The sequence below is a fragment of the Ancylobacter tetraedralis genome, assembly GCF_014195655.1.
Taxonomy (GTDB): Bacteria; Pseudomonadota; Alphaproteobacteria; order Rhizobiales; family Xanthobacteraceae; genus Ancylobacter; species Ancylobacter tetraedralis.
The window spans coordinates 1-57,671 of sequence record NZ_JACICD010000016.1 but is presented as its reverse complement, the minus strand read 5'-3'; the positions used below and the strand labels follow the sequence as shown (position 1 = coordinate 57,671).

The following is a 57,671-nucleotide window of genomic DNA, read 5'->3' as shown; positions in this document are numbered from 1 at the left end:
ATTCTTCCGCGCGTGTCGAGGAGGGGGCGGTTCTCGCGGACGGCGTCGAAATCGGGCCTTTCTGCACGGTCGGGGCCCATGTCGTGCTGGAGGCCGGTGTCCGGCTGGTCTCGCATGTCGCGGTAGCGGGCCACACGACCATCGGGGCGAACTCGGTGGTCTATCCTTTCGCCTCGCTGGGCTTTCCCCCGCAATCCTATCACTACAAGGGCGAGCCGAGCCGTCTCATCATCGGCCGCGACTGCGTCATCCGCGAGCATGTGACGATGAATATCGGCACGGCTGGTGGCAGCATGGAGACGCGGGTCGGCGATCGCTGCATGTTCATGGTGGCCAGCCATGTCGCGCATGATTGCGTGGTCGGATCGCGCGTGACATTCGCCAATAACGCGACGCTCGGCGGCCATGTCACGGTCGGCGACGATGTGTTCATCGGCGGTCTGGCCGCGGTGCATCAATATGCGCGCGTCGGCGACGGGGCGATGGTCGGCGGCATGTGCGGGGTGCATTTCGACATCATCCCGTTCGGCCTGATGATGGAGGGCCATCCCGGCCTGCGTTCGCTCAACTATACCGGCCTGAAGCGCCGTGGCTTTTCACTGCTGCAGCGGCGTCAGCTGCAGAGTGCCTATCGTGAGCTCTTCTATGGCGCGGGCACGCTGGCCGAGCGCACGGACCGCGTGGCGGAGCATTTCGCGGACGATGCGAATGTGATGCACGTGGTGACGTTCGTCCGCGGCGCGGGCAAGCGCCGGCTGACCGTCCCCGCCGATGCGGCCGATCATGGCGAGCCGGACGTCGCCTGAGGCCGCCGCCCACGCGGAACGGGGGGCGCTCGCCGTCATTTGCGGCGGCGGCACCTTCCCGCTGGCCGTGGCGGAGGCGGCGCGCCGCGCGGGGCGCGAGGTCGTGCTGTTTCCCGTGCGCGGCTTCGCGGACATCCCGTTGGAAGGTTGGCCGCATGTATGGGTGCCGATCGGGCAGTTCGGTCGGCTGAAACGGGAGTTGCGCCGCCACGGATGCCGCGACGTGGTGCTCATCGGCAATGTGCTCCGTGTGCGCATCCGGGATATCCGGTTCGACTGGACGACGCTCACCATGCTGCCGCGCGTGTTCAGCATGCTGCGGGGCGGCGATGACCATCTGTTGAAAAGCGTTGCCCGCATTTTCGAGGAAGCCGGCTTCCGGCTGCTCGGTGCCCATGAGGTGGCACCGGAAATCCTGATGCCTCCCGGCCAGCTTGGTGCGGTTGCCCCGACCGAGGGAGAGCTTGGCGATATCGAGGTGGGGCGCCACGCACTGACGGTCACGGGGCCGCTGGATATCGGGCAGGGGCTGGTGGTGATGAGCCGGCATATCGTGGCGATGGAGGCGGCCGAGGGCACGGATCTGATGCTGGCGCGCATCGCCGAGCTGCGCCGCATTGGCCGCATCACGCGACCGGCGCGCTGCGGGGCACTGGTGAAGCTGCCCAAGGCCGGGCAGGATCGCCGGCTCGACATGCCCTCGCTGGGCGTGCGCACCGTGGAGGGCGCGGCGCGCGCCGGTCTGGCCGGCATCGCGGTCGAAGCCGGCGGCGTTATCGTCGCCGATGTCGCGGCTCTTGTGCGCGCGGCGGACGAGGCCGGGCTGTTCATTTACGGCCTTGAGCCGCCGACGGAGACCAAGCGATGAGCGGCGACCAGACCGTGAGCGGCGGGGACATTCTGCGCGGGGACCCGGCGCCGGCGCGGCCGCTCGATGTGTTCGTCGTGGCGGGCGAAGAATCGGGCGACACGCTGGCGGCCGGGTTGATGGCGGAGATGAGGGCGCTTCATCCGGCGGGCGTGCGTTTCCGCGGTGTCGGTGGCGGGCGCATGCAGGCGCAGGGGCTGACCTCGCTGTTTCCCATGGATGAGATCACCGCCATGGGCTTTGCTCAGGTGATTGCCGGCCTGCCGCGGATCCTGCGCCGCATGGGGCAGACGGTCGACGCCATCGTCGCGCAGCCGCCCGATATCCTGGTTCTTGTCGACGCGCCCGATTTCACCCATCGGGTGGCACGCAAGGTTCGCGCGCGCCTGCCCGATCTGCGGGTCGTGAAATATGTCGCGCCGACCGTGTGGGTGTGGCGACCCGGCCGGGCGAAGGCCATGGCACCGGATGTCAACCGGGTGCTGGCGATCCTGCCATTCGAGCCTGAGGTCATGCGTGCTCTGGGCGGCCCGCCGACCACCTATGTCGGCCATCCTCTGCTCGGCAGCCTCGATACGCTGCGCCCGAACGCGGCGGAAGCGGAGCGCCGCGTCGCTTCACCGCCGATCGTGCTGGTGCTGCCCGGCAGCCGGCGGGCGGAGCTGGTCCGGCTCGGCGACGCCTTTGGCGAGGTGCTGGGCCGGCTGAAGCAGCGCATTCCCGATGTCGAGCTGATATTGCCGACCCTCCCGCGCCGGCTGGCGCAGGTGGAGGAGACGGTGGCGCGCTGGCCGGTGCCGGTGCGCGTCGTGGTGGACGAGGCGGAGAAACTCGCCGCCTTCCGCATCGCCCGCGCGGCACTGGCGGCATCCGGCACGGTGACGCTGGAACTGGCGCTGGCCGGCATCCCGACGGTGGCGGCCTATCGCGTGCCCTGGCTGGAGGGGCGCATCGTGCCCTTCTTCATCAAGGTGAAGACGGCGATCCTGCCCAATCTCATCCTCGGCGAGCCGGCGGTGGCGGAATATCTGCAATGGCATATCGACCCGCCGGCCATGGCGGAGAAGCTCGCCGGTCTGGTCACCGGCGGCGAGGGGCGGGAGGCGCAGCTGGGCGCCTTTGCCCGCCTGGATGCGGTGCTGGGTACGGGAGGCGAGCCGCCCAGCCGTCGCGCGGCGCATGCCGTGCTGGACATGCTGCGATAGGCCTCCCGCGCCGCTTGGTGAAGTCGGCTTCCGCGAGAACGAGCGGGCCGCCATCGGACCATCGCTCTCGACGCGGTCTCCTCGCGCGCGTCGCTATCCCCGTCGCCCGACAGCGCCCCGAAATGAAAACCCGCCCTCCGGTTGGGAGGGCGGGGTTTGATCGGTAACCGGGGCCGCCGGCGAGAGGCTTGCCCTCACGGGCGGCGGATCGTCGGCGGGCGTTCAGCCAGGCCAGCTCACCGGCGGGTGGCGGTTCACTTGCGGCGGGCGATCGGCACGTAGTCGCGCTGCGGCGCGCCGGTATAGAGCTGGCGCGGGCGGCCGATGCGCTGGCCGGGATCCTCGATCATTTCCTTCCACTGGCCGATCCAGCCCACGGTGCGGGCGAGGGCGAACAGCACGGTGAACATGGAGGTCGGGAAGCCCAGTGCGCGCAGCGTGATGCCCGAGTAGAAATCGATGTTCGGGTACAGCTTGCGCTCGACGAAATACTCGTCCTGCAGCGCGATACGCTCCAGTTCGACCGCGATGTCGAGCAGCGGGTCGTCCTTGATGCCGAGTTCGCCGAGCACCTCATGGCAGGTCTTCTGCATGATCTTGGCGCGCGGATCGTAGTTCTTGTAGACGCGGTGGCCGAAGCCCATCAGGCGGAACGGATCGTTCTTGTCCTTGGCCCGCTTGATATATTCGGGAATGCGCTCCACCGAGCCGATCTCGCCCAGCATTTTCAGCGCCGCCTCGTTGGCGCCGCCATGCGCGGGCCCCCACAGGCAGGCGATGCCGGCGGCGATGCAGGCGAAGGGATTGGCGCCGGAGGAGCCGGCGAGGCGCACGGTGGAGGTGGAGGCGTTCTGCTCGTGGTCGGCGTGCAGGATGAAGATGCGGTCAATCGCGCGGGAGAGGATCGGGTTGACCTTGTAGTCCTCGCACGGCACCGAGAAGCACATGCGCAGGAAGTTCGAGGCGTAGTCCAGGTCGTTCTTGGGGTACACGAAAGGCTGGCCGATCGAGTATTTATAGGCCATCGCCGCCAGGGTCGGGATCTTCGCGATCATCCGGATCGAGGCGATCATGCGCTGCTGTGGGTCGGCGATGTCGATCGAGTCGTGATAGAAGGCCGACAGCGCGCCGACGGAGGCCACCAGCACCGCCATCGGATGGGCGTCGCGGCGGAAGCCGTGGAAGAAGCGGCTCATCTGCTCATGCACCATGGTGTGGCGCGTGACGCGGTAATCGAAATCGGCCTTCTGCGCCGCGGTGGGAAGCTCCCCGTAGAGCAGGAGATAGCAGGTCTCCAGGAAGTCGCCGCTCTCGGCCAGCTGCTCGATCGGATAGCCGCGATAGAGCAGAACGCCCTCGTCGCCGTCGATATAGGTGATGGAGCTTTCGCAGGAAGCGGTGGAGGTGAAGCCCGGGTCGTAGGTGAATAGTCCAGTCTGGCCGTAGAGCTTGCCGATATCGACAACCTCAGGGCCGATGGTGCCCTGCCGGATCGGGAGTTCCCAGCTTTGGTCGCCGATGGTGAGTGTGGCAGATGTCGCCGAAGTGCCGTTTATGGCGTCCATGCGGGGTCTCCCTGAGCATATGGAACCGAGGTTACGGTGCGCGAGTGGCGGGCGTGGCGCCGTGCCTTTGGACTTCTGACTGGAGGCGGTGATGTGCCTCGTTACGGCCCGGTTGGGGAAGTCGTACCGGTTTCGCCCATCGCTCGCAAGCGCAGCGAAGGAGGTATTGAGCTGAGGCCGGAATCCTTGTCTATGCAGCCTTTCGTCCTTTCGCAGGCGCGATAGCGAGGCCCTCGTAAGGGCCCAGCGCGCTCACGGCGCGGCAATGCCCGTCGTCTGGTCGGCAAGGCGCGCCAGCGTTTCGTCTTTCCCAAGCACCGCCAGCACGTCGAAAATGCCCGGCGAGGTCGTGCGTCCGGTCACGGCCGCGCGCAGCGGCTGTGCGAGCGCCCCGAGCTTCACGCCCTTTTCCTCCGCCACGGCGCGCACGGCGCCCTCGGTGGTGGCGGCGTCCCACGCGGCAAGGGTGCCGAGCCGGTCCGCGGCAACGGCGAGCAGGGCGCGGGCGTCCGTGGTCAGCAGCGCGCTCGCCTTGTCTTCCAGCGCGAAGGGGCGCGATTTCCAGATATAGGCGGCGCTGTCGATCAGCTCGACCAGCGTCTTGGCGCGCTCCTTCAGCCCCGGCATGGCGGCGAGCAACTGGGCGCGGCGGGCGGGCGTGAGCGCGGCGGCGATCTCCGCCCCTTCCGGCAGGTGGGGCAGCAACTGGTCGATCGCCGCGAGCAGTTCCTCGTCCGGCGTCGCGCGCATGTAGAGCCCGTTGATGCTCTCCAGCTTGGCGAAATCGAAGCGCGCGGCGGAACGGCCGACGCGATCGAGGTCGAACAGCGTGCTCATCTCGTCGGTTGAGAAGATCTCCTGGTCGCCATGGCTCCAGCCCAGCCGTACCAGATAGTTGCGCAGCGCCGCCGGCAGGTAGCCCATGGCGCGATAGGCATCGACGCCGAGCGCGCCGTGGCGCTTCGACAGCTTGGCCCCGTCCGGCCCGTGGATCAGCGGGATATGCGCCATGGTCGGCACCTGCCAGCCGAGCGCATGGTAGATCTGCGTCTGGCGCGCGGCATTGGTGAGGTGGTCGTCGCCGCGGATGATATTGGTGACGCCCATGTCATGGTCGTCGACGACAACGGAGAGCATGTAGGTCGGCGTGCCATCCGAGCGCAGCAGCACGAGGTCATCGAGTTCCTTGTTCTGGAACACGACGCGGCCCTGCACGAGATCCTCGATCACCGTCTCGCCCTCGGTCGGTGCCTTGAGGCGGATCGCCGGCCTGGCATTGGCGGGGCGTTCGGCGGGGTCGCGGTCGCGCCAGCGCCCATCATAGCGCGGCGCGCGGCCTTCTCGGCGGGCGCTCTCGCGCATCTCTTCCAGTTCGGCGGCGGTGGAGAAGCACGGATAGGCCCGGCCGGCGGCGAGCATCTGCTCCACCGCCTCGCGGTGCCGCTCGGCGCGGGCGAACTGGTAGATGACGTCGCCCGACCAGTCGATGCCGAGCCATTTCAGCCCGTCGATGATGGCGTCGATCGCCTCGGGGGTCGAGCGCTGGCGGTCGGTATCCTCGATGCGCAGCAGCATCCTTCCTCCTTTGGCCCGGGCGTAGAGCCAGTTGAACAGCGCGGTGCGCGCGCCGCCAATATGCAGGAAGCCGGTGGGGGAGGGAGCGAAGCGGGTGACGACGGTCTCGGGCATGGTTCTTCCGTCTCGCGCCGGATGGAACTGGCGCGGCAAAACAGGGCGGACGCGGCAAGGCGTGGCGGACGCGAGACGTGCGTGTACCATAGGTGGTCGACCGGGGAAAAGGCGATGCGCGGCCTTGTGAAAGGCCGAGGCAGGCGGATGGCGTGCAAATCGGGGCGGGGGCCCGTGCAGGACGATAGAGGGTGGCAGCCGGAAGGGGCGCCGGAACGGGTGCCGCACCGCAGCGGCGGGCATGATGACCGTCCCGGTGGAGGGCTGCCTGCCGCGCGCCCCATGGCGAGGGCGATCGCGCTCGCCACCGGCCGGCGGGAGCCGCTCCTTGCGCTCCGGCGGCCGCGCCTGCCCTCGCTGGAAGGACTGGTGGAGGGTTTCGCCGGCCTCCTCACACGAGAAATCGATGATCGCCGCGGCTTCCTGTTCCTGCCCGTCGCCGTGGCGGCAGGGGCCGCGCTCTATTTCGGTGCGCCCAACGAGCCGTTGCCCTATGCCGCGCCGCTGTCGGCCGTGGTACTCGCCGCCCTCGCCATGGCGGCGCGGGCGCGGCCCTTCGCCTTCCACGTTCTCGCCCTGCTCGCGGCGCTCGCCGCCGGTTTCGCGCTGGCCTCCATCCAGGTGCAGCGCATGGCTCATCCGCTGCTGGCCACGCCAATGGCCGGAGTGGAGATTGCCGGCTTCGTCGAGGTGGCCGAGCAGAGGGCGCGTGGCAGCCGGATCACGCTGGCGCTGACGCGTTTCGGCCGCGAGGCGCGCGCAGATGAGGGGGGCCGAGTTGGGGCGCGCGGGCGCGTGGGTTTGCCGCGCGAAGGGCCGGAGCGCTTGAGTTTCGTGCAGCCCACGCGCGTACGGGTGACGCTCGCCACGCGCGAGCCGCCGGCCGTCGGCGCTCATGTGCGGCTCCTTGCCAACCTCGCCCCGCCGCCCGGACCCGCCTATCCCGGAGGCTTCGATTTCGGCCGGGCGATCTGGTTCGACGGCATCGGGGCCACGGGCTTTGCCCTCGGCAAGGCGCAGCCGAGCCCGCCGCCCAGCGCGGCGCCGCTCGCGCTCTCCTTCGCCGCCTGGTTGGGTGCGACGCGCCAGTCCATTGCCGCGCGCATCCGGGCGGTGCTTTCGGGGGCGGAGGCGGGAATCGCCGTCGCCCTTGTCACCGGGCTGCGCGACGCGGTGCCGGAGGCCGTGGAGGAGAGCATGCGCGTTGCCGGCCTCTCCCATATCCTGTCGATTTCCGGCCTGCATATGGCGCTGGTGGCGACCACCGTGTTCTTCTTGGTGCGGGCACTGCTGGCGCTTGTTCCGGAGCTGGCGCTGCGCTACCCCATCAAGGCTTGGGCGGCGCTGCCGGCGGCGCTGGCGGCCACCTACTATCTGATGCTGTCGGGCGCCGAGGTGCCGACGCAGCGCTCCTATGTCACGACGCTTATCGTACTCGCCGGGGTGGCGCTCGGTCGGCCGGCGCTCACCCTGCGCACGCTGGCGCTGGCGGCGCTGGCGGTGATGACGCTGACCCCCTGGGCGATCCTCGATCCCGGCGCGCAGATGTCCTTCGCCGCCACGCTCGCGCTGATCGCGGCCTATGAGAGGTGGGGACATCTCGTCGCCGCGCCGGCCGCCAGCACGCCGGCGGGGCGCTGGCTTGGCCTGCCGGTGCGCTATGTCGCGGCGTTGGTGCTGACCTCGCTGGCCGCCGGGCTGGCCACCGCGCCCTTCGCCGCCTTTCATTTCCAGCGGTTGGCGCCGCTCAGCCTGCTCGCCAATCTCGCGGCGATGCCGGTTGTGTCCTTCATCGTCATGCCGGCCGGGCTCGGCGGCGCCCTGCTGCTGCCTTTCGGCTGGGACCCGCCCGCCTGGATCCTCATGGGCTGGGGCATCCAGATGATGGACGCCATCGCCGATTGGGTCGCCGCCATGCCGGGGGCCGATCGCGGCATTCCCGCCATGCCGCTCGCCAGCCTCGGCCTGTTGAGCCTTTCCCTCGCGCTCGGCTGCCTGCTGCGCACGCGACTAGTGCTGGTGGTGCCGGCGCTGGCTGGCGCGGCGCTGATAGCCTATGCCGCCGCGCCGCATCCCGACGTGCTGATCGATCGGGACGGGCGCACCGTGGCGGTGCGCGGCGCGGATGGGCGCCTCGCCATCATGGGCGATCGCGACGCGGGGGTGGCCAGACGCTTCGCGGTCGAGCAGTGGCTGAGCGCGGAAGGCGAGCGCGGCCGCGCCGGCGCGGCGGATCTGACAGCGCGGGCTGCCTGCGATCCGCTCGGCTGCACGCTCCCCGATGCACGGGGCGACCCCGTGGCGCTCTCGCGCAACCCGGCCTCGCTGGAGGAGGATTGCCGACGCGCCATCCTGCTGGTGACGAACCAACCGCCGCCGGCCGATTGCGCGGCAACGGTGATCCGGATCGATCCGCGCCAGAGCCTTGCCGGCCACGCCGTGTTCCGAACCGCGAAAGGAGGTTGGCGGCTCGACGGGGATGCCGCGAGCGGCACGCGCCCCTGGCAGGTACCGAGTTCCGCGGCCCAACCCGCCATCTCGCTGGCGGTGCCCATGGCTCTGTCGCGCGAGGAAGACCCACGTTCCACTGGGCCAGGCGCAGCCAACGGTGCGCCGCCATCATTCACAGCAACCGAGCGCGCGGCGGCGCTGGACAGGTATCTCGAAAGCCCCGCCGGCCCCGATGTCGACAGGACCGGCGATCGGCTGCCGGCGGATGGCCCGCATGGCGACAAGCAGGCCACCCAACAACCCGCCGCCGAGCGTTCTCCTGCCCCTCAGTCCATTGCCGGCAAATCATCGCTCGAAGAATCATCTGCCGATGAATCGTCCGCCGACGATTCATCTGCCCCCGGCACGAACCTCGAATAGACGGTGCTCCAGGCGATCCGCTTCCGCTGCCGCCCGCATTCGCGGCGCCCGTGCGGATTGCCTTGCCATCGAAAACGTCGGCTCACAACCTGACGCTGCCCGGCGGAGATGCGTCAACGCACGCCGGAAACCCTCGGCCAACGTCTCACGTCACGCCAGAATGACCCACATAAGCATACCTGCCGCGGCCGCCCACCGCCGGCATGCGAGGGCGCCTCAGTAGCGGCGGAAAAGGCCGACCAGTCGCCCCTGGATGCGCACCCGGTCCGGCCCGAAGATGCGGGTCTCATAAGCCGGATTGGCCGCTTCCAGCGCGATGGAGGCGCCCTTGCGGCGCAGGCGCTTCAGCGTCGCTTCCTCGTCATCGATCAGTGCCACGACGATCTCACCGGTATTGGCGGTCTCGCCCTTGCGGATCAGCGCGAGGTCGCCGTCGAAAATACCGGCTTCGATCATCGAATCACCCCGCACCTCCAGCGCGAAATGCTCGCCGCCGGCGACGAGGTCCGGCGGCATGTTGACGGTGTTGTCTCGCGACTGGATGGCGGCAATGGGCGAGCCGGCGGCGATGCGGCCGACCAGCGGAACGGGCACCGCGCGCGGCGCCGAATCATCTTCCGGCGCGGCAGGGCGCTGGCGGCCGAGCCCGCTGCCGCTCACGACGCTCGGCGTGAAGCCGCGGGCCGGGGCGGGACGCGACGGCTGGGCGTCCTCGGGCAGGCGCAGAACCTCGAGCGCGCGGGCGCGGTTTGGCAGGCGGCGGATGAAGCCGCGCTCCTCCAGTGCCGTGATGAGGCGGTGGATGCCGGATTTCGACCGCAGATCGAGGGCCTCCTTCATCTCCTCGAAGGAGGGCGGCACGCCATCGCGCTTCAGCCGCTCGTCGATGAAGAGCAGTAGCTCGTGCTGTTTGCGGGTCAGCATGGATTTCGGTCCGTCCTACGGCGCAAAAGGAAACAAATCACGAACAAACACTATCCGTTCTTTTTGTGTTCCACAACCGGTAAAGGGACGCCTAACGCGCGCCACCCGTCGGCCCGAATCCGGCGCGGTGTATGCAACGACTTTCTCTTTGCCTATCGGGCATGCATAATCGACGTAGCTTCATGAAAGGTGCGCTTTGATCGGAACCATTGCAGAGATTGTCGCCGCCCATCGCTCCGGGCGGGTGCGACCGGCCGAGACCGTGGCGCGATGCCTTTCGCTCATCGAGCGCCAGGACGACCCCGCCATCTTCACCACGCTGGCCGATGCGGGCGCCATTGCGAGCGCGCTGAAGCAGCTGGAGGGGGCCGATCCGGCGAACCTGCCGCTTTACGGCGTGCCCTTCGCGGTGAAGGACAATATCGACGTTGCTGGCCTTCCGACGACCTGCGCCTGCCCCGAATTCGCCTATGACGCGACGCGGGACGCGGCGGCCGTGGCGCGGCTGCGCCGGGCGGGCGCCATTGTCATCGGCAAGACCAATCTTGACCAGTTCGCCACCGGGTTGAACGGCACGCGCTCGCCCTATGGCATCCCGCGCAACGCGATGCGGGCCGATCTGGTGCCGGGCGGTTCGAGTTCCGGCTCGGCCGTGGCGGTGGCGGCCGGGCTGGTGCCCTTCGCGCTCGGTACCGATACGGCCGGCTCAGGCCGCGTGCCGGCGGGGCTCAACAACATTGTCGGCCTGAAGCCGAGCCTCGGGCTCGTCTCCACGCGCGGCGTCGTGCCGGCCTGCCGCTCGCTGGACTGCGTGTCGGTCTTCGCGCTCACCGTGGCCGATGCGCTCGCCGCTACCCGCGTCATGGCGGCGCCCGATGAGGCCGATCCGTTCTCGCGCGCCCTGCCGCTGGCGCCGGCCGGCAGCTTTCCGGCCCGCGCGCAGGTCGGCGTGCCGCGGGCGCAGGACCGGATCAGCTTCGGCGATCGGCTGGCGGAGGCGGCGTTCCGCGCGGCGGTCGGGCGCATGGCCAGGCTGGGCGCGACCATCGTCGAGATCGACATGGAACCGTTCTTCGAGACGGCGCGGCTGCTTTATGAGGGGCCGTGGGTGGCCGAGCGCCTCGCCGCGGTCGGCGGGTTCCTGGAGGCGCGGCCGCAGGCCTTTCACCCCGTGGTGCGCTCCATCATCGAGCAGGGACGAGGGCTGAGCGCGGTGGACGCGTTCCGCGGCCAGTACCGTCTCGCGGAACTGCGCGTGCAGGCCCGCGAGGCGCTGACCGGGCTCGATGCGCTGATGGTGCCCACGATGCCGACCGTCTTCACGGTCGAGCAGATGCAGAGCGAACCCGTCAAGTTCAACAGCCAGCTCGGCGTCTACACCAATTTCGTCAATCTTCTGGATATGTGCGCCCTCGCGGTGCCCTCGGAAATCCGCCCCGATGGCGCGCCGGCCGGCATCACGCTGCTCGCACCGGCGGGACGCGATGCCCATCTCGCCGCGCTCGGCGGCGCGTTCCACGCCGATACCGGGCTGTCGCTGGGCGCGACCGGTGCGTCGCTGCCGGCTCAGCCGGCGCTTGCCCCGCGGCCCGCGCCTGGCTTCTTCGAGGTGGCGCTGTTCGGCGCGCATCTGTCGGGTCTGCCGCTCAATGGGGAAGTGATCGAATCGGGCGGCGTGTTCGTGCGCGAAGCCCGCACGACGGGCGATTACCGGCTCTATCTACTGCCGGAGGGGCGGGTGCGCCGACCCGGCTTGCTGCGCGGGCGTCCCGGCGGCGGCGCGGCGATCGCGTGCGAGATATGGGCGCTGCCGGCGGCGGCGTTCGGCAAGCTGGTAGCCGGCATTCCCGGGCCGCTGGGCGTGGGCACCGTGCATCTCGATGACGGCTCGGATGTGAAGGGCTTCCTCATGGAAGCGGCGGCGGCCGAAGCGGCGCGCGACATCACGGTCTTTGGCGGGTGGCGCAATTTCCTCGCCGACGAGGCGGCAAGGCGGGCCGACAGCGCGCTGGCCAGTGGCTGAGGCGCCCGCCAGCGTGGAAGGCAGCACAACGCCCGGCGATCACACGCTCTGGGCGTATTGCTCGTAAGCGTCATGGACAATGGCGATGTGGTGGCGCATGGCGAGCGCCGCGCCATCGCGGTCGCCGCGCAGGATGGCGGTGACGACGCGCTCGTGCTCGGTATGCGACAGGGCGAGGCGGCCGAGGGCGCGGAACTGGGCGCGGCGGAAGGGTGAAAGCCGCCGCCGCGTGCCGACCGTGATCTCGATGAGGTAGTCGTTATGGCTGCCGGCATAGATCGAGGTGTGGAACTGCTCGTTGGCCTCGCGATAGGCGGCGAAATCGCCCTGCCGCATCATCTCACTCATGGCGGCATGCAGCTCTTCCAGCGCGCGGCGCTCCTGCGGCGTCATGTTCAGGCCTGCCAGGCCCGCGCACAGCGCCTCCAGCTCCGCCATCACATCGAACATGTTCTGCAGCCGCTCGACGGACGGGCGCGCGACGATGGCGCCGCGATGGGGCCGGCTGTCCACCAGCCCGGAAGCGGCGAGTTCGCGGATCGCCTCGCGCACGGGCGTGCGCGACACGCCGAAGCGTGCCGCCAACGCCGTCTCGTCCAGCGTGGTTCCTGGCGGTAGCCGCCCACGGGTGATCTCGTCGGCCAGTTGCAGACGCAGTTCCTCGGTGCGCGTCACGCGCGGGGCGCGCGGCGAGGGGGTATCACCGGGGGGCCGTATGGGCAGGACAGACATAGGCAGCAGACTATCGCTCGGCAGGATGAATCGCCGCGGGGAGATTGCCACGGCGCGCATGGTTTATCACGGGATGGCGCGCGTGGCTCAGCCGGCCGGTTCGTCGATCAGGCTCACATGGGCGGCGACCACCTTCCACCCCTGCGGTGTGCGCATCCAGGTCTGCATCTGGCGGCCGACCTTTCCGGGTGCGGAGGCGCGGCGGAACAGCGTCGCGGCCACCGCCATGTCCCGCCCGTAGGTGGTGATCACCGTGCCGTCCAGCGCGCGCTCCAGCCCCACCGCGGCGCGCGCCGCGCGGAAGGCGCGAATGGCCTCGATGCCGTAGAGATTCTCGGTCCCGCCATAGCGGATGGTGCTCGGGTGGTCCCAGAACAGCGCATCGAGGGCGGCGACATCATTGCCGACCAGCGCGCGTTCATAGCGCGCGAAGGCGGCCTCGACCTCGGCCAGCACGTCGGGAAGGTTGATATCCATCGGCGGTTCCCTGTTGGTGCGCCAGAACACGCGCCGGTCGGATTGCGCGGCAATCGGACCGGATCACGGATTCTCCATCAATCGTTTAGAGCTGAATTCGATCCGCTTGGTTCAACCTGGTCGATACCGGCTCTAGCACACAGCCAGAGCGGCGCGCGGTCAATCCTCCAGCGGTAAGATCGCGCAGGGTTCGCCCGCGCGGGCCGCTGGGCTCTGCGGGGCGCGCACCAGCAGCAGGTCGGCGCGGGCCAGCACGGACAGCATGGAACTGTCCTGCACCGGCAGCGGCCGCACGATCGGCAGTCCGTTGTCCCGGCCGATGATCTCGGCCCGCTGGAAATCCATGCGCAGGTCATTCGCCTTGATGTCGGCACCCAGCACGGCCGGCTGCAGCGGCAATCCCGCCGGCACCGCCAGCCCTTGCAGCGCCCGGATCAGCGGCACCAGAAAAACCAGCGCGCACACATGGGCGGAAACCGGGTTGCCCGGCAGGCCGAGCACCCGCGTGCCCCCGGCGTCACAGGCGAGCCGGCCGAACATCAGCGGCTTTCCGGGGCGCAGCGCGATCTTGTGTATCTCCAGATCGACACCCTGCGCGACCAGCGAAGGTGCCACGAGATCATGGTCGCCGACCGAGGCGCCACCGGTGGTGACGATAATGTCGAAGCCCGCGTCGAGGGCAGCGCGAATGCCGGCCTCGGTCGCCGTGCGGTCGTCGGGCAGGATGCCGAGATCCGTCACCTCGGCGCCCGCGGCGCGGGCGAGGCCGCCGACCGAATAGACGTTGGAGAGGATCACCTGATGCGCGCCGGCCCCGGCGCCGGGGCGCACGAGTTCGTCGCCCGTCGACAGCAGCGCGACGCGCGGCCGCCGAGCCACCCTGAGTTCCGCCACATCGGCGGAGGCCGCGAGCGCGAGGTCGCGCGGGCGCAGGCGCTGGCCGGCGGCGAGCAGCACCTCGCCGGTGGCGAAATCCCCGCCCGCCCGGCGGATGTGCCGGCCGGCCGTCGCGGCCTCGACCATCGTGACGAGGTCGCCCTCGCGGCGCGTGTCTTCCTGGATGACGATGGCATCCGCGCCCTCGGGGAGCACTGCGCCGGTGAAGATGCGGACGGTGGTGCCAGGCTCGACGCGTCCGGGGAAGGGGCGGCCGGCGGCGGATTCGCCGATAAGCCGCAGCGTTGCCGGCACTTCGGCGGCGTCGACGGCGCGAAGCGCATAGCCGTCCATGGCGGAGACATCGGCGCCGGGCGTGGTGCGGCGGGCAAGGACCGGCGCGGCCAGCACGCGGCCCGCCGCCTCCCACAGGTCCACCCGCTCGGTGGGCCACGGCGCATCGCCGCGCGGCTGTGCCGCCGCCAGCAACCGGGCCAGCGCCTCTTCAACCGGCATCAGCGCCATGGGAGCCTCCCTGCTCGCTGCCCTGCTAGCGGCCTTGCCAGTGACCCGATCGGCCACCGGATTTCTCGATGAGCCGCACGGCGTCGATGCACATGCCGCGATCGACCGCCTTCGCCATGTCGTAGACGGTGAGGCAGGCCACCGAGACGGCGGTGAGCGCTTCCATCTCGACGCCGGTCTGCCCGCTGGTGCGCACGCTGGCGCGCACGACGAGGCCGGGCAGGGCGTCATCCGGCTCGATCTCCACCGCGACCTTCGAGAGCAGCAGCGCGTGGCAGAGCGGGATCAGCTCATGCGTGCGCTTGGCCGCCATGATGCCGGCGAGCCGCGCGGTGCCGATCACGTCGCCCTTCTTGGCATTGCCGGAGAGGATCAGCGCCAGCGTCTCGGCCTGCATGCGCACCGCGCCTTCCGCGATGGCGACACGGTCGGTCACGGCCTTGTCGGCGACATCCACCATGTTCGCCGCGCCGGTCGCGTCGAGATGGGTGAGGTGGGGGCCCGATGTCATGAGCCAGCCGCGCGTTGGAGGGGCGGCGCCAGCAGGGCGCCCGTCGCCGCCGCCACGTCCGCCTGCCGCATCAGGCTCTCGCCGACGAGAATGGAGCGGATGTTCACCCGTGCCAGCCGGGCGACGTCCTCGGGTGTGAAAATGCCGCTCTCGCCGACAATGACGCGGTCTGCCGGAATGCGCGGTGCGAGCCGCTCGGCGGTGGCGAGCGTGACCTCGAAATTGCGCAGGTTGCGGTTGTTGATGCCGACCAGTCGCGCGGGCAGCCCCAGCGCGCGCTCGAGCTCAGGCTCGTCATGCACCTCGACCAGCGCATCCATGCCCAGGCCCTGCGCGGTTTCGATGAGGTCACGCGCCAGGCCGTCGTCGACCGAGGCCATGATGACGAGGATGCAGTCGGCGCCCCAGGCGCGGGCCTCGAACACCTGGTAGGTGTCGTGCATGAAATCCTTGCGCAGCGCCGGCAGCGAACAGGCGGCGCGGGCGCTCGTGAGGAATTCTGGCGCGCCCTGGAAGGAGGGCGTGTCCGTGAGCACCGAGAGGCAGGCCGCGCCGCCCGCCTCATAGGCGCGGGCCAGCGCCGGCGGATCGAAATCCGCGCGGATCAGGCCCTTGGAGGGGCTGGCCTTCTTGATCTCGGCGATCAGCGCGGTGCGGCCGTCGGTGATCTTCGCCTCGATGGCGCGCAGGAAGCCGCGCGCGGGCGGCTGCGCCTCGGCGATGGCGCGCACTTCATGGAGCGGACGCTCGCGCTTGGCGCTCGCGATTTCCTCGCGCTTGTAGGCGGCGATCTTTTCGAGAATGTCGGCCATGCCGCTCCCCCTCAATCGGCCAGCACGGCGGCGGAAACCGCCACCAGCCGGTCGAGCGCGGCTTCGGCGCTTCCGCTGGCAAGGCTCGTGCGGGCGAGTTCCAGCCCCTCGGTGAGGGTATCCACGCGCCCGGCCACGATCAGCGCCGCGGCGGCGTTGAGCGCCGCGACATCGGCATAGGCGCTGGGCTGCCCGGCGAGCACGGCGCGCAGGGCGACGGCATTCACCACGCCGTCCCCACCCTTGAGGTCGTCCGGATTGGCGCGGGCGAGGCCGAATTCCTCCGGCGCGATCTCGAAGGTGCGGATCTCCCCGTCCTTCAGCTCGGCCACATGGGTCGGCCCGGTAGTGGTGATCTCATCGAGCCCGTCCGAGCCGTGCACCACCCAGGCGCGGGTGGAGCCCAGCGTGTTCAGCACCTGCGCGATCGGCTCCACCCAGGTGCGGGCGAACACGCCGACCATCTGCCGCCGGACGCCGGCCGGGTTGGACAGCGGGCCGATCAGGTTGAAAATGGTGCGCGTGCCCATTTCCACCCGGGTCGGCCCGACATGCTTCATCGCCGGGTGGTGGGCGGGCGCGAACATGAAGCCGATGCCGGCCTCCGCGATGCAGCGGGCGATCTGCGCCGGGGTGAGGTCGATCTTCACGCCCAGCGCGGTGAGCACATCCGCCGCGCCGGACTTGGAGGACAGGGCGCGGTTGCCGTGCTTGGCCACCGGCACGCCGGCCCCGGCGACGATGAAGGAGGCGCAGGTCGAAATGTTGTAGGAGCCCGAGGCATCGCCACCGGTACCGACCACGTCGACCGCCTCGGCCGGGGCCTCGACCTTCAGCATCTTGGCGCGCATGGTCGAGACCGCGCCGGCGATCTCTTCCACGTCCTCGCCGCGCACGCGCAGGCCCATAAGGATGGCGCCGATCTGCGAAGGCGTCGCCTCGCCCGACATCATGATATCGAAGGCGAAGGCCGCTTCGGCGCGGGAGAGCGTGGCCCCGGTGGCGATCTTGCCGATGACGGCTTTCAGGTTCTGCATGTTCCCGGCTTCCCCGCTGCCCGCGTGTTTCCTTGGCGATCCGGCGTCCTACGCCGCGCGTGCGCGGCGCGGCCCCTCGTTCCAGGCACGCGCCAGGTCGAGGAAGTTCTTGAGGATCGTCTGCCCATGCTCGGAGGCGATGCTCTCGGGGTGAAACTGCACCCCGTGCACCGGCAGTTCCTTGTGCGACAGGCCCATGATCAGCCCGTCATCGGTCTCGGCGGTGATGCCGAGCGCCGGCGGCAGCGTGTCGCGCTTCACGATCAGCGAATGATAGCGCGTCGCCTTGATCGGCCCGTTGATGCCGCGGAACACGCTCTCGCCCTTGTGCTTCACCTCGGACAGCTTGCCGTGGATCGGCACGGGCGCGCGCACCACCTCGCCGCCGAACACCTGGCCGATGGCCTGGTGGCCGAGGCACACGCCGAACACCGGCACGCCCTCATGGGCGGCGCGGGCGATCAGGTCGAGGCAGATGCCCGCCTCGTTCGGCGTGGCGGGGCCGGGTGAGATGACGATGGCTTCCGGCTTCATCGCCAGCGCTTCCTCGACGGTGAGCGTGTCGTTGCGGCGCACCTCCACCTCGGCGCCGAGCCCGCCGATATAGTGGACGAGGTTCCAGGTGAAGCTGTCGTAATTGTCGACGAGAAGGATCATCGCGCGTCTTTCCGCCGGGTTTATTCCGGCCCAAAAGCTCTAGGGGGTGACGTGGCGCGGGGTCAAGCCGCGCCGGCCGGCGTTTCGATTTCCGCCAGCCTCACCATCGCTCAAGGCGCGCGGGCTCCCTCATCCTTGTCACTGCCCCCGTCCCGAGCGGGCGGCGAAGCGCACCGCCTCTTCGCCGGCGCGGAACAGGGCCTTCGCCTTGTTCACGCATTCCTGCAATTCGCTGGACGGATCGGAATCGTAGACGATGCCGGCGCCCGCCTGCACGTGCATCTGGCCGTCCTTCACCACCGCGGTGCGCAGCACGATGCAGGTGTCCATCTCGCCATCGGCGCCGAAATAGCCGATCGCGCCGGCATAGATGCCGCGCTTGTCGCGCTCCAGCTCGTCGATGATCTCCATCGCCCGCACCTTCGGCGCGCCCGAGACGGTGCCGGCGGGAAAGCCGGCGGCCAGCGCGTCCAGCGCATCGTGCTTCGGGTCGAGGTCGCCCTCGACATTGGAGACGATGTGCATCACCTGGCTGTAGCGCTCGATGAAGAAGCTGTCGGTGACATGCACCGAGCCGATCTTCGCGACGCGGCCCACATCGTTGCGGCCGAGGTCCAGCAGCATGAGATGCTCGGCGCGCTCCTTGGGGTCGGCCAGCAGTTCGTCCTCCAGCGCCTTGTCCTCGTGCGGCGTGGCCCCGCGCCGGCGCGTGCCGGCGATGGGGCGGATGGTGACGGTGTTGGCCCGCAGCCGCACCAGGATCTCCGGCGAGGAGCACACGAGAGAGAACCCGCCGAAGTTGAAATAGACGAGGAACGGCGCCGGGTTGATGCGGCGCAGCGCGCGGTAGAGAGAGAAGGGCGGCAGGGTGAACGGCGCGTCGAAGCGCTGCGACAGCACCACCTGGAAGATGTCGCCGGCGCGGATATATTCCTTCGCGCGCTCCACCATGGCGAGATAGGCGTCGGGCGCGGTGTTGGACACCGGCTCGACCGGCAGGTGCAGCGCGTCCTCGGTCGCCTGCGCGGGCAGGGCGCCCTCGAGCGCGGCGACGATCCGGTCCAGCCGCTCGCGCGCGCCCTCATAGGCGGCGGTGGCCGTCAGGCCGGCGACAGGCCGCACCGGGGTGACGACGGTGACCTCATCCCGCACGGTGTCGAACACCACCATCACGGTGGGGCGGATGAAGATGGCATCCGGCACGCCGAAAATGTCGGGCTTGGCGTCCGGCAGGCGCTCCATCTGCCGCACCATGTCATAGCCGAGATAGCCGAACACGCCCGCCGCCATGGGCGGGGCGCCCTCGGGCAGGTGGATGCGCGATTCGCCCACCAGCTTGCGCAGCGAGACGAGCGGCCGGTCGGGGCAGGGCTCGAAGCGCGTGGGATCGCTCGCCGCCTGCCGGTTGATCTCGGCCGTCTCGCCCCGACAACGCCAGATGATGTCGGGGTCTATGCCGATGATCGAATAGCGGCCCCGCGTGGCGCCGCCCTCGACCGATTCGAGCAGGAAGCTGTTGGCCCGTTCGCCGGCGATCTTGAGGAAGGCCGAGACGGGAGTTTCGAGGTCGGCGACGAGGGTGGTTGTCACCACCTGGGCGTCGCCGCGCGCATAGGCGGCGGAAAATTCCGCAAGATCGGGCGTCAGGCTCATGGCGCGGCTCTGTCAGTTCACCCGGTCCGAGCCGACGATCTGGTCGAGCGCGGCGCGGTTGATGCGGGTGCCCAGCTGATCCTGCAGCGCGACCAGATATTCGGTCAGCAGGTCGTTCTGCATGTTCTGCTTGAGATCGGCGAGCAGGCGATCATTCGGCGGGGCGTTGGCGGGAACCGAGCTGCTGAGGACATGGAACAGGATACGGCTGTCTCCGCCCTCCGCGAGCGCGCTGCCCACGCTGCCCTGCGCGGTGGCGAATACCTGGTCGAGGATTTCCTGCGGCACGCCGTCGGCGGCCTTGGCGCGGGTCAGGCCGTTGGCCGCGCGCAGTTCGAGGCCGGCGTCGCTCACCACCTTGTCGAAGGCTTCGCCGGCCGCCACCTTGGTCTTGATGTCCTCGACGCGCTGGTCGAGCGCCTCGGCGGTCTTGTCTTGCTTCCAGCGGTCCAGCACGCGGGCACGCGCCTCATCAAACGTGCGATCGCGCGGCTGGGTCACGCCCTCGACCTCGTACCAGACATAGCCGCCATTCTCGGGTAGCTGGACGGGATCGTTCTCCGCCCCGACCTCGGCGGCGAAGGCGCCGCGGAGAACCTCGGCGCGGGCGGGCACGTCGGCGATGGTGGCGCCGTCCGGGGTCTGGCCCTGGGCGTCGGTGTCAAGGCTCTGCAAGGTAAGGCCGAATTTGGCGGCGACCTCGGAAAGCTTGGCCCCGCCCGCCCGCTCGTCCTCGATCTGATCGTATTTCTGCTGCAGTTCCCTGCGCGCCGCATCGAGCCGCAGCTGCTGGGTGATGGCGGGCGCCACCTCCTCCAGCGGCTTGGTCGTGCCCGGAGTGATGGCGCCGACATGCACGAGGAGCGGGCCGAAGCGGCCCTCGATCACGCCGCTGGTGCCGTTCGCCGGCAGCGCGAAGGCGGCGTCGGCCACCGCCTTGTCGAACAGGTCGCCGCGCGTCACGTCGCCGAGGTCGACATCCTTCGGCTCCAGCTTGCGTTCCGCGACGATGTCCGCAAACGGCGTGCCGGCGGCGATGCGGTCCGCCGCGGCCTTGGCCTCCTCCGCATTGGGGAACACGATCTGCTGCACCACGCGCCGCTCGGGCGTGCCGTAGCTGGAAAGATTGGCGTCATAGGCGGCCTTTACCTCTGCGTCGGTGACCGTCTCGGCGGAGGACAGCGCCTGCGGCGTGAGCGCCAGCACCGCCACCTTGCGGAATTCCGGCGCGCGGAAGGCGACCTTGCGGGCATCGAAGAAAGTGCGCAGTTCGTCGTCGGTCGGCTCGGCGGGCAACGTCACCGCGGCGGGGGTGAGCAGCGCGTAGTTGACGGAGCGCGTCTCGCTGCCATAGCGGCCGATGGCATCCTTCAGCACGGTCGGCACGGCGATGGCGCCGCCGAGCGACTGGATGAGCTGCTGGCGCTGGGCAAGCCGCCGCTCGGCATCGACGAAGCGCGCTTCGGTAAAGCCGTTCTGCCGCAGCAGCATGGCGAAATAGGCGGGATCGAAGCTGCCCGAGGGCCCGAAGAAGGCCGGGTTGGCCTGCACGCGGCGGGCGATCTCCTCATCGGAGAGCGCGAGGCCGAGCGTCTTCGCCTCGTCATCCAGCGCGGCCTCGCCGAGGCGCTCGTTGAGCACCTGCTCGGGAAGCCCGAAGGCGCGCGCCTGGTCCGGCGTGATTCCGCGCTTGATCTGCTGGCTGATCTGCTGGAGCCGCTCCTGGTAGAGCTGCTGGAACTCCGGAACCGTGATCTCGGTCGAGCCGATGGTCGCGAGCGTCTGGCTGCCGAAGCCACGGAACACGTCGGCGATGCCCCAGATGCCGAAGCTGATGATCAGCAGGCCCATGAGGATTTTGGCGATAATTCCGGAAGCGCTCTTGCGCAGCGTCTGCAGCATCGATCTTCTCGTTAGGCGTCTTTTGGGCGAAAGGCCCGGCGCGCGAAAGGCGCGCATAATAGGGACGCCCCTCCGGCGCCGCAACGCCGGACATGCGCTCCTTTGCCCCTTTGTCGGCTTCTTCTCCGCCGCGCCGGTCTGCTATGAGGGGTTGATTGAGGTGTTTGAGGTGAGGGGGGACGAAACATAATGATAAAGCGTCGACCGCTGGTGGCGGGCAACTGGAAGATGAACGGCGTGAAGGCGTCGATCGCCGAGTTCGGGCGCATCTGCGAGGGCTATGATCACGCGCTGCGGGCGAAGGTCGATCTTCTGGTCGCGCCGCCCGCGACGCTGCTCTCCACGCTCGCGGTGGTCGCGCTGGGCTCGCGCATTGCCATCGCTGGGCAGGATTGCCATCCCAAGCCGAACGGCGCGCATACCGGCGATCTTTCGGCGGAGATGGTGGCCGATACCGGCGCCAGCGCGGTCATCGTCGGCCATTCGGAGCGGCGGGCCGATCATGGCGAAACGGATGCGCGGGTGAGCGCCAAGGTGGAGGCCGCCTGGAGCGCCGGCCTCACCGCCATCGTCTGCATCGGCGAATCGCGCGACGAGCATATTGCCGGCCGGACGCTTCAGGTGGTGCGGCACCAGCTCACCGCGTCGCTGCCCGAGGGCGTCACCGGGGCGGATACCGTCATCGCCTATGAGCCGATCTGGGCCATCGGTACCGGCCTCACCCCCACCACCCACGATATAGCCGAGGTGCACAAGGCGATGCGCCACGCGCTGGTGGCGCGGTTCGGCGCGCAGGCGCAGGCGGTCCGCCTGCTCTATGGCGGATCGGTGAAGCCGGAGAATGCCGGGGAGATCCTCGGTATCGCCGATGTGGACGGCGCGCTGGTCGGCGGCGCGAGCCTGAAAGCGGATACTTTTCTTCCCATCGCGCGTGCCTATCTATAAGCCGCTACTCCGAGCCGAACGAGCCTTGCGCGCCCGGCTGGAAACGCCGGACACAATCGTGTAGGAACGCGCCGATCATCGCGGCGGGCTGAGCCGGTCCGCCGCCGAACGAGTTTGAAGGCCCCAGATGCAGACCGTAATCATCGTCATCCATCTCATGGTCGTGCTCGCCCTGATCGGCGTGGTGCTGATCCAGCGCTCGGAAGGGGGCGGTCTCGGCATTGGTGGAGGCGGCGGCGGTGGCGGCGGCTTCTTCAGCGCGCGCGGCACGGCCAATGTGCTGACCCGCGCGACGGCGATTCTCGCCGGGCTGTTCTTCCTCACCAGCCTCGGCCTGACCGTCCTTGCCGGCTGGGGTCGTGGCCCGGCCACCATCTTCAACGTTCCGGGGCAGAGCGCTCCCGGACCCGCGGCGCCCGGCGCCCCGGGCCCCGGCGGCTCCGTGCTCGACCAGCTCAAGGGCGCCCAGCCGGCGCCGCCCGCCGCCCCGGCGGTACCGCAGGTTCCGCAGTCGCAGTGATCTCCGCGCGGCCCTGATGCGGCCGCGTCTCACTTTTCGCAGGCGATGAGTCCGATCTACCCGGCGGGCTCTCGTCGAATCGCGTTTTTGCAGCTAGAAACCATATTCCATGGCGCGCTATATCTTCATCACCGGCGGCGTCGTGTCCTCGCTCGGCAAGGGCCTCGCTTCCGCCGCTCTCGGTGCATTGTTGCAGGCCCGTGGCTATAAAACCCGGCTGCGCAAGCTCGACCCCTACCTGAACGTCGATCCGGGCACGATGAGCCCGTATCAGCACGGCGAAGTCTTCGTCACCGACGACGGTGCCGAGACCGACCTTGACCTCGGCCATTACGAGCGCTTCACGGGGCGCCCGGCCACCCGTTCGGACAACATCACGACCGGGCGCATCTATCAGGACATCCTCGCGAAGGAGCGGCGCGGCGATTATCTCGGCGCGACCATCCAGGTGATTCCCCACGTCACCAACGCCATCAAGGAGTTCATCCTTGCCGGCAACGAGGGCTACGACTTCGTGCTGGTGGAGATCGGCGGCACGGTGGGCGACATCGAGGCGATGCCGTTCCTCGAGGCGATCCGGCAGGTCGGCAACGAATTGCCGCGCAAGCACTGCATCTACATCCACCTGACGCTGCTGCCCTTCATCCCTTCCGCGGGCGAGCTCAAGACCAAGCCGACCCAGCATTCGGTGAAGGAACTGCGCTCCATCGGCATCGCGCCGGACATCCTTCTGTGCCGCACCGACCGCGAGATCCCGCGCGAGGAGCGCCGCAAGCTCGGCCTGTTCTGCAATGTGCGCGAGAGCGCGGTGATCGAGGCGCGCGACGCCGACAACATCTATGCCGTGCCCTCCGCCTATCACGAGGCGGGGCTGGACACGGAAGTTCTGGCCGCCTTCGGCATCGAGCCGGCGCCCGAGCCTGACCTTACCCGCTGGAACAGGGTCGAGACCGGCATCCGCAACCCGGAAGGGGCGGTGACGATCGCCATTGTCGGCAAGTACACGGGCATGAAGGACGCCTACAAGTCCCTCATCGAGGCGCTGGCCCATGGCGGCCTCGCCAATAATGTCCGCGTCAATCTCGACTGGATCGAGAGCGAGATCTTCGAGCGCGAGGATCCCGCCCCGTTCCTGGAGCATGTGCACGGCATTCTCGTGCCCGGCGGCTTCGGCCAGCGCGGGGCCGAGGGCAAGATCCGCGCGGCGCAGTTCGCGCGCGAGCGGCGCGTGCCCTATCTCGGCATCTGCTTCGGCATGCAGATGGCGGTGATCGAGGCCACCCGCAACCTCGCTGGCGTGGCGCATGCCAATTCCACCGAGTTCGGCCCGACCGACGAGCCGGTGGTGGGCCTGCTCACCGAGTGGCTGCGCGGCAACGAGCTGGAGCGGCGCGGCCTCGACGGCGACCTCGGCGGGACGATGCGGCTCGGCGCCTATCCGGCCGAGCTGGCGGCCGGCAGCCGCGTGTCGGACATCTACGGCTCCACCACGATTTCCGAGCGCCATCGCCACCGCTACGAGGTGAACCTCGCCTATCGCGAGCGGCTGGAAGGCTGCGGCATGCTCTTCTCCGGCATGTCGCCGGATGGGCTGCTGCCGGAGATCATCGAATATCCCGACCATCCCTGGTTCGTCGGCGTGCAGTTCCATCCCGAGCTGAAGTCGCGCCCGTTCGAGCCGCACCCGCTCTTCGCTTCCTTCATCGGCGCGGCGGCGGTGCAGAGCCGGCTGTTCTGACCGACAGCTACAACAGCAAGATGCAGAAAAGGGCCGGATGATTCCGGCCCTTTTTGATTCGCGCGGGGTGAGAGGAGCGGGGCGGGGATTCAGCCGGCGGCTCCGCACGGCAACGCCTCACTTTATGCGGTGATCGCGACCACGTCCGACATAAGCCTGCGGCGTCCCAAGCCCACGCCTGCCGGATCCCGCTGCGCCGGCCTCCATGGGCGCGGGCCTCAGGCCGGGGCGGGAGAGGGCGTTCCCGCCAGTTCCTCCTCCTCCGCCGCTTGCGCCGCGCGCTGGCGCTGCACGGCGGCGGCATCGGCGCGGCGCTTTAGGATCTCGTAGACGATTGCGCCCAGCACGGTGACGGCGACGATGATGACGGCCAGCGCGCTGATGGCGGGCGTCGTGCCCTGCCGCATACGCCCGGCCAGCACGGTGGTCAGCGTCTTTTCCGAGAGGATGGAGAAGGTAGTGGTGTTGTAGTTCTCGAACGAGGAGAGGAAGGCCAGCACCGCCGCCGAGAACAGCGCCGGTTTGAGGAAGGGCAGCAGGATGTGGAAGAACACCTGCGGATAGGAGGCGCCGAGGTCGAGTGCCGCCTCCTCCTGCGCGCGGTCGAAGCGCTGCAGTCGGGCGAGGATGATCAGCATGCAATAGGCGGAGATGAAGCTCGCCTGCCCGAACACGGTGAGAATCACGCCGTCATAGAGGAAGCGCGTGCCGGTCTGCCCGGTGAACTGGCGCCAGAACACCACGGTCGAGATGCCGATGATGATCCCCGGGGTGAGCACCGGCGAGACCACCACGAGATAATAGAGCGAGCGGGCGCGCGGGGTGATCTGGGTCATCACGATGGCGCCGGCAAGCCCGATCGGCACGGAGATGCACACCACCAGAAGGCCGATCCACAGGCTCATCTTCAGCCCGTACATCATGTCCTGGTCGGCAAAGAGCTTGCCGAACCAGTCCAGCGTGAAGCCCTCGAACGGCCAGACCTGCGGATATTCCGGGGTGTTGAAGGCGGAGGCCCCCATCACCGCCAGCGGCCCCAGCAGGTAGACGAAGAAGATGGCGATGTAGAGCGCGAACAGGATGCGCTGGAACGGGCTGACCGTCATCGCGTGATCTCCCCGAGACTGAGCCGGAAGGCCCTGAGCACCACCAGTACGAAGACGATGCAGGTGACCAGCAGGATGAGCGCATAGGCCGCCCCCTGCGGCCAGTTGAAGGCCTGGTAGAAGCGGTCATAGACGATGGGCGTGAACCACAATGTGCGCGGTCCGCCCAGCACGAGCGGGGCCGCCAGCGCACCGGCGGTGAGCATGAACACCAGCGTGCAGCCCGACGCGATGCCCGGCTTGGAATGCGGCATCACGATGAAGGCATGGATGTGCCACCACGGCGCGCCGAGGTCCCGCGCCGCCTCGATCTGGTTCCTGTCGAGGCTCTCGATGGCGTTGTAGAGCGGGAAGATCATCATCAAGAGATAGGCGTAGCTGAGGCCCATATAGAGGCCGATATCGGCCGCCAGGAAATCGAACGGCTCGCTGGTGAGCCCCGACCCCATCAGCAGCTGGTTGATGATGCCCCCGGACGAGAGCAGCACCCGGAACGCGAAGGCGCGCAGGATCTCGTTCACCCAATAGGGGATGATCAGCAGCAGCAGCAGCAGGCGCAGCCGCGCCAGCGTGGCCGATTGCGCCATGTGGAAGGCGAGCGGGTAGCAGATTACGAAGTTGAACGCCGTGATGACGACGCTGACCCCGATGGTGAGGAAGAAGGCCTTGATGTGGATCCAGTTCCATTCGGCGGTCGAGGTGGTGGAGCCGAACAGGAAGTAGCGGTAGTTCTCCAGCGTGTAGAGGTCCTTGGGGCCCCCCATCTGCGCCGGCGGCAGCTTCGGGCGGAACGACATGTCCACCATGGCGAGCTGCGGCAGCAGGATGATGAAGAAGGCCCAGAAGCCGACGGCGACCACGAGGTAAAGCCCGATGGCGAGGCCGTTGCGCTGGAAGAAGCCCGGCCCGGTGGCCGTGCCGGTGCGGCGCTCATAGGCCGAGAGCGCGGCGAGGACCAGCGCGGCGATGAGCGGCAGGCCGATGGTGAGGGTTAGTCCGCCAATGCCGCTCATGCGCGCTCCGGGCGCTTGAGCAGCAGGCCATCCTGCGGCGCGAAGCCGAGGCAGAGCATCTCGCCGGGCGCGGGCAGGGCGCTGCCGGCCCCCAGCGTCGCGGTGATCTTCTGGCCCGTCCGCACCCGCAGCGTCACATGCGTCACGCTGCCCTCATAGGCGACGTCGAGCGTCTCGGCCTCGAAGCCGGACCCGCTCGCCTGACCGTCATGCCCCAGTCTCAAGGCTTCCGGCCGCACGAAGAGCAGCGCTTCCTCGCCGACGCCGAGCCCCACCGGGTTGCGACCCTTGAGCAGGCCGAGCGGGGTTTCCAGCGTCGCGAACCCGTCGGCAACCTGTGTGATGCGCCCGCGGATCTGGTTGTTCTCGCCCACGAAGGCGGCCACGAAAGGCGTGCGCGGCTCCGCATAGACGGCCCGGCCGTCGCCCACCTGCTCGATCACGCCGGCATTCATGACCGCGATGCGGTCCGACATGGTCAGCGCCTCGCCCTGGTCATGGGTGATGTAGATGAAGGTGATGCCGACCTTCTTCTGGATCGCGCGCAATTCGGTGCGCATGTGCTGGCGCAGCTTGAGGTCGAGCGCCGAGAGTGGCTCGTCGAGCAGCAGCACCTTGGGCTCCACCGCCAGCGCGCGGGCGATGGCGACGCGCTGCTTCTGCCCGCCCGAGAGTTCGGCGACGCGCTTGTGGCCGTGCTCGGTGAGCGCCACCTGGATAAGCAGGTTCTTCACCTTCTCGTCGCGCTCGTGGCGAGGCACGCCGCGCACGCGCAGCCCGTAGCCGATATTCTCCGCCACGCTCATCATGGGAAACAGGGCGAGGTTCTGGAAAATCAGGGCGGTGGGACGGCGGTTCGGGCCGATGCCCTTCATGTCCTGCCCGCCGATCCGAACGCTGCCATGCGTGGGTTCGATGAAGCCGGAAATGGTGCGCAGCAGCGTGGTCTTGCCGCAGCCGGACGGGCCGAGGAACGAGAAGAATTCGCCCGGCTCGATGGTGAGGTTGGCTTGCCGGACGGCGACGAAGTCCCCGAAGGTGACGTTGACGCCCTCAAGCTCGACAGCTGCGGCCATGCGGATTCCCTGACACTGCGAACGCTTAATGGGATGGACCCGCGCGCCGGCCCGCCGTCGCCGCCCCGCGCCAGCCCGTTTGAGGCTGTGCGAGGGCGGGCGGCCGCGCCGACGGCACGGAGGAAGGACCGGGACACACCCGGCCGCTGCGCGACGGCATGACGCCGCCGCGCGCTGCCGATCAGGCCGCCTTGAACTTCTCGGCGTACTGGGTGCGCAGTTCGGCGTACCACGACGGCTCCGGCGGGCGGCTCCACAGCTTGGAGAGCGCATCCTCAGGGTACGCCTCGGCAAAGATCTTCTTGGCCGTTTCGGAGAGGAAGGCGTCGGAGCCCTTGACCACCGCGTTGTAGCCCGAGCCTTCGGCGACCAGGGCCGAGACTTCGGGAGTGTGCACGTAGTTCAGCCACTCATAGGCCTGGGCGATGTTCTTGGCGCCCTTGGGCATCGCCCAGCCGTCGATCCAGGTGATGGCGCCTTCCTGCGGCGCCATGTAGCGCACCGGCTTGCCCTGCTTCCACAGCGAGATGGCCGGGCCGTCCCAGGTCTGCCCGATGACCGCGCCGTTCTCCATGAAGCCGGACTTGGTGTTGTCGGACGAATCCCAGAACTGCTTGACCTGCGCCTTGTTGGCGATGGCATAGGCGAGGATGACGTCGTAGATCTTCTTCATGGACGCCTCGTCCTTGAAGGCGTCGAGCATCCGGTTCGAGGGCAGCTTGCCGGTGTGGTCCATCCACAGGCCGATGCCGAGCAGCAGGGAGTGGGGGCGGCCCTGCATCTTGCCCTTGAAGGGCTCGCTCCACAGCGTGCCGTAGCTGAGATCCTTGTAATTCAGCGTGGCGAGGTCGCTGCGCCAGGAAATCGCCTCCGAACCCCAGCAATGGGGCACGTGGTAGAGCTTGCCGTCCCAGGTCCACACGCTGGTCGAGCCTTCGAGCATGGAGGGCAGCAGCTGGTCGAGATGCAGCTTGGAGGTGTCGAACGGCTGCAGCACGTCGAGTTCCTGGAACTGCGGCGCGCGGTCGCGGGTGGGCTGGCAGAGGTCGAAGCCCTCGCCGCCGGTCGCCTGCAGCTTGTTGATCTGCTCCTCGTTCTGCGAGAACGGCGTGGTCTTCACCTTGATGCCGGTCTTCTTCTCGAAATTCGGGATCACCGGGTTCGGGATTTCGTCATCCCAGTTGAGCAGGGTGAGCTCGCCCGAGGAGGAGAAGGCGTCGCGCACGATATAGGGGCCGGCGGCGGCCATGGCGCCGGCGGCGAGCGCGCCCTTGAACAGCACGCGGCGCGAGAACGAACGTGCCGCGAGCAGCGTTTCGATGGACGAGTTGGTAGGCTCCAGCTTCTTCGTCACGTCTCATGTCCCTCGAATGGGCCGCCCCGGAGGTTGGAACGTCGGGCGGCCGTACCGGAAGGCTTTGAGCACGAAGCGTGCCAGTCTCCCGCGCAGCTGAATGCAGGCGACGCCCTGTTTGCATGGATGCGACGCGGCCCGTCTGCCCCCGGGCAAACCCATGTGCCGTGCGGCGCCGGACAGTCCGTGGGGCGGCGGCAGCTCGGCCCGAATCCGGTGAGGTGGCGTGAATTTCATCATGCCGCATCGCAAAGCAGCGGACGGATGGCGCGCGTATCGCGGGCGAAACGAAAGCGCAGCGGTTTCGTTTTCGACTCAAGCGCAAGCCTGCCGGTATTTTCGGCAGGCTGTGCCAGCCTTGTCGCGAGTATCAGCCCAGGGCAAGGAGGATCGCCGCTGCCAGCGCGTGCAAATCGTCCCGGTGGCCCGTGCGGCCGGAGGGCGCATCGACCGTCGAGGTCATCACCAGGGAGACGCCCCGTTCCGGCGCGACATAGAGCATCTGCCCGCCATAGCCCCAGCCATAATGCACAGGCGCGCCCGCCATCTCCCGCGTGAACCAGCCATAGCCATAGCCATCGCCGGTGAAGCGCGATTGCGTGCGCACGCGCCAACTCTCCTCCAGCCAGCGCGCGGGGATCACGGGCAATCCCGCTCTGTTGCGCCCACCCTTGCGGCAGCATTCCGCGAAGGCGAGCAGGGAGGCTGGTGTCATCGCCATCTCGTTGCCGCCGAAATAGATGCCTTGTGGATCGCGCGCCCAGGAGGCGATGGCGAATCCCTCGATCGGCCCGAGCCACTCGCGCGCCAGCGCCAGCGTCGGGCGCCCGCTGGCGCGGGTGAGAATGGCGGAGAGCAGATGCGTCGAACCCGTGGAATAGAGCATGGCCCCGCCCGGCGCATCGACGAAGGGGCGATTGAGGGCCGCGCGCACCCAGTTCGGGCTGGCGATCCAGCGCCCGTAAGTGGCGCCGGAGGTGCGCTCCAGCCCCGCCTGCATGGATAAGAGATTGCCGATGGTGATCTCGGCCATGCGCGGGTCGGGATTGGCCGGCAGATCCGCGCGCAGCAGCGGGGCGACCGTCTGGTCGGGGCCTTCCAGCACGCCCTTGTCTATGGCGATGCCGACAAGGGCCGAGACGAGGCTCTTCGACGCGCTCTTGATATTTGTCGGCCGGTCCACCCGCCCGCCGCTATAGCCGCGCGCGACCAGCCGCTCGCCATCCTTCGCCACCAGCACGGTGCGCAACGGCTCCAGCCCGGCGGCGCGGTCGAGGATGGGGGCCAGCGCCGCCGCCCGGTCGACGGCCGGGGCGGGGGAGGCGGGCGCGGGTATAGGTGACCCGGTGTCCGGCCCGGCGGGGCCGCCCTCACCCTGCGCGAGCGCGCGGGAGGCGAGAAGCAGCAGCGGAGCGGCAATCAGAGAGCGACGGTGCATCCGGGGGAAGATAGGGCGGATGCGCCGGAGCGGTGGTCACGATGGGGGGAGGCCACTTCCCGGAATTACCGTCGGTTGCAGCCCAATTAACTCGTCGCTAGAATTCTCCAAGGTCCGACACTACTTGGAAGAGCAAAATTTTGGACGAGTTAGTGCTTGAAGGCGGCGCCGACATTGGAACGCTGGTGATGCATTTCGATGTCCCAGATCACGCTATGGAACTCGAAACGATCGTTTCGATATCTCAAGCGACGCTAAAGCTCTTGTCTTCGTTGAATATTGATTTATTTGAGGGCCAAATACATTATAGACTTCTTGTCCTGCCTCCGGAAGAGGGAAGTTTTCGCTGGCGTTACGTACTGTGCGCGGCCGGTGTCGCATTATGGACGTTCGTGGAATCGGATATTGGAAAAGGGTTTATCAAGGGACTTACAGATCACGAGCCACAATACTGGGCAGAAAAAGTCGGAGATATCGTCAGAGGTAGGCCTAGCCCCTACGAAGTAGAGGAAGGCAAAAAATTAGAGACAGATGCAAGCTCAGACGTAGATAAATTCTATGAATTGGTATCTAGTTACATACTTTGCCAAGTTGTTATTTCTTTTCTTACAAAAGAGCAGTCGGAAATATCCAGTAAAATCCCGTTAAATTATTTGCAGGGATCATACGTTGCCAGGAATGAATTCTATGAATCGTGCTTGTCGGATCCCAGAATAAAGGGAATTGGGTTTAGTGAAAAACACGAATTCCCTATAACTCGTAAAGGCTTTTTGGACTTCATTGTTCCTATTTCGGAAAAAGACAAGGTATTCAATTCGGGTTTATGGGCTTCATCTATCGAAGATCTGAGCGTCACTTCGCCTAACTGGTCTCGCTCTGATCGTACCCGAACTTGGAAGGGGTGTGACTCTCAAGGAAGAGAGCGTACTTTTAGGATAGATGATGATAATTTCTGGCACAAGGTCAGCGAACGTCAAATTGAAGCTGGAATAATAGATAACGTGACGGTGCAATGGGTTCATCAGTTGCTTAAAGGTAAATTCAGAAATCACGCCGTATTACGTGTACTAAAATATAACGGCAGAAAAGTAAGCGAGCCGCTCGCTGAGAGCGAAATTCAAAAAATCTGCGAGAACCTTCCATCTAAGAATGTAGAGCCTGATCAGCTTTCCTTTGATATCTAGAACTGGCCCTCACCCCCCTGTCGCGATAACCAAATCATCCCGGTGCACCATCGCCGCGCGGCCCTCGAACCCGGTGATTGTCGCGATCTCGTCCGACGACCGCCCGCGGATGCGTTCGGCGTAGTCGTGGTCATAGGCCACCAGCCCGCGGCCGACTTCGGCCCCATCCGGCCCGCGCAGCACCACGGCGTCGCCGCGCTGGAACTCGCCTTCGACGCGCTTGACGCCCGCCGGCAGCAGCGAGGAGCCCCGGCGCAAGGCGGCGACCGCGCCCGCGTCGAGATGCAGCACGCCGCGCGGCTCCAGCGAGCCGGCGATCCAGCGCTTGCGCGAAGCCACCGGGTTGGTGGGGGCGAGGAACCAGGTGCAGCGCGCGCCCTCGGCGATGGCGCGGATCGGGTTCTTCCCCTTGCCGGAGGCGATCACCATATGCGCGCCCGCCGTGGTGGCGATCTTGCCGGCCTCGATCTTGGTCTTCATGCCGCCGCGTGACAGCTCCGTACCCGCGCCGCCCGCCATCGCCTCGATCTCGGCGGTGATGCGCGGCACCACGGGCAGGAACTGCGCGTTCGGGTCGTCATTGGGCGGGGCGGTGTAGAGCCCGTCAATATCGGAGAGCAGCACGAGCAGGTCCGCGCTCGCCATGCCGGCGACGCGCGCGGCGAGCCGGTCATTGTCGCCATAGCGGATTTCCGAGGTCGCCACCGTGTCGTTCTCGTTGATGACCGGCACCACCTTGAGATCGAGGAGCTTAGCCAGCGTCGAGCGCGCATTGAGGTAGCGCCGGCGCTCCTCGGTATCGCCGAGGGTGATGAGGATCTGCCCGGCCGTCACGCCTTCATGGGCCAGCGCCTCCGACCAGGCACGGGCCAGCGCGATCTGCCCGACAGCGGCGGCGGCCTGGCTCTCTTCCAGCTTCAGCGGGCGCCGGGGCAGCTTCAAGATGTTGCGCCCGAGCGCGATGGCGCCGGACGAGACCACCAGCACTTCCTTGCCCTCGCGGTGCAGGCTCGCCACGTCCTCCGCCAGCGCCGCCAGCCACGCATGGCGCAGCGCCCCGCGCGCGGAATCGACCAGCAGCGCCGAGCCGACCTTCACCACGATGCGGCGGAACGAGGAAAGCTGCGGCACGGCGGCGGCCGTGGCGGCATCGGAGGCGGCATCGGAGGCGGGCAGGGGAGAGGCGGGGCGGTTCATCGGATCAGCGCTTGCGTCATGACGAAGGGATGGCGCGCTTCATACGACGAATTGCGTCCCCGCGCGCGGAATTTGACGCGGCGATGACACTACCGGGTCCGCCGTGGGATCGGGCGGGCACCGCGAGTGCAGGGGGGCGACGCAAAAAGATGCCTGCGCGCCGGGCGGGCGGGGCAACGGGTCGACGCCACCCGATCGCGTCCGCGCTATGGCTGGTGACCGCTCACCGCTGCCGGGTCACGGCTGCCGGATCACGGCTGCCGGATCACGGCTGCCCGGTCACGGCTGCCAGGTCGCGTTGACGTCCACCTTCTGCCGGTCCTGCTCCTCGGCGCGGCCCTGCTCGATCACATGCGCCAGCGCGCGCAGCGCCTCGCGCACGCCCTGGCCGGATTGGGCGGAAAGCGCCATCGGCTTCTTTTTCGCAGCGCGCTGCAGGCGGGCAAGCTGGGCCTTGAGCGTCTCCGGATCGAGCGAGTCGATCTTGGACAGCGCCACGATTTCCGGCTTGTCCTCCAGCCCGTGGCCATAGGCCTCCAGTTCGGCGCGCACTGTCTTGTAGGTCTTGCCGGCATGTTCGCAGGTCGCATCGACAAGATGCAGCAGCACGCGGCAGCGCTCGATATGAGCGAGGAAGCGGTCGCCGAGGCCCACGCCCTCATGCGCGCCCTCGATGAGGCCGGGAATATCGGCCAGCACGAATTCGCGCCCATCCACATTCATCACGCCAAGCCCTGGATGCAGCGTGGTGAAGGGATAGTCCGCGACCTTCGGCTTGGCCGCCGTCGTCGCCGCCAGGAAGGTGGACTTGCCGGCATTGGGCAGCCCGACCAGCCCGGCATCGGCAATCAGCTTGAGCCGCAGGAAGATCCAGCGTTCCTCGCCGACAAGGCCGGGATTGGCGCGCCGGGGCGCCTGGTTGGTCGAGGTCTTGAAATGCGCGTTGCCGAAGCCGCCATTGCCGCCCGAGAGCAGCTTGACCCGCTGGCCGATCTCGGTGAGGTCGGCGAGCACGGTGTCGCCATCCTCGTCCAGCACCTCGGTGCCGGCGGGTACGCGCAGCACCACGTCGTCACCCTTGGCGCCGGAACGGTTGGCGCCCATGCCGTAGCCGCCCTTCTTGGCCTTGAAGTGCTGCTGGTAGCGATAGTCGATCAGCGTGTTGAGCCCGTCGACGCACTCGATCCATACGTCGCCGCCGCGCCCGCCATCGCCGCCGTCCGGCCCGCCGAACTCGATGAATTTCTCACGCCGGAACGACAGACAGCCCGCCCCGCCGTCGCCGGAGCGGACATAGATCTTGGCCTGGTCGAGAAATTTCATTGCATCGTGCTCGGTGGTGCGGCCCCCTCCAAACAGAGGGGGCGTATTAGGGTACTGTTAACTATTATCGGCCTCTCAGTGCCGCCTGTCGATATCGTGCCGGGTGGGGTGCGCTGTTGCGCCCCATGCCCGCAGCGATGTCCACAGCCTGCGCTCCAGCCGGAAGCGGTCGACCGGAACCGAGGCCCCCAGCGCGCGAACCCGCGTGAGCCCGACGCCGGTCCACTGGAAGCCGCACTTCTCCAGCACCCGCCGCGAGGCCGGATTGACCACGCGCGCCGAAGCAACCAGCGCCGGCAGGCTGCGATCGCCGAAAGCGTGGTCGATCAGCGCCCGGACCGCCTCGGTCGCGACGCCGCGCTCCCAGTAGGGCTCGCCCACCCAGTAGCCGATCTCCGGCACATCGTCGTCGCGGCGCACGAAGCCGCACATGCCGACCGGGATGGGCGGGCCGAAGGCCGCCTCATTGGCGCCGCGCAGACTGGCATCGTTCTTCAGGAAGACGGCGAAAGTTGCGGCTTCCTTGCCGCCCGGCAGGTTGGCGACGAAAGCCGCCGCGTCCGCCATCCCGTAGGGATGAGGTATGTTCGCTGTCATCTCCGCCACCTTTCGGTTGTCGGCGAGTTCGGCGATCCAGGCCATGTCCTCGATCCGCGGACCGCGCAGCAGCAGGCGGCTGGTTTCGAGGACGGGGGTACTGCTCTCCAGCAGGGGGGAGCCGGCGGGTGCTTCGGCGAGAGTCATCGTGGTTCTCCAGGGCCTGAACGACGAAGGGGAGGCGATCCACTCGCCTCCCCTGTCGGGTACCCGGGATGTCCGCGATGGACGTTCCAGAAATCCTACCGGTCGGGCGAGACCGGCGAGATTTCAAGGAACCTCACCGGACTTATTCGGCGGCCTCGGCGGCCGGAATGATGCTTACATAGGTTCGCGAATTGGCTTTCTTGCGGAATTCGACGCGGCCATCCGTGAGCGCAAAGAGGGTATGGTCTTTGCCCATGCCGACATTGGTGCCGGGATGCCAGGTCGTGCCGCGCTGACGCACGATGATGTTGCCAGCGATCACCTTCTCGCTGCCGAACTTCTTCACGCCGAGACGACGACCAGCCGAATCGCGACCGTTGCGGGAGGAACCGCCTGCCTTTTTATGAGCCATTGTTGCTCTCCTTCTTCTCTACTGACGGTCTCAGGCGCCGGCGATCGAGGTCACGCGCACGACCGTGAAGTCCTGGCGATGACCGATCTTGCGGCGCGAATTCTGACGGCGGCGCTTCTTGAAGGCGATGATCTTGCCACCACGGGTGTGCTTGACCACCTCGATGGTGACGGACGCACCATCAACCAGCGGAGCGCCGACTTTCGGGCTTTCGCCACCGAGCATGAGCACCGGCAGGGTCAGGCTCGCACCGGCTTCGGCCTCGATCTTGCCGACAGTTACGACCTGGTCGGGGGCAACGCGATACTGCTTGCCACCCGTCTTGATGACCGCGAACATGTTCTGTCCTTTCGTTCGAGCCCGACCTTAACGCCTGATGGCGCGTGGCCGGCTTCTTTCGGTCGGTTGCGGGAAGCGTGGGAGCCCATTGACCCACCACGCGCGTGAGCCGCTCATAGCGGGCGAGTCCCGTACTGTCAAGGAAACCGGGAGCTTCAGGCCGGGAGCTTCACGCCGTGCCTCACCCCGCATTCATGACCGATCCTGCCGGTCGGCGAGCCCGGGCATACGGGTTGCGCGGCCCGCGTGAACCTTCCGCCGCCGCCGGCGTTGAACAGGACGGGCCCAGCCTACCCGCTTGGCCTACCGGTTTGGCATTTGGAGGAACGACACATGGTGCAGACGGATCGTATCACGGGTGTGGCGCGTCAGCTGGGCGGCCGCCTGCGGCGGGTTGCCGGCGAGGCCGGCCACGAGGCGGCGTCGCGCGCGGAGGATGTGTATGACGAGGCGCGGCATCTGGGCGCGCGGGCGTTGGGCGATGCGCGCGGTCGAGCCGTCGATTTCGCCGACGATGCCTACGAGACCGGGCATGCGCTTTACGGGCGCGGGTTGAACGCGCTGTCGCGGCAGGCCGGCAGCCATCCGCTGGCGGTCATCGTGGCCGCAGGCCTGGCGGGAGCGGCGGTGGCCTGGTTCCTGTGCAGCAGCCCGAACCGGCGCTGAGGCGCATTTCACCGTCGGGATTTCACGGGCGGGCGAACCCCGCCCGTGGCAACAGGTCGTTCGGATGGCGAGCCGCGCTCCTCGCCGCGCCGCAGGCTGTTATGTTTGGCCGGGGAACTATTGAGCCTGCTCGCGCGAGTATCTGTACGGAGCGGCATCGCCCGGGCGATGAGAACAGGGGGCATCGACAATATGCCCGCGCCCCTCTCTTGCGCGGCCGTCCCGGCTCGGCTATGCAGCGGCCCACTCCCGGCGCACTGACCCGCGCCGCAATGCGCGGAGAGGTGCCGGAGTGGTCGATCGGGACGGTCTCGAAAACCGTTGTGCGTGCAAGCGTACCGTGGGTTCGAATCCCACCCTCTCCGCCAAATCTTCATGTAATCCATTGTAAATAATCACATTTTTCTTTGGTGCCAATTGAGGCCCCACTTTGGGCCCCATTTTGATCGTGGCATTGAGGGTGTACGCCGGAACAGGCAAGATCGCTTCGGTGAGCGCCATGTGCCAGCGAAGGCGGCGCCGCGGACACGCCGAAAGCCGGTGAGGAACACGCAGCTTACAAAGCTGTTGCCGCTGTTGCCGGAGCTCTTTGGCGCCACAAGCAGAAGTTTGCTCCTGCGACGACGAATGGCCGGTTTGGGGCCGTATCCGGTCTGGCGGCTTTTGGCGTCAGACCAGTCAAAAGCGGCCGTCGTGGTTAACCGACGTGGCGTCCTGACCCGTTGCGGGCATTGGGAATGCCCGCACCTAGGCATCAGCTCGCGGTCGCGCGAACTGGCACCAGGCAGCTGAGCTAGGTCAGGGATCGTGCGGCGCGGATGCGATAGCGCCGCCCCTCCCAAACCCCGTCGAACTGATAGGCCTGTCCGTCCTGCACCGTGACCCCGTTTTCGAGCTGAAGGGGATTAAGGACGCCGTCTTCCCCCTCGAGCCGAACGTACCACTGACCGCGGACATCGAAGACGGTGCCGAACTTCCCATGGAGAGCCAGGAGACGTGGCTGGCCTCTCATTGGCAGATCGATGTCTGGCTGCGCCCGCGGCGCCTCAACCTGTTGAACCGCGCGCACCGACGCCTGCTCGCGATGCGATTGCATTTGCCGGATGGCTTCCCTGTCGATCGTCACCGTGTTGCCGTCGCCAACGACGAACACATTGACCTGCTGCGCGCCGGCCTTCGCGACGGGTTTCTGCAGGGCGTCGATCATCCGCACGTCCGCCGGCTTGGGTTCACCGGGTTTGAGGCCCTTCAGGATCGACAGTGTATCGGCGATGAAGCCAGTGAAACCGTAAAGGGCCTCGCGATGTTCGATCGCCACCTGCCCGGCGACGGCGCCCATCACCACCAGATCGACGAGCAGGCTGCTGACCTCGACGCGCCTGACGGCCAACCTGAGATGGGCGTGGCGGGCACGCCGTCGCGTGTAGCGCTCGAACGCCGTCGCCACCTCACGCAGCATGGCAGCGACGTCGGCGGCCGCCAACAGGCCGTCCGTTTGATAGTGGATGCGAAGCGTGGTCATATCGTCCGTGGGCGCGAGCGCCATGGGCGTATCCTCGAGTCGAAGCGTCACCATTATGCGCGCGCCGCCGGCCCCCGCTAGGGGCGTTGGCGAGGACTGGTGCGCGAGCTTCGTGCCGCCAGCGCGGCGCGCACGCAGGATCAGGGGCGTGAGCGAAAGGATCGTGCTCGGTGACGGTGTGCCCAGGTTGCGCTCCCGTGCGCCGGCTCAACCGCGATTGGACGGGAAGGACTTCACGGAATCGAACTATGCCGCTATCGTCACGCCACAAGGCATGGCGGCCAGAGGGGGCTTCGGCAGGGCTATCCCGACATTCGCAATCATCGCCCACTCAACACGGGGTGACCCCGGCTGGCTTCAGGACGAGCGCTTGATGACTCTTTTGGCGCAACGCAATCCTCGCACGCCAGATGTACGCACGCCGCAAGAGGTTGACGCCAAGCTGCTGAAGCTGCTGGAAACCAAAGGCGCCGATCCGGACTTCTGGTCCTTGAAGGATCGCGACCGCAGCGATAGCGTCCACAGCATCTTCCAGTATCCGGCGATGATGGTCCCGCTCGTCCAGCGCCGGCTCCTTGGGGCCGTCTTGGAAGCGCGGCCAGACATCCAGTCGGTTTATGACCCGTTCATGGGCTCGGGCACCTCGCTCGTCAGCGGCATGCACTTTGGGCTTGACGTCTACGGCAACGACATCAATCCCCTGGCGGTGCTGATCAGCCGGGTCCGGACGGCCCAGACCGTTGAATTCACCATCGGAGCCATCGCTGAACGGGTGGCCGCCAAGGCCAAGGCCGATCGGCGCGAAACCATCGAGACCGCGATGGCCAACCGCGAAAAGTGGTTCCAGCCGGAAGTGGCCACCGAGCTGTCGCGGCTGCGGAGGGCCATCCGTAAGTGCGACAACCTGTGGGTACGCCGGTTCTTATGGGTGACCCTGGCTGAGACCATCCGGCTGACCAGCAACGACCGCACCTCAACCTATAAACTGCACGCCCGCCCCGCCGAGGAGATCGCCAAGCGCGCCCTCTCGCCGATCGCGGTGTTCCGTGACCTCGCCCGAGAGAACGCCTCGAGCTTCTCCACCTTTAGGCGTCGCCTGGGGGAGGCCAAGCAAATCAAGTCGTCCAAATATGTCGGCAAGAGCGAGGTTCGCGTCGGTGATACGCGGCGGGCCTTGGACGATTGGGGTAATGCTGCACCCTTCGACCTCCTGATGACCTCGCCACCCTATGGCGACAATCTCACGACGGTCACCTACGGCCAGCATTCCTATCTTCCGTTGCATTGGATCGACTTCAACGATATCGACCCTGCCGCCGACATTGCGATCCTGCGGACCACCCAGGAGATCGACCGGCGCAGCCTGGGTGGGGCTTGGGGGGATGCAGCCTGGGACGAGGTCAAGCTTCTGGAAGCCTCGCCCCGACTAAAGCACTTCGCCGATGGCTTGCCGCCCAAGCCTGATGACGGCCGCAGCCGACTTATCCGCTTCTACCGTGATTTCGGCGCCAGCCTCGATAGTATCCTCAAGGTGATGAAGCCCGACAGCTATATGATCTGGACAGTGGGCAACGGCTATAACGACCCGCTGCGCAACGGCGACTTGTTCGAGATCGGCGACGGGGCCGATCTCAAGCTCTGGGTTCTGATCGCTCAACCCTGCGACCTGATGGTCCGCAGCAATGGCGAGCGGGTGCGCGAAGACAACTTCAAGGTCGCTGTTCTCGCGCCGCTGCGCACTCGGGCGCTGGGCGTCGAAGCGGCGATGAAGGATGGCCTGACCTTCTCGCTCGATCACTACGACCACAATGGCGCGCAATCGGCCGTGGTCCTGTTGGCCGACGCCACACCCGCCAACCTGCATGTGCTCGACCTCGCTGTCTTGAACAAGGACGGTAGCTGCCAGCTCAGCGCTCAGGCTGATTCCGTTCTGAGCCTTCCCAGCAAGTCTTGGGAGAACCGTCACGGCAAGCTGAAGGCTCATTTCGCTAAGGTGAGCAGGCAGATCGAGGATGCGCGTAAGGCGCACAAGGATACGGTCGCCGACCTCTTAGCCGCTGCGGTCGTTCCGCGGGCGTCGCCCAAGAAGGGGTTCGCTAAGTATGGGACCTATGACAAGGGCGCCTACAGCTATCCGATCAGTCGCCGCGGCCGGATTCGCGATCCACTGGCGACCTCGCTCTTGAGCGCTTACAGCCGGTTCTTGGCTCGAGACGCCTACGAACACGACTACTCGCGTGCCGGCTGACCGTCCGCAAGTGCGTCCTGGGGCGGTCAATTGACGACCGGCGGCGGGGCCACTGAAGTCGGTGTTCGGCACAAGACCCGATCGTATGGTCAGCCATGTCGTCTTCCGCCGAGTAGTCCGCCCAACGTTGCAGAGACGCTTAAGCTCCCGGGAGGGGAGAGGGATCCGACCGTCCGCGGTGGGTCGGACCGGGTCATCAGTCTTAGTGTCTGAATGTCCGGAATCTGGCGGGACCCCAACTCCAGCAAATGGCACCGCTCAGCCTGATCTACCATGGCCGAATAGGGGCTTCAGACCGTCAAGGACGGTGAGACGTTCTAGTCAGCGAAGATGGTCGGACACTGCAAGCGGTCGAGCGCGTGGTGCTCGTCTGGTTAGTCTTGCGTGGCGGCGGGACTGAAGAGATTCCAGGGCGGGCCTCCCGACAGCTCCCATTCCTCGGGCTTCGGCACTTCGCCCGACATCACCACCGCCCTCAACACGCTAACGCAGAGGGCAAGGCCATCCTCCGTGACCTGGCGATTAGCGGCCTCTTTCTTAGGCGCGCTGCCATGCACGACATCGCTGCGGAGGCTGTAGAACTTACGGACGCGCTCGGCGATGGCGATGCGGTCTTCCAAGGTCCGGCCGAGAAGCAGCGCCGTGCGCACGGAAAGGCGATGGGTGAGTTCGCCACGCGCGTTCCCCGACAACAGCGCCTCCAGGCAAACGCTGCCGTCGATCGCCTTGTCACCCGGGGCGAAGCGCCGACGGGCGAGATTGAGCCGCTGGATTGGGACACGGCAGGCATTGGCGACGTTCTCATGCAGGGTGAGGTAGCGCTCGACCCACTCGGTCATCTCGGGCGTCACCTGGATCGGATGGTTGGGGAGTCGGCCCTCGTGCTGTGAGCCCATCCATATCCGCCCGAATTCTGCGGGATGGAATTCGGGATCGGCGAACTCCTGCCACACCACACTGACGGTGGGTGCGACGTCATCAGCAAGCACGAAAGCGTCGATCGTCCACCGCAGCGTCGCGGTAATCTCCTGAAACCGGGCGTGACCTCCATCGTGGCCGTCTTCGCCTTCGACGTCGCTGACCTCGAACATCACCGCAGCCGGGAAGTCCATGTGCATTCCGAAAAAGGCCCGCTGTTTGAGCATTGCCGAGTTGGGACTATCCGGAAGCGCACTCACCGGCATCAGGGTCACGCCATTCGAAAACCGGTACGGCTCCTGAACGAGCAAGCCGTAGACTTCGCCGACGACCCGCATGGGCGTGCGACGCACTGCCCGGATGGTTCGGTACCAGGCGAGCGCGCCGTCCGGACCGCGGGTCAGGGCAACCCGTAGCAGGTTGACCGCTTGGTGCTGGTTGAAAAAGGCGAGCTGTTTGCCGAGGAAGAACCGGCTAGCCGGCCCTGCGAACTCTGGATGGGTGTCCATTGCCTCACGTAACAGCCGGGATATCTCCCAGATGTCGGGGCTGTCGGCCGTACGGGGCAGGTGCCCCTGAGAGAATGCTGTTCCGGCCGCCGAGAGGGTATCGTTAATGATGCGCAGGAGATCAGGGTCGGTTGTCATGGCCGAACCATGCTTCAACGGCGCGGTCTGCACCAGTGGCACGTGGCCTCAACCTCATTTGCCGCGCGTCGGTTTGGAGGCTCTGCGGCTTCGCCTCGGTCGTGCGTCAGAACCGACCTTGGCGGAGGCGTTGCGCCTCCTCATCAACGAGGCTCTTGGGAAGCTGGAAGAAGTCGAAGAGCGCGTAAAGGGGCTTTAGGAACTCGAACAGGATCTCCGGAAGACTGTCGGCGACCTGGGCGGCCCGGACGGTCATCACCCGATCTAGGGTGTCTTGCTGGGAGATATAGCCTTCGTCGATCAGTCGACGCCCTTCGACGTGGGTCAGGCTGCGCCTCGCTAAGCCGCTCCACTTCACGGAGAATACGATTTCGGCATCAGGCCGGCCGATGGCCGCCGCAAACCTGGCGGCCTGAAGGAGGCAGTCACCGATGCGCCAGACCGGCAAGGTGACGTCGAACACCGTGCCGGGCTTCATGCGCTCGGGGTGGCTGTCCTCATCGAACCCCCGGATCAGCACCGCTTCGCCGGTAGGGCTCACCCGCCAGAAATCGGCATGAGCCGGGTCGTCCACCATGCGCCGGGCGTCTTCGGCGGCGATAAAGCATTCGACCGCCCCGTCCTTCACATAGGGCTTGATGCCGGCGCGAGTTGGCACCCAGAACGGCGACCAGCCTGTATGCCGCGTAGTCGCGCTGTTGACCGCCTCCAGCAGCTCAGGGGCTTCGATGGCGGTGGTCTGACCGACGAGCTTGTATGCCACCCGGTAGAAGCCTGGCGGAAGGAGCTTCACCATCGTCGGCGAGATGGGCGCCCGCGCGATCCAGCGCTCCAGGCCGTCATCGGCCCAGGCGGCGAGCTGCGCTTCTTCGCTAGGCGGCAGCGGGAGGCTTTGCGTCTCGCGCCCATCGAGGATGCCGCGAATGGCGTCCAGGAGATCATCGCGAGTCGCCCGAACGCAACGGTCGATCAGCTCGCGCCATTCCGCCGCCGTTCCGGGTTCGGCACTCTCCGGCTTAGGCCGCCGGATGTAGACACGCCCAACCAACAGCGTCTTTTGATCAGGGCTGCCCCTCTTGGCTTGGATAGGCGTCCGATGGCCGCCGGGGACCTGGACGACGGGGTACACACCCACGCCCCCATTAACTTGGTAGACCCCGACTTGAATGGCCGGCTCAGCGTAGGCGGCGGCGATGCCGGCGATGATGTCCTGCTTGTAGCCCGCCAAGGTGACCGGGCGACCTGGCGCCTCCTCGAACTTGCCAGCCTCGGTCTCTCGCATCCCGAGGATGATGAACCCGCCGCCATGGTTGGCTAGGGCGATGATGATCTTCGCCAGGGTGGCGCAGTCGTCCTTGTTCGTGAGGTCCAGCCACGACTTTATCTCGACGCCCAGGTCTTCCCTGGGCGAAGCGACAAGCGCCTCTAGCTGTGCAGTCAGCAGTTCCGCCACGGGTCCCACCTAGTTTAGTTTCGCCATCTTATAGCGAGTCGGCTGCCAGGTGATTCGCTGGCGGGTGGAGTTGCCAAGGCTTTCTGCCGAAGAGCAAGATCAACACGGTTTCGCTTGGCTGGGCGTCATGCGCGAAGCGTCGCCGCGGGCCAACCCAAATCCAGTACCCGAGGAGAAAACCAACTTCGGCATTTCGGCTTGGCGCGAATGTCTGCAGATGGCGCTACCGCGAAGGTCGGCTCTTGGCGCATCCATGACCGTGAAGCGGCAAGCAGCAACGTCTGCTTTCAGGAAATCGCACGTCCGATCTCTACGGCCGAGATCGGGGCGCTTTGCTGACATACGGCGTCGGGGCCGGTGGGAAACTGTCCGCTATTGAGGACTTCAAACAAGAAGCCAACATATCGCGCCGGTGAATTGCCGAGGGCGAAGCTGACCAAACGGCTGCCTTCGAAACGTCCGCTTCGAAGTCCATATCGAATTGGTGGTGGTCTACTGCTAGCCGGGGATGCGATCTAACTCCGTTGAAGGCCTTGTAATTACAAGGCTGACCCATCCACGGTCCCCGCCTCGATCCAGGCGCGGGTCTGCTCTAGGATCTCGTCCGAAAGAGCGGGGTCATCAATTGCGCGGGCGAGGACGACGGCGCCCACCATCGCCGCCCAGCTTCCAATCGCTGCCTGACGACGGCCGGCCGGGTCCGCCAGCGGGAGCGCCATCTCGAGACGGGCGATCTGCGAGCGCAACCCTTCGGTCATCGCTTCGCGTGCCATGGGTGACTGGTGGCGGATGGCCGCCGCAAGTCCCGCCGTGGGGCAACCCGCGGCCGGGTTGTCGCGATGGCGCGGCGACAGATAGGCCTCGAGATAGGCGCGGATTTCGGTGTTCCCGCCGGGGGGCACCGCGAGGACATGAGCCAGGGTCTGCGCGACCAGATCATCCTTTGAACCGAAATGCCCATAGAAGCCGCCATGGGTGAGCCCGGCGGCCTTCATCACCTCGGCCACGCTGACCGCGTCGAACCCCCTGTCGCGAAACAGCGCGCTGGCAGCGTCGAGGATGCGGCGGCGGTTCTCCGCCATCTGCTCGCGGCTGACCTTCATTTCAGAATGCTCCGACGCCCGTCATTGACAGTTACATGATGATCGTCATATTTAGACTCAATCATGATATTCATCATGAATATGGCTACGAATTGAAGAGAGAGCAACCCATGGCCGCACACCCCTCCGTTCTTATCACCGGCGCCTCCACCGGCATCGGCGCGGCTTATGCCGAGCGTTTCGCCCGCCGTGGGCATGATCTGGTGCTGGTTGCCCGCAACACGGGGCGCATGGAGGCGCTGGCGACCCGCCTGCGTGAAGAAACCGGCGTTGCGATCGACATCATCACGGCCGACCTCACACAGCCCGCTGATCTCGGTGTCGTGGAAGCCCGCCTGCGCGGCGACGCCCGCATCGGCATCCTCATCAACAATGCCGGAACGGCCATTGGCGGCAGCTTCATCGAGCAGAGCACCGATGACGTCGCGCAGTTGCTCGCCCTCAACACCACAGCCGTCCTGCGGCTGGCCAGTGCCATCGCGCCGCGTCTGGCAAAGGCCGGCACGGGCGCGATCGTCAATATCGGCTCGGTGGTCGGGATCGCGCCGGAATTCGGCATGACCGTCTATGGGGCGACGAAGGCCTTCGTGCTTTTCCTGTCGCAGGGGCTCAGCCTCGAGCTCGGCCCGAAGGGCGTCTATGTCCAGGCGGTGCTCCCCGCCGCCACGCGCACCGAGATCTGGGGGCACGTCGGCGCGGACGTCGATGCCATGGCCGGGGTGATGGACGTCGAAGAGCTCGTCGACGCGGCGCTGGTCGGCTTCGACCGCCGCGAGGCCGTCACCATCCCGCCGCTGCCCGATGAGGAGCAGTGGACCGCCTATCAGGCCGCGCGTCAGGCCATGCTGCCGAACACCCGCCAGGAACACGCCGCGGCGCGTTACCGGACGGCGGACTGAGCCTTTGCGCACGAGCCCAGAGAGCACACCCTCATGAAGGCGTTCATCCTCGATAGATACAAGAAAGGCGGCGCCCTGCGCTTTGGCGACAGGCCGGAGCCGGAATTGGGGGATGAGGATGTCCTGGTGGACATTCATGCCGCCGGCCTGAACCCTCTGGATTCCAAGATCCGCGACGGCGCCTTCAAGCCCCTCCTTCCCTATCGCCCGCCTTTCATTCTGGGACACGACATGGCGGGACGGGTCGTGCGGGTAGGCGCGAAGGTCCGCCGTTTCAAGGCGGGGGACGAGGTCTATGTCCGGCCTGTTGATGCAGCCATCATCACGGCTGCTGGCCTGTATGGAGATCGCGGATCGGGTCCAGATCGCTTTTGCGCGCTCGAGGCGCCCGGACATTTCACTGGTTTTCCCGACCCCGTCTGCTGACCGTTGCGCCATACCTCTCTGCTGACCTTACCTTGCGTCCCTGACGCCTCGAGCCGTGGCTGTTATGCCGCCGCGGCCGGAGCTCTATAGAATCCGCCGTGCGCCATCAGCGCCCAGACGATCGATCCTTGCCATCTTGTTGGCCAGTGCGACCGTGACCAGCATACGCGGCTTGCGCGCCAACATACCGGCCAGCCAGCCGCTAGCCTTGTCGGGATCGCGCGCCGCGACCTTGGTCGCCGAGCTCGCGCCTAGGATCAGAAGCCGTCGCAGGCTGCGCTCCCCCATCTTGGTCGTTCGCCCGAGCCGCTCTTTGCCGCCGCTGGAGTGCTGTCGCGGGACGAGACCCAGCCAGGCCGCGAAGTCGCGCCCGCGGCGGAAGGTGCTGGCGGCTGGCGCCAGTGCGACCAGCGCCGTCGCGATGACCGGACCAATGCCCGGGACGGTCATCAACCGCTGCGCCACCGGGTCTGCCTTTGCCCGGGCCGCGATCTCTCGGTCGAGAAGAGCGATCTGCGTCTGCAGTGCCTGCAAACCCTGTGCGATGACGACCAGTACCGGCCGTGCTTCAGCCGGGATGTCTGATGCGGGATCGCCGACGATCTCGACCAGCTTGCCGACATGTCCGACACCCTGCCGCACGACATAGCCGAACTCGGTGACGGCAGCCTCATCCGCCTCGTGCCGCGCTGGTACTGCGACGCAGGGGCGATCTCGATCTACTACCCTTCTCGCACGCTGCTTCCCGCGAAGTCCCGGGTGTTCATCGACTGGGTCGGCGACGCCTTCAAAGCGCAGAGGCTCGCCGAAAGGTTCGCTGGGAGCCTCGCCTAGGAGCGCCAGTCTTTCTCGATCTGTTAGTCGGCCGAGCCCGGTCAGAGGACGTGTGCGGTTGAACGCTGCGGAGGGCATTCGTGCGGCAGCGCTCGACGATAAGGGCTGACGTTCAACTCCGCCTGGACGTTCGCCCTTGAGCTGGAGATCGGCGCAGTCCGGCGGGTGCTCGAAGACTGGACGCTGCCGCCCGTCGATCAGTGGGCCGTATTACACGGGGCGCCTCGCCAAATCAAAGGTGCGCGCCTTGGCCGATTGTGCGGAGAGCATCCTGGAAAAATAGGGATACTCGCGATGTACCGCGACGCGCGAGAGGCAGACGTTCGCTGCGCAGACGACGAGTGGTCGGTTCGGGGCCGGTGGCAGACGGTCCGCTATTGGGGACTTCAAACGAGAAGCGGACCTGTCGCCGACGACCAGGATGTCCGCTTTCAGGCGCGACACAGTTTCAGGCTGGCCTTAGTGCTCGGGTCAGGGAACAGACGATCAACTGCCGGGCTCCTCGGGCCATCGCCACGTGAAGGACGTCGCCGCAAAAAGCGCAAGCCCATGCTCGGGCCAGATCCTGCACGCGCGCGCTCGAGCCTCGATTTCTCTCCAACACAATCAGCGACCGTCGCCGCTTCAGGGTGCTCGCCATCGTAACCCACGGGCATCGCCAGCGCGCCGAGCGGGGTGCCATCGGGGGCATAGCGGTGTACGGCACGCGGCGCTGACGTCCATATGTTGGCGGGCACGTCCCTGCGCAGCGAGAACCTCGCATTCACTCATGCCCGCCGCTTCTAGGCCAGCATCGCTGGCGAACGGAGCCGTTCTGCATACGCAGCCAGAGCTTCTCCGTGGTGCTGATCGGCGCGCAGCCCGAGATATCCATCAGGCCGAACGACAAAGAGCGCCACGCCACTGACGCCCAGCCGCTCCGCGACCGTCTGGTCGATGCGGGCAAATCCACGGTCGGGGGCCTGCGTGGCGAACAGGAAGCTGGCCTCCAGAAGAGGGCTTCCGGCGTAGGCGTCGAGGATGCCATGGAGACCGGTCAGTTCGTCCGGCTCCGCCTTGTCGCCACCAATGACGATGGCGACATGCCCCGTCCGTTTGGCGCCAGCGTGGAACACGGCAGGTACCCCATCGGTGGGCCGGATGTCGATATCGCTCGGCCAGAGCTGGCCAGGGGCGAGCGCGTCGTGCCACGCACCCATCACGATCGGTGATGCGCCGTAGTCGATATCCAACTCAGCCTCGGCGACGGCTTCCTGGTGGCGCGTGGCCGGGTTGGCGAAAACGCCGCGGATGAAGGCATCGCGCGCGCGCCGATCATCCGGACTCTTCAGGACCTGGGCGTGGTCGGCTTCATCTCCCGAAGCGGTGAACTTCTGCGCAACCGGGCGGCGTTCCGCCTCATAGCTGTCAAGCAGCGTGTGGGAACAATGGCCTTTACAGACCAGCGCGAGCTTCCAGGCGAGATTTAAGGCGTCCTGCATGCCGCTATTCATGCCGTGGCCCTGGATCGGGCTGCAGGTATGCGCCGCGTCGCCCGCGAGCAGCAGGCGTCCGGAACGGTACTTCTTCGCCACCTTGGTGTGGCAGTGAAAGCGCGTCGGGTTCGCCACCGCGATGAAGCGCGCGTCTGGCACGTACCGACCGAGGGTGCCCGTCGCATCCTCCACGAGGTCGGATTGCTCAGAGCTCGGCCGGAGATAAACACGCCAGCGCTCATCGGGCAGCGCGGTCAGGATGATCGGCGGCTCATCGAAATAGACGAAATTCGCTTCATGCGAATAGGGCCAGCCCTCAATGGTGGTGTCGAACACCGCCCAAGGCTCCTCGATGTCGTGGCCGTCCTGCCCGATGCCGGCGAGCGAACGGACCGTGCTGTGATGCCCATCGCATCCGACGACCCAGCGCACGAAGACCTGCTTTTCTTCACTCTCGCCAGCAAGAGTGGCGAGAACACCTTCCTCCGTCTCAGCCAGGCCGATCAACCGGGTGGAGCGAGTTGGCGTGCCGCCGAGCTGCACGAGGTAATCCGTCAGGATCGCTTCCGTCACCTCCTCGGACACACCAAGATTGAAGGGGTAGCGGCTGCCGCTGAGGGAAAGATCCACCTCCCCCAGCGCTTTGCCATCGGAATGGATGCGAGCTGTCCGCTGTGGGACGCCCGCCTTCAGCAGACGATCCGCAAGGCCCAGAGAATCGAAGATCTCGATCGAACGCGGATGAACGACGGTCGCCCGGTCCCAGGTCAGCGGCTTGTCATGGGCGTCAATGAGAAGGCAGCCGACGCCCCGGCGCTGGAGTTCCGCGGCCAGCATAAGACCGGTGGGGCCGGCTCCAACGATCAGAATATCTGCATCGGTTTTCATGAAACTCGATCTTCCTTTTTGGACGTCGGCAGGCGTTCCGCTGGAGCCCGCCATGTTCTAGATGGGCTGCCAGCCATAGCGTTTGCGCAGATCGGCCAGGTTGTTCTTGATGCGCACGATGGCGGAGCTGGTTGGCTCATTCTCGGAGAAGAAGCGGCCCGTGGGCGTCCGCAGAAACACCTCCGCAGCTTCGGCCGAGATCTTCAGATCGTATCCGGTCTCAAGCCAGATCGCGTTGCCATAGGCATCCAGACGAACGAGCGGGGTGTCTTTACCGAAGAAGCTGTTCGACGCGTAGGTCTGCAACCGCGAAATGCGGTCGCCCTGGAAGCCGATATGCTGCATGGCCAACAGGTGCTCATTGCCGTAGCGGATATCGAGCACGATGGAGCCGGTATCGGTCTCGGCATCATAGCCTATGGAAGGCACCTCGACGCCGTCGATGATCGCAAACCACCAGACGTTGTTGTATTCGACGAAGAAACGCAGGGACATGCGATTTGCATCGGCGAGCGTGGTCTTGAGATAGCCGGTATCGGCCGCGAACAGATCGAGGCCGAAATGCCGGTCCACGTACATCTTGCGAAAACGGCGGAGTATTTCGACACGTTTTTCCGCCCGTTCGCAATGGGGCGCGGTGTCTGCACCGGTGCCCTGAACTGAAGCTGCACCGGGCACAACCGGCGCTGTATCGGCTGCGATCGCGGCGCGGTGAACCACTGCCGCGACCGGTACCGCCAGCGACGCGGAGAGCAGGTGGCGTCGAGTGAGCACGATAGTCCTCCCGTTTCGCAGTGTGGAGCCTGTTCGGGCTGTGTGGTTCACCAGGTGATCTTGAGGCCGCCCCAGAGCTGGTGGTTGTCGTTCCCGCCGCCGATTTCGCCGTCATAGCTGACGAACAGCGAGCCGCTGTCGCTGAGCCGCACAGCGGCCGACAGGCCGACCAGCGCGCTGTCACGCTGGCGCGTCGCGCCATAGACGGTGAAGTCGGCACCGGGAGCCGACGTGAACGACGCCGTCATCGCTGGCGTGGTGTCGGCGAACTCGTGCAACCAACCGAGCCGCAGACCCAGATCGAGTGGCATGCCATTGCCGAGATCGAAGCCCGTGGTGAAATCGGCACCGATGGTGCTGCGCACGGAATTGGTAGACTGCGAGGCGACGGCGAGATTGTAAGGGCTCAAGCCGGTCTCGGTGAAGCCGTCCTGATCGATCGCCACCACCTGGAGCCGAGCGAAAGGCGTGATCGCGGTCCTGAGCGGCGTGCCGAGGTCGAAGGTGTAACCGCTCTCGATCTGGCCGAGAAACTGCCCGGCATCCGTGTCGCCGTCGGCAATGCCAAACGGCAGGCCGGCGCTTCCGACGAAGCGCTTCATGGAGTTGCTGGCATTGGCATAGCCCGCCAGCGCGTCGACATAGAGCGGGCCTTGTGTGAACGAGCCATAGGCGACCGCGCTGAGCGTGTCGGCATCGGCATCGCCGGCAAAGCCATTGACCGATTGCGAGCCGGCGACATAGCCGCCGGCAATGCCGACAAGGAAGCCCGGATTGACGCGGTAGTCGATGCCGAAGGCGGTGCCTCCCAGCGAATAGTCGAGGCCGGAAGCATTGGCGTCGCCGCTCACGCTGCCGGTGCTTCCGATGCCGCTGATCCAGGCGGAAAAGCCGGCCAGCGCGTCCGAGCCGGGAGCCAGCGCCGCGCGGTCCGCCGCCGCGCCGCCATCGCGCGCGACCGACATCTGGCGGCCGACCGCGTTCATGAACAGCTGGCTGGAGCGTAGGTTCACCGTGGCGAGGTCGGCGTAGGGTTGCCCGCTCAGCGTCTGAAACGCCGCCGCTCCGTCCGTCACCGGCAGATTGGCGAGCGTCGTGATGAGGCCGCCGACATAGCCGCCGGCCGCAATCGCATCGAGCGCGCCACCGACGGCCCGCTGGTTCGTGGTCAGCGCCGCCGAGGCGAAAGCGTCGGGCGCCAGCGCCAGCGTCACGTAGATATGTTCGGAATCGAGCGAGACCTGCGGCGTCAGGAAGCCGACACCGCCCATCACCTCGCCGAAGGTGACATTGCCGCCGCCCTCGGTGGTGATGATGGTATAGGTCGTACCCGGGGTGTAGACGCCAGGATCGGTGACAATGGCGAGGGTGCCGGCATTGATCATCACCCTGTGGTCCGCGCCGATGACGCTGATCCGGTCGCTGTCGCCGGCGGCGTTGACCTCCATCTCCAGCGTGCCGCTGTTGAGGGTGAAGTTGCCGTCGACGATGAGATGCCCGATCGAATTGCCCGGCTTGACGGTGCCGCCATTATTGGTGATGTCGCCGGTGACGTTGCCGCTACCACTCAGCGTGCCGCCCTTGTTGACGATGACATTGCTGGTCAGATGGCCGTTCGCGGCAAGACCGCCGGCATTGATCGTGGTGCCGCCGCCGACGGTGCTGGCGCCCGTGAGATTGAGCTTGCCGGTGCCGTTCTTGGTCAACGTCCCCGTGCCGCTCATGCTGCCGGCATAGGTGCCGTCGAAGGCCTGGTCGAAGATCAGCGCGGCATTGTTGACGATGTCGCCCAGCAGGCTTTCGCTCGTCCCTTGCAGGGTGCCCCCGAGAACCGTGAACTCCGCCAGGCCCGGGACTTGCGACTTGAACTTGCTGGTGCCGGAGAGGATCAGCTTGCCGGCGCCGGTCTTGGTGATGGTGCCGAGCCCGAGCGTATTGCCCATGCCGGAGACGCTGCCGGCAAAGGTGCCGTCGGTCGCCTGATCGAACACGATCGACCGCGCATTGGTGTTGCCGGCGTTATTGTCGAAAGCAATGTTGCCGCGCAGGTTACCGGTGTTGCCCTGGATGGTGCCGCCATAATTGTTGACCCCGCCGTATTCGTCGGCAGCGGCGGCGAGGACGAGCGTGCCGGAGCCGACCAGGCTGAGAGTTTGGGCTCCCGTTCCGCCCGCACCGATGGCGCCGGTCAGCGTCAGCGTGGTGCCGGCATCAAGCTGGAAGCCACCACCCGCGTCCACCAGCGTGATCGAACGATCCGTCGTGAAGCTGCTCGTCGCCCAGAGGTGCCCATTATTGACCATCATGATATGGGCCCCGCTCCCGAGCTTGTCGTCGGAAGCGATCTGCAGCGTGCCCTCCTCGATGATGGTATCGCCGCTATAGGTGTTCGTTCCCGTGAGCTGCAGGACGCCGCCACCGTTCTTGATGAATCGGCCGGTGCCGCTGATGTCACCGCTCCAGATCAGCGGATTGTTCTGCACGTATATAACGCCCGCGTCGGTCAGCGTGAGATCGCGGCTGATGTTGAGCGCCGCCGCCGCATCCGCGGTCGTGCCGAGGGTACCGCCGTTCAAGGCGATCCCCGTGCCGGCGGCGCCGAGATTGGCGTCGGTCGTAAACCGGACATCTCCCGCGATCCGGGTGCCGCCGGTGTAGGTATTGTTCGCCGTCAGCTCGAGGATGCCCTCGCCGGCGACGATCAGGGTGCCCGCGCCGCTGATCGTCCCGTTCCAGGTCACTTGGGCATCCGGATTGCCGCCGTTCGGCCCGACATAGATGCCACCGGTTCCCGTCAGCGTCAGGGCGCGATCCATGACCTGCCCGTTTGCCGTGCCGATCCCGATCGCGCCGCCAGCGAGGTCGATGGCCATTCCGGCCGCGCCGAGGCTGGCGTCGGTGCGGAAGTAGAGCACGCCGTTCTCAACCCGGGTGCCGCCCGTTTGCGTATTGACGCCGTCGAGCGTGAGGTTGCCGACGCCGGTCTTGATGAGAGTGCCCGTGCCCGACATGTTGCCGGCATAAGTACCGTTGGCGCTCTGGTCGAACAGAACCTGGGCATTGTTCAGGATGTTGCCCTGTATCCCGAGGCTGTTGCCTTGCAGCACGCCGCTATTGACGGTCGTGCCGCCGCTATAGCTGTTCGTGCCGGTCAGGACCAGCGTGCCGTCGCCGTTCTTCACGAGCGACCAGCTGCCGGCATTGCCGCCGGTTCCACCGAGACCGGTCTGGTCGGCGATGGCGTCGGATATGTTGACCGTCTGGCCAGATCCGGGCGCGATGGCGAGTGAGCCGTTGCCGGCAAGGAACATGCCCGTTCCGGCCGAGCCGCCGGCTTCTCCCCAGCCGAATCCCTGCGCACCGGCACCGCCGGAAACCGCATTGCCGGCGATATTGAGCGGCCCATTCACGGCGAGAGATCCGCCATCCTGGACGAAGATCGCGCCGCCCATGCCAGCGCCGCCGCCGCCACCGCCGCCCTTGTTCGGCCCGCCGGGGCCTCCCTTGCCCGCGAGGAAGCCGCCATCGATCTGGGTGGCGCCGGAACCGCCGCCCCCGCCGCCGCCGAAACCGCCCACACCGCCATAGCCTGATCCCGAGCCGCCGCCGCCACCACCGAACCCGCCCGCACCGCCATTGCCGGTGTCGATACCGTCACCACCACCGCCCGTTCCACCGCCGCCGCTGGAAAGCCCACCGGCATTGCCGCCATTGGCGCCGGTCGGCCAATAGCCCCCACCGCCGCCGCTGGTCGAAACAAGGCCGTTGCCCGTGGCTACGCCGCCCGCGCCACCGCGCGCTGCGCTGCTCTGCAGATTGACATTGTCGACCGCCACATGCGCGCCACTGGCAACGAACAGCGCCCCGCCGAGTCCGGCGCCGCCGCCACCGCCGGCACCCTGCAGGCCGTTTCCGCCGGTGCCGCCCTGCGCGACAGAATTGGTGATGGTGAGGTCGCTTATCGCGACCGTGCCGGATTGCACGAACAGGCCGCGATACTCGTTATTGCCCGAGAGGGTGTGGTTGCCGCCGATGAAGGTGATGTTCGTCGTGACGTTCGGCAGATTGCTCGCCAGCGTGATGTCGGCCGTGAAGGTGATGGTGTCGCCATTGCCGGCGCTGCTGATGGCGCTGCGCAAATCCGCATCGCTGCCCACATTGAAGTTCGCGGCATGGACGGGGCCGGTGAGGATCGTCATCCCCATGCCTAGGAAGCTCGCCAGCGCCGTGGCTCTGAGCAGTCGCACGGTCAATCGCGACGTTTTCATCGGGGGCGTCGCAACAGGCGGCATCGTCAGCATCCTCCGGCCCGCCCGAGCGGCCTCAGCCCCTGGCGTTGCACCTATCCCGTAACCTCTGGTCATTGGAGAAGCATGAGGGTCGCGCGTCCCGCAACAGCTTTCTCGCCCTGCACGGCTCGCTGATACATCACGACCAATGTTGAGACGCCTGAACCACTCGGCCCAAGAGCCGACCGGTCACGCCGCCGGCCGCGCGGGCTCAGCTGAACTGCTCGCGCCATACGCTGGGTGAGACGCCAAATCGGCTGCGAAACAGCTTCCCGAACGATGAAACGTCCTTGAAACCGCAATCAAAGGCGATGACGGATATGCTGCGTCCCGTGCCGGCCTCTATCAGCCGGCGCGACATGGCGAGCCGGACGTCGCGAACCGTGTCCATGATGGTCGCGTCGTTATGCGCGAAGGCCCTGTACAGGCTCGCTCGCGAGCAACCGACCGCACGGGCGATCGCTTCCGGTGACAGGTCCGACACGTTGTAATTCGCGTGAATATAGCGCTTGGCGGCAAGGAAAAGCGCGTTCGGATCCGGCTCGTCCCGGTCGCTGAGGCCGCGCCCGATGCGCTGGAGCAGAAGCAGCGCCAGTGTGTGCAGCGCGTCGAGCGCAATCGCCATTTCCTTGCGGTCGAGGTGATCCGCATGCAGGTCCAACGCTGCCATATGGTCGCGAACCATCACCCCGAGGGGAATGGTATCGAGCGGTAATACGAGGCCGGGCAATTCGCCGCCGAAGGCTGCCAGCGCCTTGGCCCGGGGAAGCACCACGTAGATTTCCTTGCCAACGCTCCAATGGTAGCGCATCGCCTTCGTCGCATCATAGGCGACGAGACGGCCGGTCGACGTGATCGGTTGTTCGCCGCCGGGGCTCTCGAGCCCAACGCTGCCTTCCGCCATCAGCGAGATGATAATGGCATCGAGGGCGCCACTGAGCCGTGTTGCCGGCGTGATGACGGTGCGGTGCACCGACCCCGCATGGCTGGCAAAATTGCCTAACGCGCCGTGCACGGCATATTTGGTGCCGAACAGTTCTGCCTCGCCGGCACGGGGCACCTCGAGATCGGCAATGGTGTAAGCGGTCTCGCGCCACGCATCGAACCGGTCACCCGGAGCGAAATCGGTCGTCGACATCCGCCGCAGGCGATAGAAGCCGGCATTCATCTTGAGGCCTGCATCGTCTTCGCCTTCGGGAACAGGACGATCGGTCATGCTGTCCGGACTCTATGCCTAGCTGTGAGACTGGTCGACGATTGCGATGGTCACGAGCGGCGCGATAGCCTGCCGCCGAGAGCTCTGTTCCGGAGGGTATATCGATCCGCCGGAAGCGACTACAGTTTTGCCGATCCTCATGCGGCCCATTCGGCAAGCCGCTTTACGGAGACCAACACCATGGCGGGATCAGCGGCGCGACCGAGATTTAGCTGCCTAACGATCTGCGCCGCGCTGCTTCTCGGCTCAGCGATTGCCGTGCCGGCGCAGACGCAGACCGTGCCGCTGACACTCGGCGCCATTCCTCCCGAAGACGTTGTGCCGCTGGCCGGGGGCGGGCTCGAAAGGGCATTGGCGGATCTGCCCGAAGAGGTCGAAAGCGTGCTGAAACGCAGCGGCGTTCCCGGTGCGGCCGTGGCGGTGGTTCACGATGGAAAGACCATATTTGCGCGCGGGTTCGGCGTGCGCGAACTGGGCAAGGAGGCCAAGGTCGACACCGCCACGGTCTTCCAGATCGCCTCGATGTCGAAACCGATCGCCGCCACCATTGCCGCCATGCAGGTGACCGCCGGCAAGGTGAAATGGGACGACAAAATCACCCGGCACTTGCCGACCTTCGCCGTCGGGGATGCCTATGTGACCGCAAACGGCACGGTGGGCGATTTCTATTCTCATCGTTCCGGCCTGCCGCACGCGGCGGGAGACACGCTGGAAGACATCGGCTTCGACCGGAAGACCATTCTCGAACGGCTGAGGATGCTGCCGCTCGCTCCGTTCCGCGTCAGCTACAACTACGCCAATTTCGGCTTCACCACGGGTGCCGAGGCCGTCGCGGCGGCTGCCGGCAAGCCATGGGCCGACCTCGCGCAGGAGGCGCTGTACGGACCGCTCGGAATGACCTCCACCAGCTCGCGCTATGCCGACTTCCTGGCGCGTGAGAACCGGGCGACGCTGCACACGCTGGAGAACGGCCGCTTCATCGCAGGCCTCACGCGCGATCCGGACCAGCAGTCTCCCGCGGGTGGCGTGACCTCCAACGTGACCGACCTCGCCGAATGGGCGAAGCTGATACTGGCAAATGGCCAGCACGATGGCCGCGAGATGATCTCGCCCGCCGCTCTGCTGCCGGCCCTGCGCGCTCAGGCCTTCAGCGCACCCGCGGGCACGATCGGCTCGCGCTCGGGCTTCTATGGCTTCGGCTTTAACGTGTCGGTCAATGCCAATGGCCGGCCCGACATGAGCCACTCCGGGGCCTTCGTGACCGGCGCCGCCACCAATGTGCAGTTCCTGCCATCGGCCGACCTCGCCATCCTCGTCCTGACCAATGCCGGGCCGGTCGGCGCGGCGGAGGCCATTACCGGCCACTTCCTCGACATCGTGCAATACGGTGCGCCGACCCGCGACTGGTACGCGCTCATGCATCCGCTGCTGATGCAAAACTATGCCCCGTTGGGCGATCTCGTCGGCCGGAGCGCCCCGTCGCGCCCTGCACCGGCACGCCCGCTGGCGGACTATGTCGGCACCTATGATAGCCCGTATTTCGGCCCGGCGCGAATCTCCCAAGACGAGAACGGCCTTGTCCTCACTCTGGGTCCCGAGGCCATCGTCATGCCGATGACCCATTGGGACGGCGACGTTTTCTCGATCGCGCCCCGCAGCGAGAATGCGCCCTACGGTTCGCTCTCCTCGGTCCGTTTCGAGGGGGCTGGCGGCGCGCTCAAATCGATGCGCGTCGACTATCTGAACGAGGAAGGACTGGCCACCTGGACGCGGTGACTATGCCTGCAACGCCTGACTTCGCAGTCGGGCCGGCGCGACACGGCAGTGGCGATCTACCCACGCCGCCGCTTCGAACACGCGAGAGAATAATCCATCGAACACGAAGCGCCGTAACCGGTGTGTCCGAAAGCTGGTGTGATGATCGCCCCCGCCATGACATATACAATGACACCTACTGGACATCCCCGCAGCGCGCCAAAGGTCTGCTATTGGGCCGCGGCCGTTACTAGATCAATGGCCGACAAGGAGGGCGCAAAGCGGACGTCGCTGAAAAGGCAGTGGAGGGGCAGGTATGGGGTCAGAAGCCGACGATCGATATGACAGCCAGCAGATCGGTGTGCCCAGTCCTCCAAGCATCTCAGTCATCATCGATAGGATCGGCAACGGGCTGCAGCGAACTGCCCTGTATTTCCCGCAGCAGGACGGTCAGCGGGTTCTCGGCATCCCCTTGTAGCTTGAGCTTGTCGTTGAACATGCCGAGGTGGCGAGCGACCATCTCCAGCGCCTTGGCCCGGTCGGCGAGGTGAAACTCAATGCCGTCCTTGGTCTTCTTCAAGCCGTCGTAGAGCGGTGTGGCGAGAGGTGAGTTGGTAGCGAGAGCGACGACCATGCTCTCGCCAATACCATCGCATCGCGGGCACTCGGGATGGGGCTCGGCAAGAGCGTTGTAGCCGAAGCCCCCTTCCTCGCTCGGTAGGAGGTCGTCGGGTTCCATCTTCGCTCTCGCTTGGGCAAGGGCGGTGCGGAACTCCCGGCGATCCCGCCATTGATAGGCGTGGTCTGTACCGTGACAATAGCGGCAGGCACCTCGGATGTGCTGGATGACATCGTTTGGATTTGCAGTCGCCGTCGCCCACCAACGGTGGAGCACGGCATCGGCATCGATCTGCGTCCGTCGGGCGCGCTCCGCCATGGCCATGCGGATGGCAGCGGCGACATCGGGATTGCGCAGGATCCGAGATGCCATGAAACGGGCCGTATGCTCGGCATAACCGGCACGCCGGGCGGCTTC

Annotated in this window: 44 protein-coding genes, 1 tRNA gene and 3 pseudogenes (1 of these 48 running past the window's edge); 16 read left to right on the top strand and 32 right to left on the bottom strand. The window is 66.7% G+C overall.

The genetic code is table 11. The annotated features are described in order from the left end of the window. The 3 genes in view from lpxA to lpxB are tightly spaced (each overlapping or abutting the next) and all read left to right on the top strand, a layout consistent with a single transcriptional unit that may run on beyond the window. A protein-coding gene (gene lpxA, locus FHS55_RS22465) for an acyl-ACP--UDP-N-acetylglucosamine O-acyltransferase (protein ID WP_183192100.1) crosses the window boundary here: on the top strand, positions 1-806 show its 3' portion. It extends 25 nt beyond the left edge of the window; only the last 806 of its 831 coding nucleotides appear in the window; its start codon lies beyond the left edge, outside the window; the stop codon is at positions 804-806. Continuing rightward, a complete protein-coding gene (locus FHS55_RS22460; RefSeq protein ID WP_183192099.1) occupies positions 784-1,674 on the top strand; it encodes an LpxI family protein in 891 nt (296 codons plus the stop codon). The genes lpxA and FHS55_RS22460 overlap by 23 nt, the downstream gene beginning before the upstream one ends. Beyond that, positions 1,671-2,879 (top strand): lipid-A-disaccharide synthase, encoded by a 1,209-nt coding sequence (lpxB, locus tag FHS55_RS22455; RefSeq protein WP_183192098.1) that lies wholly within the window; start codon positions 1,671-1,673, stop codon positions 2,877-2,879. Before FHS55_RS22460 ends, lpxB begins: the two co-directional genes overlap by 4 nt. A 254-nt stretch (positions 2,880-3,133) precedes the next feature. Here the strand turns inward: lpxB and gltA are convergent, their stop codons facing one another. Beyond that, positions 3,134-4,444, bottom strand: coding sequence for a citrate synthase (gltA, locus tag FHS55_RS22450; RefSeq protein ID WP_183192097.1), 1,311 nt, complete (start codon positions 4,442-4,444; stop codon positions 3,134-3,136). A gap of 252 nt (positions 4,445-4,696) precedes the next feature. Then, entirely contained in the window at positions 4,697-6,133 is a 1,437-nt protein-coding gene (gene gltX, locus FHS55_RS22445) for a glutamate--tRNA ligase (protein ID WP_183192096.1), read from the bottom strand. Between the two features lie 282 nt (positions 6,134-6,415). Here gltX and FHS55_RS22440 point away from each other — a divergent pair, with 282 nt between their 5' ends. Further along, positions 6,416-9,004, top strand: coding sequence for a ComEC/Rec2 family competence protein (locus FHS55_RS22440; RefSeq protein ID WP_183192095.1), 2,589 nt, complete (start codon positions 6,416-6,418; stop codon positions 9,002-9,004). 216 nt (positions 9,005-9,220) lie between these two features. Here FHS55_RS22440 and lexA read toward each other — a convergent pair whose 3' ends face one another. Further along, positions 9,221-9,928, bottom strand: a complete 708-nt coding sequence (gene lexA / locus FHS55_RS22435; protein WP_183192094.1) for a transcriptional repressor LexA — start codon at positions 9,926-9,928, stop codon at positions 9,221-9,223. Positions 9,929-10,124: 196 nt separating this feature from the next. On the opposite strand from lexA, the gene atzF reads away from it, so the two are divergent. Beyond that, complete coding sequence (gene atzF, locus FHS55_RS22430; protein ID WP_183192093.1) at positions 10,125-11,951, top strand: allophanate hydrolase; 1,827 nt, start codon at positions 10,125-10,127, stop codon at positions 11,949-11,951. A 39-nt stretch (positions 11,952-11,990) separates the two neighbouring features. On the opposite strand, the gene FHS55_RS22425 is transcribed toward atzF, so the two are convergent. The 9 genes from FHS55_RS22425 to FHS55_RS22385 form a co-directional block, all read right to left on the bottom strand. Next, on the bottom strand, positions 11,991-12,683 hold the full coding sequence (locus FHS55_RS22425; RefSeq protein WP_183192092.1) for a GntR family transcriptional regulator: 693 nt from the start codon (positions 12,681-12,683) through the stop codon (positions 11,991-11,993). Between the two features lie 87 nt (positions 12,684-12,770). Continuing rightward, positions 12,771-13,160 carry an oxalurate catabolism protein HpxZ gene (hpxZ, locus tag FHS55_RS22420; protein ID WP_183192091.1) on the bottom strand — a complete coding sequence of 130 codons (390 nt, stop codon included), beginning with the start codon at positions 13,158-13,160 and terminating at the stop codon, positions 12,771-12,773. 159 nt (positions 13,161-13,319) lie between these two features. Next, positions 13,320-14,561, bottom strand: coding sequence for a molybdopterin molybdotransferase MoeA (locus tag FHS55_RS22415; protein WP_183192090.1), 1,242 nt, complete (start codon positions 14,559-14,561; stop codon positions 13,320-13,322). A 25-nt stretch (positions 14,562-14,586) separates the two neighbouring features. After that, positions 14,587-15,072 (bottom strand): cyclic pyranopterin monophosphate synthase MoaC, encoded by a 486-nt coding sequence (gene moaC / locus FHS55_RS22410; protein ID WP_183192089.1) that lies wholly within the window; start codon positions 15,070-15,072, stop codon positions 14,587-14,589. Next, the gene (gene trpC, locus FHS55_RS22405) at positions 15,069-15,884 is read right to left on the bottom strand and encodes an indole-3-glycerol phosphate synthase TrpC (protein WP_183192088.1); all 816 of its coding nucleotides are present in this window, start codon (positions 15,882-15,884) and stop codon (positions 15,069-15,071) included. The genes moaC and trpC overlap by 4 nt, the downstream gene beginning before the upstream one ends. Before the next feature lie 11 nt (positions 15,885-15,895). Further along, the gene (gene trpD / locus FHS55_RS22400) at positions 15,896-16,921 is read right to left on the bottom strand and encodes an anthranilate phosphoribosyltransferase (protein ID WP_183192087.1); all 1,026 of its coding nucleotides are present in this window, start codon (positions 16,919-16,921) and stop codon (positions 15,896-15,898) included. Positions 16,922-16,969: 48 nt separating this feature from the next. Beyond that, positions 16,970-17,578, bottom strand: a complete 609-nt coding sequence (locus FHS55_RS22395; RefSeq protein WP_183192086.1) for an anthranilate synthase component II — start codon at positions 17,576-17,578, stop codon at positions 16,970-16,972. A gap of 138 nt (positions 17,579-17,716) precedes the next feature. Continuing rightward, positions 17,717-19,231, bottom strand: a complete 1,515-nt coding sequence (gene trpE / locus FHS55_RS22390) for an anthranilate synthase component I (protein ID WP_183192085.1) — start codon at positions 19,229-19,231, stop codon at positions 17,717-17,719. Between the two features lie 12 nt (positions 19,232-19,243). Continuing rightward, the gene (locus tag FHS55_RS22385) at positions 19,244-21,133 is read right to left on the bottom strand and encodes a peptidylprolyl isomerase (protein WP_183192084.1); all 1,890 of its coding nucleotides are present in this window, start codon (positions 21,131-21,133) and stop codon (positions 19,244-19,246) included. 189 nt (positions 21,134-21,322) lie between these two features. Here FHS55_RS22385 and tpiA point away from each other — a divergent pair, with 189 nt between their 5' ends. From tpiA to pyrG, 3 genes are all read left to right on the top strand, one after another. Next, a complete protein-coding gene (tpiA, locus tag FHS55_RS22380; protein WP_210287133.1) occupies positions 21,323-22,078 on the top strand; it encodes a triose-phosphate isomerase in 756 nt (251 codons plus the stop codon). A 127-nt stretch (positions 22,079-22,205) separates the two neighbouring features. Then, positions 22,206-22,598, top strand: a complete 393-nt coding sequence (secG, locus tag FHS55_RS22375) for a preprotein translocase subunit SecG (RefSeq protein ID WP_183192083.1) — start codon at positions 22,206-22,208, stop codon at positions 22,596-22,598. 109 nt (positions 22,599-22,707) lie between these two features. After that, positions 22,708-24,336, top strand: a complete 1,629-nt coding sequence (pyrG, locus tag FHS55_RS22370; RefSeq protein ID WP_183192082.1) for a CTP synthase — start codon at positions 22,708-22,710, stop codon at positions 24,334-24,336. A gap of 218 nt (positions 24,337-24,554) precedes the next feature. On the opposite strand, the gene FHS55_RS22365 is transcribed toward pyrG, so the two are convergent. From FHS55_RS22365 to FHS55_RS22345, 5 genes are all read right to left on the bottom strand, one after another. Then, positions 24,555-25,442: an ABC transporter permease gene (locus FHS55_RS22365; protein ID WP_183192081.1), complete on the bottom strand. Its 888-nt coding sequence runs from the start codon at positions 25,440-25,442 to the stop codon at positions 24,555-24,557. After that, positions 25,439-26,455 carry an ABC transporter permease gene (locus tag FHS55_RS22360; protein WP_183192080.1) on the bottom strand — a complete coding sequence of 339 codons (1,017 nt, stop codon included), beginning with the start codon at positions 26,453-26,455 and terminating at the stop codon, positions 25,439-25,441. The genes FHS55_RS22365 and FHS55_RS22360 overlap by 4 nt, the downstream gene beginning before the upstream one ends. Continuing rightward, a complete protein-coding gene (locus FHS55_RS22355) occupies positions 26,452-27,531 on the bottom strand; it encodes an ABC transporter ATP-binding protein (RefSeq protein WP_183192079.1) in 1,080 nt (359 codons plus the stop codon). The genes FHS55_RS22360 and FHS55_RS22355 overlap by 4 nt, the downstream gene beginning before the upstream one ends. Positions 27,532-27,712: 181 nt before the next feature. After that, a complete protein-coding gene (locus FHS55_RS22350) occupies positions 27,713-28,885 on the bottom strand; it encodes an extracellular solute-binding protein (RefSeq protein WP_183192078.1) in 1,173 nt (390 codons plus the stop codon). Between the two features lie 370 nt (positions 28,886-29,255). Beyond that, positions 29,256-30,323: a serine hydrolase domain-containing protein gene (locus tag FHS55_RS22345; protein WP_183192077.1), complete on the bottom strand. Its 1,068-nt coding sequence runs from the start codon at positions 30,321-30,323 to the stop codon at positions 29,256-29,258. Positions 30,324-30,463: 140 nt separating this feature from the next. Between FHS55_RS22345 and FHS55_RS22340 the strand changes: the two genes are divergently transcribed. Continuing rightward, positions 30,464-31,507, top strand: a complete 1,044-nt coding sequence (locus FHS55_RS22340) for a hypothetical protein (protein ID WP_183192076.1) — start codon at positions 30,464-30,466, stop codon at positions 31,505-31,507. A 9-nt stretch (positions 31,508-31,516) separates the two neighbouring features. Here the strand turns inward: FHS55_RS22340 and proB are convergent, their stop codons facing one another. The 5 genes from proB to rplU form a co-directional block, all read right to left on the bottom strand. Further along, on the bottom strand, positions 31,517-32,704 hold the full coding sequence (proB, locus tag FHS55_RS22335) for a glutamate 5-kinase (protein WP_183192075.1): 1,188 nt from the start codon (positions 32,702-32,704) through the stop codon (positions 31,517-31,519). 279 nt (positions 32,705-32,983) lie between these two features. Further along, positions 32,984-34,027 carry a GTPase ObgE gene (obgE, locus tag FHS55_RS22330; protein ID WP_183192074.1) on the bottom strand — a complete coding sequence of 348 codons (1,044 nt, stop codon included), beginning with the start codon at positions 34,025-34,027 and terminating at the stop codon, positions 32,984-32,986. Between the two features lie 75 nt (positions 34,028-34,102). After that, entirely contained in the window at positions 34,103-34,771 is a 669-nt protein-coding gene (locus FHS55_RS22325; RefSeq protein ID WP_183192073.1) for a GNAT family N-acetyltransferase, read from the bottom strand. 142 nt (positions 34,772-34,913) lie between these two features. Then, positions 34,914-35,183 carry a 50S ribosomal protein L27 gene (gene rpmA, locus FHS55_RS22320; protein WP_183192072.1) on the bottom strand — a complete coding sequence of 90 codons (270 nt, stop codon included), beginning with the start codon at positions 35,181-35,183 and terminating at the stop codon, positions 34,914-34,916. Positions 35,184-35,213: 30 nt separating this feature from the next. Further along, positions 35,214-35,522, bottom strand: a complete 309-nt coding sequence (rplU, locus tag FHS55_RS22315) for a 50S ribosomal protein L21 (protein WP_183192071.1) — start codon at positions 35,520-35,522, stop codon at positions 35,214-35,216. 333 nt (positions 35,523-35,855) lie between these two features. Here rplU and FHS55_RS22310 point away from each other — a divergent pair, with 333 nt between their 5' ends. Together FHS55_RS22310 and FHS55_RS22305 are read left to right on the top strand one after the other, a co-directional pair. Then, positions 35,856-36,188, top strand: coding sequence for a hypothetical protein (locus FHS55_RS22310; RefSeq protein ID WP_183192070.1), 333 nt, complete (start codon positions 35,856-35,858; stop codon positions 36,186-36,188). A gap of 278 nt (positions 36,189-36,466) precedes the next feature. Next, positions 36,467-36,556, top strand: a tRNA-Ser gene (locus FHS55_RS22305). 425 nt (positions 36,557-36,981) lie between these two features. Here FHS55_RS22305 and FHS55_RS22300 read toward each other — a convergent pair. Then, positions 36,982-37,734 carry a hypothetical protein gene (locus FHS55_RS22300; protein ID WP_183192069.1) on the bottom strand — a complete coding sequence of 251 codons (753 nt, stop codon included), beginning with the start codon at positions 37,732-37,734 and terminating at the stop codon, positions 36,982-36,984. 124 nt (positions 37,735-37,858) lie between these two features. On the opposite strand from FHS55_RS22300, the gene FHS55_RS22295 reads away from it, so the two are divergent. Then, positions 37,859-39,958, top strand: a complete 2,100-nt coding sequence (locus FHS55_RS22295) for a hypothetical protein (RefSeq protein WP_183192068.1) — start codon at positions 37,859-37,861, stop codon at positions 39,956-39,958. Positions 39,959-40,332: 374 nt separating this feature from the next. On the opposite strand, the gene FHS55_RS22290 is transcribed toward FHS55_RS22295, so the two are convergent. From FHS55_RS22290 to FHS55_RS22280, 3 genes are all read right to left on the bottom strand, one after another. Continuing rightward, positions 40,333-41,565 carry a HEPN domain-containing protein gene (locus FHS55_RS22290; protein WP_183192067.1) on the bottom strand — a complete coding sequence of 411 codons (1,233 nt, stop codon included), beginning with the start codon at positions 41,563-41,565 and terminating at the stop codon, positions 40,333-40,335. A gap of 64 nt (positions 41,566-41,629) precedes the next feature. Then, positions 41,630-42,976: an RNA-binding domain-containing protein gene (locus FHS55_RS22285; RefSeq protein WP_183192066.1), complete on the bottom strand. Its 1,347-nt coding sequence runs from the start codon at positions 42,974-42,976 to the stop codon at positions 41,630-41,632. A 539-nt stretch (positions 42,977-43,515) separates the two neighbouring features. Further along, on the bottom strand, positions 43,516-44,079 hold the full coding sequence (locus tag FHS55_RS22280) for a TetR/AcrR family transcriptional regulator (RefSeq protein ID WP_183192065.1): 564 nt from the start codon (positions 44,077-44,079) through the stop codon (positions 43,516-43,518). 110 nt (positions 44,080-44,189) lie between these two features. On the opposite strand from FHS55_RS22280, the gene FHS55_RS22275 reads away from it, so the two are divergent. Beyond that, on the top strand, positions 44,190-44,978 hold the full coding sequence (locus tag FHS55_RS22275) for an SDR family NAD(P)-dependent oxidoreductase (RefSeq protein ID WP_183192104.1): 789 nt from the start codon (positions 44,190-44,192) through the stop codon (positions 44,976-44,978). A 33-nt stretch (positions 44,979-45,011) separates the two neighbouring features. Continuing rightward, positions 45,012-45,311 (top strand): annotated as a pseudogene (locus FHS55_RS22270) (alcohol dehydrogenase catalytic domain-containing protein); the annotation flags it as partial. A 155-nt stretch (positions 45,312-45,466) separates the two neighbouring features. On the opposite strand, the pseudogene FHS55_RS22265 reads toward FHS55_RS22270, so the two are convergent. Then, a pseudogene (locus tag FHS55_RS22265) lies at positions 45,467-46,067 on the bottom strand (IS110 family RNA-guided transposase); the annotation flags it as partial. On the opposite strand from FHS55_RS22265, the pseudogene FHS55_RS22260 reads away from it, so the two are divergent. Beyond that, positions 46,059-46,238, top strand: a pseudogene (locus FHS55_RS22260) (LysR family transcriptional regulator); the annotation flags it as partial. The pseudogenes FHS55_RS22265 and FHS55_RS22260 overlap by 9 nt on opposite strands. A gap of 782 nt (positions 46,239-47,020) precedes the next feature. Here the strand turns inward: FHS55_RS22260 and FHS55_RS22255 are convergent. The 4 genes from FHS55_RS22255 to FHS55_RS22240 all read right to left on the bottom strand — a co-directional run bounded on the left by FHS55_RS22255 (position 47,021) and on the right by FHS55_RS22240 (position 54,880). Continuing rightward, entirely contained in the window at positions 47,021-48,601 is a 1,581-nt protein-coding gene (locus FHS55_RS22255) for an FAD-dependent monooxygenase (protein WP_183192064.1), read from the bottom strand. Between the two features lie 57 nt (positions 48,602-48,658). Further along, positions 48,659-49,375, bottom strand: coding sequence for a hypothetical protein (locus FHS55_RS22250; RefSeq protein ID WP_210287132.1), 717 nt, complete (start codon positions 49,373-49,375; stop codon positions 48,659-48,661). Positions 49,376-49,422: 47 nt separating this feature from the next. Next, positions 49,423-53,622 carry an autotransporter domain-containing protein gene (locus FHS55_RS22245; protein ID WP_183192063.1) on the bottom strand — a complete coding sequence of 1,400 codons (4,200 nt, stop codon included), beginning with the start codon at positions 53,620-53,622 and terminating at the stop codon, positions 49,423-49,425. Between the two features lie 253 nt (positions 53,623-53,875). Then, positions 53,876-54,880 carry a helix-turn-helix transcriptional regulator gene (locus FHS55_RS22240; protein ID WP_183192062.1) on the bottom strand — a complete coding sequence of 335 codons (1,005 nt, stop codon included), beginning with the start codon at positions 54,878-54,880 and terminating at the stop codon, positions 53,876-53,878. A 180-nt stretch (positions 54,881-55,060) separates the two neighbouring features. Here FHS55_RS22240 and FHS55_RS22235 point away from each other — a divergent pair, with 180 nt between their 5' ends. After that, positions 55,061-56,656 (top strand): serine hydrolase, encoded by a 1,596-nt coding sequence (locus FHS55_RS22235; protein WP_183192061.1) that lies wholly within the window; start codon positions 55,061-55,063, stop codon positions 56,654-56,656. Positions 56,657-57,017: 361 nt separating this feature from the next. Here FHS55_RS22235 and FHS55_RS22230 read toward each other — a convergent pair. Beyond that, positions 57,018-57,671, bottom strand: a 654-nt coding sequence (locus FHS55_RS22230) for a terminase small subunit (protein WP_183192060.1), incomplete at its 5' end; no start/stop codon positions are given.

Bases quoted from the DNA above. Each gene is read 5' to 3' on its own strand.
- hpxZ (WP_183192091.1), bottom strand. From the start codon at position 13,160: ATGGATATCAACCTTCCCGACGTGCTGGCCGAGGTCGAGGCCGCCTTC.
- FHS55_RS22345 (WP_183192077.1), bottom strand. From the start codon at position 30,323: ATGCACCGTCGCTCTCTGATTGCCGCTCCGCTGCTGCTTCTCGCCTCC.
- FHS55_RS22395 (WP_183192086.1), bottom strand. From the start codon at position 17,578: ATGATCCTTCTCGTCGACAATTACGACAGCTTCACCTGGAACCTCGTC.
- FHS55_RS22240 (WP_183192062.1), bottom strand. From the start codon at position 54,880: ATGACCGATCGTCCTGTTCCCGAAGGCGAAGACGATGCAGGCCTCAAG.
- gltX (WP_183192096.1), bottom strand. From the start codon at position 6,133: ATGCCCGAGACCGTCGTCACCCGCTTCGCTCCCTCCCCCACCGGCTTC.
- FHS55_RS22360 (WP_183192080.1), bottom strand. From the start codon at position 26,455: ATGAGCGGCATTGGCGGACTAACCCTCACCATCGGCCTGCCGCTCATC.
- rplU (WP_183192071.1), bottom strand. From the start codon at position 35,522: ATGTTCGCGGTCATCAAGACGGGTGGCAAGCAGTATCGCGTTGCCCCC.
- FHS55_RS22365 (WP_183192081.1), bottom strand. From the start codon at position 25,442: ATGACGGTCAGCCCGTTCCAGCGCATCCTGTTCGCGCTCTACATCGCC.
- rpmA (WP_183192072.1), bottom strand. From the start codon at position 35,183: ATGGCTCATAAAAAGGCAGGCGGTTCCTCCCGCAACGGTCGCGATTCG.
- FHS55_RS22415 (WP_183192090.1), bottom strand. From the start codon at position 14,561: ATGGCGCTGATGCCGGTTGAAGAGGCGCTGGCCCGGTTGCTGGCGGCG.
- trpD (WP_183192087.1), bottom strand. From the start codon at position 16,921: ATGCAGAACCTGAAAGCCGTCATCGGCAAGATCGCCACCGGGGCCACG.
- FHS55_RS22355 (WP_183192079.1), bottom strand. From the start codon at position 27,531: ATGGCCGCAGCTGTCGAGCTTGAGGGCGTCAACGTCACCTTCGGGGAC.
- lpxB (WP_183192098.1), top strand. From the start codon at position 1,671: ATGAGCGGCGACCAGACCGTGAGCGGCGGGGACATTCTGCGCGGGGAC.
- proB (WP_183192075.1), bottom strand. From the start codon at position 32,704: ATGAACCGCCCCGCCTCTCCCCTGCCCGCCTCCGATGCCGCCTCCGAT.
- FHS55_RS22385 (WP_183192084.1), bottom strand. From the start codon at position 21,133: ATGCTGCAGACGCTGCGCAAGAGCGCTTCCGGAATTATCGCCAAAATC.
- FHS55_RS22300 (WP_183192069.1), bottom strand. From the start codon at position 37,734: ATGGCGCTCGCGCCCACGGACGATATGACCACGCTTCGCATCCACTAT.
- FHS55_RS22275 (WP_183192104.1), top strand. From the start codon at position 44,190: ATGGCCGCACACCCCTCCGTTCTTATCACCGGCGCCTCCACCGGCATC.
- FHS55_RS22235 (WP_183192061.1), top strand. From the start codon at position 55,061: ATGGCGGGATCAGCGGCGCGACCGAGATTTAGCTGCCTAACGATCTGC.
- secG (WP_183192083.1), top strand. From the start codon at position 22,206: ATGCAGACCGTAATCATCGTCATCCATCTCATGGTCGTGCTCGCCCTG.
- gltA (WP_183192097.1), bottom strand. From the start codon at position 4,444: ATGGACGCCATAAACGGCACTTCGGCGACATCTGCCACACTCACCATC.
- FHS55_RS22325 (WP_183192073.1), bottom strand. From the start codon at position 34,771: ATGACTCTCGCCGAAGCACCCGCCGGCTCCCCCCTGCTGGAGAGCAGT.
- obgE (WP_183192074.1), bottom strand. From the start codon at position 34,027: ATGAAATTTCTCGACCAGGCCAAGATCTATGTCCGCTCCGGCGACGGC.
- FHS55_RS22460 (WP_183192099.1), top strand. From the start codon at position 784: ATGGCGAGCCGGACGTCGCCTGAGGCCGCCGCCCACGCGGAACGGGGG.
- FHS55_RS22280 (WP_183192065.1), bottom strand. From the start codon at position 44,079: ATGAAGGTCAGCCGCGAGCAGATGGCGGAGAACCGCCGCCGCATCCTC.
- FHS55_RS22255 (WP_183192064.1), bottom strand. From the start codon at position 48,601: ATGAAAACCGATGCAGATATTCTGATCGTTGGAGCCGGCCCCACCGGT.
- FHS55_RS22425 (WP_183192092.1), bottom strand. From the start codon at position 12,683: ATGTCTGTCCTGCCCATACGGCCCCCCGGTGATACCCCCTCGCCGCGC.
- lexA (WP_183192094.1), bottom strand. From the start codon at position 9,928: ATGCTGACCCGCAAACAGCACGAGCTACTGCTCTTCATCGACGAGCGG.
- moaC (WP_183192089.1), bottom strand. From the start codon at position 15,072: ATGACATCGGGCCCCCACCTCACCCATCTCGACGCGACCGGCGCGGCG.
- trpC (WP_183192088.1), bottom strand. From the start codon at position 15,884: ATGGCCGACATTCTCGAAAAGATCGCCGCCTACAAGCGCGAGGAAATC.
- FHS55_RS22440 (WP_183192095.1), top strand. From the start codon at position 6,416: ATGGCGAGGGCGATCGCGCTCGCCACCGGCCGGCGGGAGCCGCTCCTT.
- FHS55_RS22310 (WP_183192070.1), top strand. From the start codon at position 35,856: ATGGTGCAGACGGATCGTATCACGGGTGTGGCGCGTCAGCTGGGCGGC.
- tpiA (WP_210287133.1), top strand. From the start codon at position 21,323: ATGATAAAGCGTCGACCGCTGGTGGCGGGCAACTGGAAGATGAACGGC.
- trpE (WP_183192085.1), bottom strand. From the start codon at position 19,231: ATGAGCCTGACGCCCGATCTTGCGGAATTTTCCGCCGCCTATGCGCGC.
- pyrG (WP_183192082.1), top strand. From the start codon at position 22,708: ATGGCGCGCTATATCTTCATCACCGGCGGCGTCGTGTCCTCGCTCGGC.